The organism is Exiguobacterium acetylicum (genome assembly GCF_019890935.1).
GTDB lineage: Bacteria > Bacillota > Bacilli > Exiguobacteriales > Exiguobacteriaceae > Exiguobacterium_A > Exiguobacterium_A abrahamii.
Genome location: NZ_CP082335.1, coordinates 1 through 49,168 on the forward strand (window position 1 = coordinate 1; position 49,168 = coordinate 49,168).

54 protein-coding genes are annotated in these 49,168 nt (G+C 35.4%); 4 read left to right on the forward strand and 50 right to left on the reverse strand.

The genetic code is table 11. The features are described 5' to 3' along the window. Window positions 1–67: 67 nt before the first annotated feature. From K7G97_RS17160 to K7G97_RS17175, 4 genes are read right to left on the reverse strand one after another with little or no spacing between them, the layout of a single operon-like run. Window positions 68–1,039 carry an AbiJ-NTD4 domain-containing protein gene (locus K7G97_RS17160; RefSeq protein WP_223042171.1) on the reverse strand — a complete coding sequence of 324 codons (972 nt, stop codon included), beginning with the start codon at window positions 1,037–1,039 and terminating at the stop codon, window positions 68–70. Continuing rightward, on the reverse strand, window positions 1,036–1,311 hold the full coding sequence (locus K7G97_RS17165; RefSeq protein ID WP_223042172.1) for a hypothetical protein: 276 nt from the start codon (window positions 1,309–1,311) through the stop codon (window positions 1,036–1,038). Before K7G97_RS17165 ends, K7G97_RS17160 begins: the two co-directional genes overlap by 4 nt. Before the next feature lie 12 nt (window positions 1,312–1,323). Continuing rightward, a complete protein-coding gene (locus tag K7G97_RS17170; protein WP_223042173.1) occupies window positions 1,324–2,124 on the reverse strand; it encodes a ParA family protein in 801 nt (266 codons plus the stop codon). Between the two features lie 9 nt (window positions 2,125–2,133). Next, on the reverse strand, window positions 2,134–2,691 hold the full coding sequence (locus tag K7G97_RS17175) for a recombinase family protein (RefSeq protein WP_223042174.1): 558 nt from the start codon (window positions 2,689–2,691) through the stop codon (window positions 2,134–2,136). 281 nt (window positions 2,692–2,972) lie between these two features. Between K7G97_RS17175 and K7G97_RS17180 the strand changes: the two genes are divergently transcribed. Together K7G97_RS17180 and K7G97_RS17185 are read left to right on the forward strand one after the other, a co-directional pair. Continuing rightward, on the forward strand, window positions 2,973–4,775 hold the full coding sequence (locus tag K7G97_RS17180; protein ID WP_223042175.1) for an ATP-dependent nuclease: 1,803 nt from the start codon (window positions 2,973–2,975) through the stop codon (window positions 4,773–4,775). A gap of 161 nt (window positions 4,776–4,936) precedes the next feature. Continuing rightward, on the forward strand, window positions 4,937–5,173 hold the full coding sequence (locus K7G97_RS17185; protein ID WP_223042176.1) for a hypothetical protein: 237 nt from the start codon (window positions 4,937–4,939) through the stop codon (window positions 5,171–5,173). Window positions 5,174–5,382: 209 nt separating this feature from the next. Here K7G97_RS17185 and K7G97_RS17190 read toward each other — a convergent pair whose 3' ends face one another. The 38 genes from K7G97_RS17190 to K7G97_RS17375 form a co-directional block, all read right to left on the reverse strand. Continuing rightward, window positions 5,383–6,312: an ABC transporter permease gene (locus tag K7G97_RS17190; protein ID WP_223042177.1), complete on the reverse strand. Its 930-nt coding sequence runs from the start codon at window positions 6,310–6,312 to the stop codon at window positions 5,383–5,385. Then, entirely contained in the window at window positions 6,296–7,231 is a 936-nt protein-coding gene (locus K7G97_RS17195; protein ID WP_223042178.1) for an ABC transporter ATP-binding protein, read from the reverse strand. Before K7G97_RS17195 ends, K7G97_RS17190 begins: the two co-directional genes overlap by 17 nt. A 23-nt stretch (window positions 7,232–7,254) precedes the next feature. Then, window positions 7,255–7,758 carry a hypothetical protein gene (locus K7G97_RS17200; protein WP_223042179.1) on the reverse strand — a complete coding sequence of 168 codons (504 nt, stop codon included), beginning with the start codon at window positions 7,756–7,758 and terminating at the stop codon, window positions 7,255–7,257. A gap of 135 nt (window positions 7,759–7,893) precedes the next feature. Beyond that, entirely contained in the window at window positions 7,894–8,271 is a 378-nt protein-coding gene (locus K7G97_RS17205) for a hypothetical protein (RefSeq protein ID WP_223042180.1), read from the reverse strand. A 345-nt stretch (window positions 8,272–8,616) separates the two neighbouring features. After that, a complete protein-coding gene (locus K7G97_RS17210) occupies window positions 8,617–9,285 on the reverse strand; it encodes a Fic/DOC family protein (protein WP_223042181.1) in 669 nt (222 codons plus the stop codon). Window positions 9,286–9,299: 14 nt separating this feature from the next. Further along, window positions 9,300–9,491: a hypothetical protein gene (locus K7G97_RS17215; protein ID WP_223042182.1), complete on the reverse strand. Its 192-nt coding sequence runs from the start codon at window positions 9,489–9,491 to the stop codon at window positions 9,300–9,302. A gap of 66 nt (window positions 9,492–9,557) precedes the next feature. Next, window positions 9,558–10,067, reverse strand: a complete 510-nt coding sequence (locus K7G97_RS17220) for a hypothetical protein (protein WP_223042183.1) — start codon at window positions 10,065–10,067, stop codon at window positions 9,558–9,560. Next, window positions 10,067–11,695 (reverse strand): lysozyme family protein, encoded by a 1,629-nt coding sequence (locus tag K7G97_RS17225; protein ID WP_223042184.1) that lies wholly within the window; start codon window positions 11,693–11,695, stop codon window positions 10,067–10,069. The genes K7G97_RS17220 and K7G97_RS17225 overlap by 1 nt, the downstream gene beginning before the upstream one ends. Before the next feature lie 54 nt (window positions 11,696–11,749). Further along, window positions 11,750–12,142, reverse strand: coding sequence for a hypothetical protein (locus K7G97_RS17230; RefSeq protein WP_223042185.1), 393 nt, complete (start codon window positions 12,140–12,142; stop codon window positions 11,750–11,752). Between the two features lie 133 nt (window positions 12,143–12,275). After that, on the reverse strand, window positions 12,276–12,986 hold the full coding sequence (locus K7G97_RS17235; protein ID WP_223042186.1) for a DUF2207 domain-containing protein: 711 nt from the start codon (window positions 12,984–12,986) through the stop codon (window positions 12,276–12,278). Beyond that, window positions 12,983–13,579, reverse strand: a complete 597-nt coding sequence (locus tag K7G97_RS17240; RefSeq protein ID WP_223042187.1) for a hypothetical protein — start codon at window positions 13,577–13,579, stop codon at window positions 12,983–12,985. Before K7G97_RS17240 ends, K7G97_RS17235 begins: the two co-directional genes overlap by 4 nt. Beyond that, window positions 13,576–13,971, reverse strand: a complete 396-nt coding sequence (locus K7G97_RS17245; protein WP_223042188.1) for a DUF4320 family protein — start codon at window positions 13,969–13,971, stop codon at window positions 13,576–13,578. Before K7G97_RS17245 ends, K7G97_RS17240 begins: the two co-directional genes overlap by 4 nt. 77 nt (window positions 13,972–14,048) lie before the next feature. After that, complete coding sequence (locus tag K7G97_RS17250; protein WP_223042189.1) at window positions 14,049–14,300, reverse strand: hypothetical protein; 252 nt, start codon at window positions 14,298–14,300, stop codon at window positions 14,049–14,051. Between the two features lie 29 nt (window positions 14,301–14,329). Continuing rightward, window positions 14,330–15,163 carry a hypothetical protein gene (locus K7G97_RS17255; protein ID WP_223042190.1) on the reverse strand — a complete coding sequence of 278 codons (834 nt, stop codon included), beginning with the start codon at window positions 15,161–15,163 and terminating at the stop codon, window positions 14,330–14,332. A 14-nt stretch (window positions 15,164–15,177) separates the two neighbouring features. Next, window positions 15,178–16,095: a hypothetical protein gene (locus K7G97_RS17260; RefSeq protein ID WP_223042191.1), complete on the reverse strand. Its 918-nt coding sequence runs from the start codon at window positions 16,093–16,095 to the stop codon at window positions 15,178–15,180. Between the two features lie 21 nt (window positions 16,096–16,116). Continuing rightward, the gene (locus K7G97_RS17265) at window positions 16,117–17,541 is read right to left on the reverse strand and encodes a TadA family conjugal transfer-associated ATPase (RefSeq protein WP_223042192.1); all 1,425 of its coding nucleotides are present in this window, start codon (window positions 17,539–17,541) and stop codon (window positions 16,117–16,119) included. Between the two features lie 34 nt (window positions 17,542–17,575). Continuing rightward, window positions 17,576–18,385 carry an AAA family ATPase gene (locus tag K7G97_RS17270; RefSeq protein WP_223042193.1) on the reverse strand — a complete coding sequence of 270 codons (810 nt, stop codon included), beginning with the start codon at window positions 18,383–18,385 and terminating at the stop codon, window positions 17,576–17,578. Between the two features lie 11 nt (window positions 18,386–18,396). Beyond that, window positions 18,397–19,272 carry a Flp pilus assembly protein CpaB gene (gene cpaB / locus K7G97_RS17275; protein WP_262415852.1) on the reverse strand — a complete coding sequence of 292 codons (876 nt, stop codon included), beginning with the start codon at window positions 19,270–19,272 and terminating at the stop codon, window positions 18,397–18,399. After that, entirely contained in the window at window positions 19,269–19,721 is a 453-nt protein-coding gene (locus K7G97_RS17280; protein ID WP_223042194.1) for a hypothetical protein, read from the reverse strand. Before K7G97_RS17280 ends, cpaB begins: the two co-directional genes overlap by 4 nt. Continuing rightward, window positions 19,718–22,516 (reverse strand): hypothetical protein, encoded by a 2,799-nt coding sequence (locus K7G97_RS17285; RefSeq protein ID WP_223042195.1) that lies wholly within the window; start codon window positions 22,514–22,516, stop codon window positions 19,718–19,720. Before K7G97_RS17285 ends, K7G97_RS17280 begins: the two co-directional genes overlap by 4 nt. A gap of 19 nt (window positions 22,517–22,535) precedes the next feature. After that, window positions 22,536–23,741: an SH3 domain-containing protein gene (locus tag K7G97_RS17290; RefSeq protein WP_223042196.1), complete on the reverse strand. Its 1,206-nt coding sequence runs from the start codon at window positions 23,739–23,741 to the stop codon at window positions 22,536–22,538. A gap of 117 nt (window positions 23,742–23,858) precedes the next feature. Next, window positions 23,859–25,160 carry a hypothetical protein gene (locus K7G97_RS17295; RefSeq protein ID WP_223042197.1) on the reverse strand — a complete coding sequence of 434 codons (1,302 nt, stop codon included), beginning with the start codon at window positions 25,158–25,160 and terminating at the stop codon, window positions 23,859–23,861. Between the two features lie 17 nt (window positions 25,161–25,177). Then, window positions 25,178–25,351, reverse strand: coding sequence for a hypothetical protein (locus tag K7G97_RS17300; protein ID WP_156501877.1), 174 nt, complete (start codon window positions 25,349–25,351; stop codon window positions 25,178–25,180). 17 nt (window positions 25,352–25,368) lie between these two features. Then, window positions 25,369–27,213: a VirB4 family type IV secretion system protein gene (locus tag K7G97_RS17305; protein WP_223042149.1), complete on the reverse strand. Its 1,845-nt coding sequence runs from the start codon at window positions 27,211–27,213 to the stop codon at window positions 25,369–25,371. 2 nt (window positions 27,214–27,215) lie between these two features. Next, window positions 27,216–27,815, reverse strand: coding sequence for a hypothetical protein (locus K7G97_RS17310; RefSeq protein ID WP_223042150.1), 600 nt, complete (start codon window positions 27,813–27,815; stop codon window positions 27,216–27,218). A gap of 56 nt (window positions 27,816–27,871) precedes the next feature. Beyond that, window positions 27,872–28,222, reverse strand: coding sequence for a hypothetical protein (locus tag K7G97_RS17315; protein WP_223042151.1), 351 nt, complete (start codon window positions 28,220–28,222; stop codon window positions 27,872–27,874). Window positions 28,223–28,230: 8 nt separating this feature from the next. Beyond that, a complete protein-coding gene (locus tag K7G97_RS17320; protein WP_223042152.1) occupies window positions 28,231–29,103 on the reverse strand; it encodes a conjugal transfer protein TrbL family protein in 873 nt (290 codons plus the stop codon). A 1-nt stretch (window position 29,104) separates the two neighbouring features. Further along, window positions 29,105–29,497: a pilin gene (locus K7G97_RS17325; protein WP_223042153.1), complete on the reverse strand. Its 393-nt coding sequence runs from the start codon at window positions 29,495–29,497 to the stop codon at window positions 29,105–29,107. After that, window positions 29,469–31,400, reverse strand: coding sequence for a VirD4-like conjugal transfer protein, CD1115 family (locus K7G97_RS17330; protein WP_223042154.1), 1,932 nt, complete (start codon window positions 31,398–31,400; stop codon window positions 29,469–29,471). Before K7G97_RS17330 ends, K7G97_RS17325 begins: the two co-directional genes overlap by 29 nt. Window positions 31,401–31,408: 8 nt before the next feature. Then, window positions 31,409–33,820: a MobP3 family relaxase gene (gene mobP3, locus K7G97_RS17335; RefSeq protein WP_223042155.1), complete on the reverse strand. Its 2,412-nt coding sequence runs from the start codon at window positions 33,818–33,820 to the stop codon at window positions 31,409–31,411. After that, window positions 33,817–34,206, reverse strand: a complete 390-nt coding sequence (locus K7G97_RS17340; protein WP_158537543.1) for a ribbon-helix-helix domain-containing protein — start codon at window positions 34,204–34,206, stop codon at window positions 33,817–33,819. The genes mobP3 and K7G97_RS17340 overlap by 4 nt, the downstream gene beginning before the upstream one ends. Before the next feature lie 261 nt (window positions 34,207–34,467). Continuing rightward, window positions 34,468–34,662, reverse strand: a complete 195-nt coding sequence (locus K7G97_RS17345; protein ID WP_223042156.1) for a hypothetical protein — start codon at window positions 34,660–34,662, stop codon at window positions 34,468–34,470. A gap of 1,048 nt (window positions 34,663–35,710) precedes the next feature. Next, window positions 35,711–36,280, reverse strand: coding sequence for a hypothetical protein (locus tag K7G97_RS17350; protein WP_223042157.1), 570 nt, complete (start codon window positions 36,278–36,280; stop codon window positions 35,711–35,713). An 18-nt stretch (window positions 36,281–36,298) separates the two neighbouring features. Then, complete coding sequence (locus K7G97_RS17355) at window positions 36,299–37,534, reverse strand: ParM/StbA family protein (protein WP_223042158.1); 1,236 nt, start codon at window positions 37,532–37,534, stop codon at window positions 36,299–36,301. Between the two features lie 307 nt (window positions 37,535–37,841). Beyond that, on the reverse strand, window positions 37,842–38,411 hold the full coding sequence (locus tag K7G97_RS17360) for a hypothetical protein (protein ID WP_223042159.1): 570 nt from the start codon (window positions 38,409–38,411) through the stop codon (window positions 37,842–37,844). Between the two features lie 60 nt (window positions 38,412–38,471). Beyond that, complete coding sequence (locus tag K7G97_RS17365) at window positions 38,472–38,786, reverse strand: hypothetical protein (RefSeq protein WP_223042160.1); 315 nt, start codon at window positions 38,784–38,786, stop codon at window positions 38,472–38,474. 66 nt (window positions 38,787–38,852) lie between these two features. Then, window positions 38,853–39,302, reverse strand: a complete 450-nt coding sequence (locus K7G97_RS17370) for a JAB domain-containing protein (RefSeq protein WP_262415850.1) — start codon at window positions 39,300–39,302, stop codon at window positions 38,853–38,855. 152 nt (window positions 39,303–39,454) lie between these two features. Next, complete coding sequence (locus K7G97_RS17375) at window positions 39,455–39,652, reverse strand: hypothetical protein (RefSeq protein ID WP_223042161.1); 198 nt, start codon at window positions 39,650–39,652, stop codon at window positions 39,455–39,457. A gap of 604 nt (window positions 39,653–40,256) precedes the next feature. Between K7G97_RS17375 and K7G97_RS17380 the strand changes: the two genes are divergently transcribed. Beyond that, on the forward strand, window positions 40,257–41,297 hold the full coding sequence (locus tag K7G97_RS17380; RefSeq protein ID WP_262415851.1) for a DUF4062 domain-containing protein: 1,041 nt from the start codon (window positions 40,257–40,259) through the stop codon (window positions 41,295–41,297). A gap of 154 nt (window positions 41,298–41,451) precedes the next feature. Here K7G97_RS17380 and K7G97_RS17385 read toward each other — a convergent pair whose 3' ends face one another. The 5 genes from K7G97_RS17385 to K7G97_RS17405 all read right to left on the reverse strand — a co-directional run bounded on the left by K7G97_RS17385 (window position 41,452) and on the right by K7G97_RS17405 (window position 43,763). Continuing rightward, the gene (locus K7G97_RS17385; protein WP_223042162.1) at window positions 41,452–41,769 is read right to left on the reverse strand and encodes a hypothetical protein; all 318 of its coding nucleotides are present in this window, start codon (window positions 41,767–41,769) and stop codon (window positions 41,452–41,454) included. A gap of 472 nt (window positions 41,770–42,241) precedes the next feature. Then, window positions 42,242–42,622 carry a hypothetical protein gene (locus K7G97_RS17390; RefSeq protein WP_223042163.1) on the reverse strand — a complete coding sequence of 127 codons (381 nt, stop codon included), beginning with the start codon at window positions 42,620–42,622 and terminating at the stop codon, window positions 42,242–42,244. After that, on the reverse strand, window positions 42,615–43,010 hold the full coding sequence (locus K7G97_RS17395) for a hypothetical protein (RefSeq protein WP_223042164.1): 396 nt from the start codon (window positions 43,008–43,010) through the stop codon (window positions 42,615–42,617). The genes K7G97_RS17390 and K7G97_RS17395 overlap by 8 nt, the downstream gene beginning before the upstream one ends. A gap of 70 nt (window positions 43,011–43,080) precedes the next feature. After that, complete coding sequence (locus tag K7G97_RS17400) at window positions 43,081–43,386, reverse strand: hypothetical protein (protein ID WP_223042165.1); 306 nt, start codon at window positions 43,384–43,386, stop codon at window positions 43,081–43,083. A gap of 29 nt (window positions 43,387–43,415) precedes the next feature. Beyond that, window positions 43,416–43,763, reverse strand: a complete 348-nt coding sequence (locus K7G97_RS17405; RefSeq protein ID WP_223042166.1) for a hypothetical protein — start codon at window positions 43,761–43,763, stop codon at window positions 43,416–43,418. 614 nt (window positions 43,764–44,377) lie between these two features. Here K7G97_RS17405 and K7G97_RS17410 point away from each other — a divergent pair. Then, on the forward strand, window positions 44,378–45,481 hold the full coding sequence (locus K7G97_RS17410) for a DUF4062 domain-containing protein (RefSeq protein ID WP_223042167.1): 1,104 nt from the start codon (window positions 44,378–44,380) through the stop codon (window positions 45,479–45,481). 60 nt (window positions 45,482–45,541) lie between these two features. Here K7G97_RS17410 and K7G97_RS17415 read toward each other — a convergent pair whose 3' ends face one another. The 3 genes from K7G97_RS17415 to K7G97_RS17425 form a co-directional block, all read right to left on the reverse strand. Beyond that, window positions 45,542–46,072: a hypothetical protein gene (locus K7G97_RS17415; RefSeq protein ID WP_223042168.1), complete on the reverse strand. Its 531-nt coding sequence runs from the start codon at window positions 46,070–46,072 to the stop codon at window positions 45,542–45,544. Window positions 46,073–46,281: 209 nt separating this feature from the next. Continuing rightward, the gene (locus K7G97_RS17420; protein WP_223042169.1) at window positions 46,282–47,808 is read right to left on the reverse strand and encodes a primase C-terminal domain-containing protein; all 1,527 of its coding nucleotides are present in this window, start codon (window positions 47,806–47,808) and stop codon (window positions 46,282–46,284) included. A gap of 383 nt (window positions 47,809–48,191) precedes the next feature. Beyond that, entirely contained in the window at window positions 48,192–49,091 is a 900-nt protein-coding gene (locus K7G97_RS17425) for a hypothetical protein (protein WP_223042170.1), read from the reverse strand. Between the last annotated feature and the right edge of the window lie 77 nt (window positions 49,092–49,168).

The following is a 49,168-nucleotide window of genomic DNA, read 5'->3' on the forward strand; positions in this document are numbered from 1 at the left end:
ATTAGCAATAGCATTAGTGCTAGCTATATATTAAATAAAAAAAGGAAAGGTCTACGCCTCTCCTTTTTTATCCATACGTTCTAATAAGAAATAGTATATTTGTTGCTGCAGTATGAATTGCAAACTCGCAACGCCTTATATCAACTTCACTAATAACTGATCCCTGCCCATGTCCAACCGTATTTCTTAAACTTGCTAAAGATTGAAGAGAATTTGAAAGACCAATCAAAGCATTTTTTTGGTACGACTCAACGGCAATATTTCGAGTCAATGTTTCGATTAAGTCAGAAGCAACTGCTTTTTGTAAATCGACTTTTCGAGGTTCTACATCAGGCTTTCTTTTGGATATCGGAATGAATTTTATAGGCTGCCATTTATTCTTTCCGATAATAATCTTCAAAGTACTTTCAAATGCTTTATTTGCATTGATAATTGCATTTTTAAATTGACTTTCCTTAAAATCTGAAAAGGCTTGTAATAGTTCTTCATTTGCTCCTTCATATTCAACTTGAGACAGATATTGCAAAGACGGCTTCACGATTTCAGCATGCATTAATTCGTTGTCCTTAGAAATTAACACTCCATTAATAAGTTCATATCCGATACCATTATTTCGAAATACCTTATTGAATGCGTTGTTGATATTATCAGATTCTCTTTTAGAGAAAAATCGAGAAATATATCTAGAGATTAATTCAATAAGATCGAGCGTTACTAAGTATTCTGATTTTGAAGCTTTAATCAACAAGAAAAAAACCTTACTTTCAGGTTCAGATAATCTTGCTTCTTTGAACAATTCTCTAAATGGCATATTGATGATATTCGAATCATCTATAACACCATATTTAAAAATTATCTCGTTTAAAATCCCTTGAAACATGGCTCTCGTATCAAAAAGTCGATATGGTACAAATTTTTGTACTGAATGATAAATTTGAACTTTTGCTTTCTCTGAAATATCGTCATAAATATACACATCGTGAAAAGTAGGGTTTAATCTTTCAGAAAAGAGCTCTGTTTCATACAAATCAATTGTCATAGATACCCCTCTTTCTTAAATAACTCTCTTAAAGCTAAATTTACGGTTGCAGATTTCACACCACGTTGACCTCTTTGTTGAAGACTATTCAAAACTTTTGATAAATCTTCTTCTATATAAAAACCTGTATACACTGTATTACTTCTTTTAGCGTTCAGAATTTCTTTAAGGGCACTATTGTTCACATTTTCACTATTGTTATTGCTAGCGTTATTGAAAGGATCTTTAGCAACTTCATCGAAACCTTTTAGTCTTCTTTCTTTATTACTCATTTCATAGTCTCCTTATCCAAGCTTCAATTCTTTTAATAATTCACTGTATATTTTTGCTCCTTTAGAAGTAGGAGCTGCTAGTGACAATGGTCTTTGATCAAAACCAACACTAGATGCAAATTCAATTGTTGTCGGAATAAACGTTTTAGTTACCTTGATTTTCGAGTTCATAGCATAGTCCTGTAGAAGTTCCATAATCCCTCTATGTAAAAGTGTTCTTTGATTTACTAGTGTAGGGACAATCGCTCGCACACGTAACTCAGGATTCATTTGACTCTTAAAATCATTTACTATCTTCAATGTCTTCTGTAATGATCTCATAGCATACTTTTCAGGTTGAAATGGAATAATCATGTCCTGGCATGCCACTAAAATATTCCCTTGTATTAACCCAAAACTTGTTGGTGTATCGATTAATACATAATCGTAATCCATCTTAACTTTTTCAATCACTTCTTTAAGTAATGAAAATCGCTTTTGTGTAGGAAATTGTCTTGCATCTAATAACACATCAAACTCAAATGAGAGCATATCATCATTCGTAACTAAAAGGTCGATGTTCTTATCAACACTGACTAACGCCTTTTTAGGATCCGCATTTTTGATGAGTGCATCGTATAAAGAGAATTCTACATCTTCTTCTAACAGATCCGGGTTTTGGCCAAACGTTACGGCCACATCTGATTGTATGTCCATATCAACAATCAAGACTTTCTTATCGATTAATGAGAGTTGACCAGCAAGGTTTGTTGTCATAGAGGTTTTCAATACCCCACCCTTATTACTTATGACTGCAATTACTTCTCCAGGCATCATTACACCTCATACTTCCTCAGCTTTTTTTTGGCGGTACTTATAGAACGTAGGTGGTTTCAGTGGCAAGACATTACAAATATCCTTCACAGTCATTCCTGCTTCAAACATCATGTTAGCCTTATCAATGACCGATTGATCAATCGGCTTTCTACCACCGACTCTACCCCTACTTCTTGCTGCAGCTAATCCTGCTTTAGTCCGCTCAATTGTTAATTCCCTCTCCATTTCTGCGAGACCTGCCATAATCGTGAAATACAGTTTACCAGCTGGTGTATTGGTATCAACACCTAAAGTAAGTATTTTAAGTCCTACACCGTTTTCTTCTAACCACTCTGATAGCTCGAGTAACTTTTTAGTTTGACGACCTAACCGATCTAGCTTCCAAACGACTAGTGTATCTCCGGGACGTAAATAATTTAAACAAGCTTCAAACGCTGGGCGCTCTTTTACTGAGCTCCTCTTTTCTTCAAAAATCTTTTCACAACCAACTGCTTCGACTGCATCAAGTTGTAACTCTAAATTTTGTTCGATGGTCGATACTCTGACATATCCAATGTTCGCCATCCAGACACCTCCTGTTTTTTTGTTTGCTCGAGCAAACAATGATCCCGTCTCGAGGGTTTTTTATATTAAACGTTAAATCTTCTTCATAAATAGATATTGATTAATATACGAGAAAATATAAAGAATTCCTGCTAATTATACTAAATTTATCGATGTATTGGTTTTTTATATTAAACGACCGTTTTATATAAAGAGTACATTAAAATTTTCCTCAAAATACTTATTACCAAAATGTAGTATAATTATTTTTGTAATTCAAATTATTTCAAGGAGTGACTTATATGACCAAAAAATCCACTAAGATTGAATCGAGTCTAGTTTCTCAAGATCCAAACGTACCTAAACCGCGATTAAGTAAACTAAGTATTAAAAACTTCAGATGTATTGGCAATGATCCTGTGGAGATTGAATTAGATGATATTGTAGTTTTAGTTGGTTCAAACAATGCAGGGAAAAGTACTATTTTAAAAGCATATGAACTTGCTATGTCTCAAGGATCTAACGCTAGCAAGTTAACAATCAAAGATTTTCCTAATGAAAAGGTAGATTCAGAAAGACTTCCTGAAATCGAAATTCATACAATCGTTTATGATAATAGCCCTGGCGATAGATGGATTCATGTAGACAAAGTGTCTAATGAAAAATTAGTTAAAGAAAAATGGACTTGGCATGAAGTAGGAGCACCCGTTAGACGAGGCTTTGACGTAACACTAAATACTTGGTCTGATAATGTACCATGGGGTGCACCAAACGTAGCAAATTCTTACAGACCTCAGCCTCATTTAGTCGAGGCATTTGAAGACCCTGAAAAACAATCAAAAGAAATAACTCAGTTACTATCTTCAATAATAAATGAACGTGTAAAAAGTGTAGTCTCCAAAGATGATAATTCAGATTACGATAAAATGCTATCTTACATCAAAGAGACGCAGGCAGCTATTCTCGACGATACTAAAAGTGAACTGCAAAATGCTGAAGACGAACTTTCTTCTATAATAGGCAACGTATTTCCTGGATACAGAGTCACTTTTGACGCAAAACCTTTGGAAAACATTGAGGATACAATAAATTTCTTTGATCCTAAATCCGATCTTATGATGGGTCCTCAAGATGGACATCGTAGTACAATTGCACGTCAAGGAAGTGGTGCTAGACGTACATTATTATGGGCCGCATTACGCTTTATAAATGAAACTAAATTAAGTAAAAAGAAAAAAACTGAAAGACCTAATATTCTACTGCTGGATGAGCCTGAGCTATGCTTACATCCTAATGCAGTACGTGAAGCTTGCAAAAGCCTTTATGATCTACCAGAAAACAGAAATTGGCAAGTGATGGTTACTACTCACTCACCAGCCTTTATAGATTTATCTAGAGATAATACTACTATTGTCAGAGTATCTAGAAACGAAAGTGGCGGAATTCAAGGTACGACTCTGTTCAGACCCGAAAAAGCTAAATTATCAGCTATTGATAAAGAACAGTTAAAATTATTAAATATATTTGATCCATATGTTGCTGAATTCTTTTTCGGTGGACATACCGTTATAGTTGAAGGCGATACAGAATATACAGCATTTAAGTATATCGTTGATTCAGACCCTTCTAATTTTAAAGATGTTCATATTGTGCGTGCTAGAGGAAAAGCTACAATCGTTTCTTTAGTTAAAATTCTAAATCACTTCAACTCTAAGTACTCAGTTCTTCACGATAGTGACCATCCTTTCACAAGTTCAACTAAAAAATCTGGAGATCTAACAAAGAATCCGGCTTGGACAATCAATAAGAGTATACTAGATGCAGTAAATCAACATTCTGAATCTAGTCATGTAAGACTATTGGCATCTATCCCTAACTTTGAAGAAGCTTATTTCGAACAAGCAATAAAAAAGGAAAAACCATATAACGCATTTTTAACGTTAAAAGATAATCCAGCAGCTTTTAATAAAGTACGAGATGTCCTCACTGCATTAATTCATCATGACGCCATTATTCCAGATGGATGTATTGAATGGTCTGATTTAGACGATCTTAGTAGTGAGCTTCAAAAAAAAGGTCATGTTACATTCCTTTCGCCTATCTAATAAAGTAAGAACCACCATTTCCATATGATAATGGTGGTTCTTACTTATTTTTATTTACATAAAATGTAGTAATATAAAAAAAATATATATAATTCTATGTATCAGTGTATAAAGAATAGCTTTATAAGGATACACTTGAAATAAAAAATTTGGAGGTAACAATGCCCATTCCTGGAGTTATTTATTTAAAACTAAATAGTGGAGATACATATAAAATTGATGACTTCACTGATGTAGATTTATTCCTTGGTGTTATCGATGAATTCTTAATCCATAATAGATCGTCTAAAAACTATACAAATAATTTATTTAGAACAACAGTTGATGATGGTAATATTTTAGTTTTTAATGCACTTGAAATTTGTTCTGTATATGTTAAACGTAAAAATGATCTTTGATGCTAAGTTTCTGTATTAATTGAAGATTATACCTCTATTTCCCAATTACTGAATAGGCTTATTATGTGACTCCTCTAACCTCGGTAAACCACCACTAGCGCTTAATTTTTTCATATCTCTAAAAAGGGGGATAGATCCCGACAATAATCGGAATCTATCCCCCTTTAATTCTTCGTTGTAAAAAAGTAGTCATTTTAGAAATAACCATATCAAATTTCTTTCATTCGCTTAGTAAAAGTGATCCATGATAGTGTTACAAACATACTGAAGTACAATAATATTATTATAAACGCCCAACTAAGACTTGGAATTGTACTTGATTCTCCAAAATAAATTTTATCCATATATAGGTTAGCAAATAAATTCATTTTAGCCAATGGTAGACCACTTGTAAACTTTTCGATCAAAGTTCCTGTCAAAAGAAGAACTGTTGTCACACTGATAGCAAAGCCACTATTCTTTAAAACGATTGAGAACATAAATGAAATTGTTGTCATAACAATTAAACTAATTAAATTGATACCATAATGTACCATAGTCACAAAAATCATACTTTGTTCTTGAACTTTCATATCTTTAATATACAAAAATCTTGGTACATCACTTGTAAATCCAAATATCATGCCACCTACAATATACGAAATTAAAAACATGAACATATACATAATTAATGCAAATAACAAAACAGTCAGATACTTTGCTAAAAATATATGTTTTTTAGAAATAGGACTTGTTAATAAGTTTTTTATAGTTCCATATTTAAATTCTTTATTAACAATGTTAGCAGCAATAATTATCGAGAATATAGTTACAATTGAGAGCTTACCGCTAATATCTTTTACAAACGACCAGAGATCGCTATTATATCCAGGAGCTATATCATTTTTAATTCTATAATTATTTAATTTAACCTCCTTGTCGTAGGTTTCCTTAGTAATCACATTTTGGTTTAGTTGTTCTTTTAGATTTTGGTTATATTCTGTTAAATCTTGTTTCCAATTTAAATTTTTTTCTTCAAAAGTACTTCCATAGTTTAAAATCATCCCAAGAAATATAACAAATATGACTATTAATCCGAAAAATGCATACGTAATTTTATCTGAGTACAATTTAATATTCTCATTAATGAATATGTTCAACTTGTTTTTCTCCCTTTTTTTCTTGTGTTATATCGAAGTACATTTTTTCTAAACTGTGTTCTAATATTTTCATATCATAAATAGTCATTTTATTACTAAAGATAATTTGCATTATTGTAGATATATCTTTTTCGATAATTTTACTAATAATTATTTCTTTTTCGCTAATCACGTTAACACTAAACATTTCTAGAATTTCTTTAGCTTGGAATGCATCAGTAACATTCATTTTCAACTCGATTTCTGCATTATCCTCATTTTTTGAGATAAATTCTGTTTCTATTAACATTCCTTCGTGTATTGCATAAATCCGATCACAAATTTGCTCCAATTCAGATAAAGAATGGCTCGCTATTAATATAGTACTTTTTTTGTTATTAGCTAGATGTAACAATTCATTTCTTATTTCACTTACTCCTTGAGGATCTAATCCATTAGTAGGTTCATCAAGAATAAACAAAGAAGGTTCTTTAATCATTACTTGCAACAAACCTAGTTTTTGTTTCATTCCTAGTGAATAATTTTTTGCTTTTTTATCTATAGAGTCACTTAACGAAAATTTTTCAATTAAATTCATCAGATAATCAGTATCTTTTTTGTTATAACTCCTTAACTGCTGCTTTAAGTTTTTCCATCCAGTTAATTGAGGATAAAATGCAGGTGATTCAATCATTACACCGATTTTTGACAAATTATCCTTTAGGTACTTCTTATTATTCTTTTCAAATATTTTTATTTCTCCCTTATCTGGTTGTGATAAACCTACTAAAGCCTTCATTAAAGTAGTTTTTCCCGCACCATTCGAACCAATTAATCCTACAATTTCTCCCTCAAAAACCTTAAAGTTAATATTCTTTAAAATTTCTTTTCCTTTTCTATATTTGCTTAAATTTTCAACTTCAAGAATAGTATTTCTCATTGTATATCCCTCCAAAATTAGGGCTAATTCAAAAACTTTTTTATATCCTCGTCTGTTTTTAAAAGCATAAATAAAACTTTTTTCAACTTCTCTTCTTTATCATATCCTTTTCCATATATATTTCCATCAGCTGACTTGTATGCTACAGAAAATCCCTTTTTCATACTCATTCTCTTATATTGGCTTTCAGTGAATTCAGGTATCGAGCCCTTAGAATTTATCAACAGTTTCTTAAAAAATACATATGTAGGGTTACCATATCCTAAAATTATTACTGATATTTTCGATTGTTTCTTAATTTCTCTATTTAAAAAAATCACATTATTCTCTTTGTTCAAAATATCTTTATCAATTATTAATTTATCTACTTTTTTATCGAGCATTTTTACAAGTTCAGTTGAACTATATACATTCTTTACACCTGAAACATTTTTAATATTTGCATTTTCTTTAGTTGTCCAACGTATATAGTTAATAGTTTCATTAGACATATTTGTGCTATTACTTAGATAATCTTTACCATTCAAAAAAAGTATCCCTAGTGAGCCTATAATCAAAAATCCTATAAAAAAAATATGATTTTTTTTTTCACTATCTCTGTTCCTTTCTTATTTAAAAAATAGATAGAAGACACTCAAGGTCCTCTATCTACTTTGTCTTTATTATTTTGTGTAACCTACACCTGCACCAGGCATTGTTACAAATTTATCTCCGTCGAGAGCATATGCAGTACCTGTTAAAGTAGCATAAACAAACTGACCTTTAGATCCTTTAGCATTAATAGTATCGCCTTCAGATCCGAATCCAGTTCCTGAAACAGCAGTAGCATCATGAATCGCACCTGTAAAAGTGACTAAACCAGTGAAATGGTATGGCCAAGAAGTTGCTGGCTTAACATTCCAAGCAAGTAATTTTGCTGAAGAAAGATAATCTAGCTTAGAAACTCCACCAGGTCCGGTTACAGATGTTGCACCTGCTTGAGATGGTACTAAACTCACTAGTGTAGCACCAAGAGCTAATGACATAAGTAATTTTTTCATTTTTTTCACCTCCTTTTGTAATACCATTATTATAATTAAATTTTAAAATACCTTTTGAAGCCTTCAAATGTATATAAAGCAATAAAATATATAAATTTTAAATATTTTGAAAAATAAGAAAGTTTTAGTTTAAATTTGTTCTTCTAAATTGAATTAACCATGCCTACAATTTTTAAATTATAGAACGTTATAACAGCTTAAAAATGTATATTTAGAAAGTTTAAAGTATAGATTATCGACTAATCATTTGTCAGATAAGATAATCTATCAATTTAAAATTTATTCTACTGAATAAAAAAAGAGAAAGATTTCAGAAAAAAGTCTGATAATCTTTCTCTTTTTTGTTCATCTTTCTAAATCAAAATCATTATTTCTTCTTAATTCTTTGACATTTTCTTTTATTGATTCTGATTTGTCAGTTATTCCATCCAAGTTTCGATTAATCGTTACCTCTTCGAAGATCTCTTTCAATGGTTTTCCAGTTCCATTTACTGACTCAATGGTTGCTTCAAGTAACTTTTTCGGATCCGCTTTCTCTAAATCAAGGTAGTATCCAAGTTTAGCTGCAGTTCTCTGAATGAATATTTTTTGCGTACGTCCGTTTCCTTCTCGGAACGGGTGAATCATATTCAACTCACCATAGTAATATGCTAGTTTTTCACTTACGTTATTAGATGTAATCGATTTCGCTGTAATTTCTCTGTTTAGCTTCGTGAATAAATCATCTAAAGCAGCTGGTACATAGAGCGCATTAGCAAACATCGTATTTCCTTTTACGATATTAACTGTTCTGTATTCTCCAGCCCACTCATATACATCTTCAAACAACGCTTTATGAATCTTCTTTAATAGAGCTGCGTCTAGTTTTAGATTAGGAGTAGCCAATAATTCGTTGTGTATTTTAACCCATCCACGAGCGGTGTACCGTTTTTCTAGAATATCCAACTTTTTTGGATTGGTTTCTCCGAATTTATTTTTCAACACGCCATTTTCAGAATAAGGATCTATACTCAATTGTTCCCCTCCTCTTACGAATCCAACTCTTTTAATTTTTTATCATAGTAAGCATCAATTTCTTCAGTTGGATCAATACCTAGAGCCAACATCTCTTTAATTTTTTCTGCTAGATCTTCTTCAATAGGTAGACCTTCAGCAGCAGAAGAAGCTAAAAAGCTTGGGAATAGTCTGAGCATTTCATCAGCATTTTGGAGTTTTTTCATGTACATCTCCCCCTCTTTTATAGTTTAATTATATCATAAATAAAACAAACAAGCGAGTTATCTTGGTCAATCAGATATTATTTTTGTCACGATTAATCCCTTTTTATTGAACCTCACACTCACTTCATACACTTTCTCTTTAGCTGTGGTGAACTCAAATAAAGCTTCGGTCACATCCTCACCCTCATTGACTTTCTTTATTCTATACTCCTTTACAAAACCATAAGGTTTCACCTTTTTTGTAATGAGAAGATCCATCTCTTCTGGACTTTCTCCATTTGGACCTTCAATGGTTTCGGGTGCTCCCTTGATCCCAAAAGCTTCAGGCGAATAGTAGCTAAACAAAGAATAGCCATCTACAACCGACTTACCAAACTCTTTTGCTCTACTCTCTACACTCACTTCCGGTGGTTCTTGTAAAATTGTCGTAAGAGGTTGCTGGTCTTTTTTAACCGAAGTCTCAACCAGTGACTTTTCATGTCGTGATTCACCTATTTTTACTGCAACCGTGATAATCAAAGTTGTCGTAATGATGAACGTACCAATCAGAATGAGAATAAATCGTTTGTAGCCCATTAAAACAGCCCCTTTACCACAAGCTCGGGATTGATTGCATTTTTCTTATCGACAGTCCAAGCTGGAGAATGTACCTCAAAGTGTAGGTGTGGGAATGTGGACCACGGAGCACCTGGAGTGTTCCCCACCATCCCAATTTTTTGGCCCTGTTTGACGTTCATGCCTGTTTTGACCAATGGTGTATAGGCAAGGTGTGCATACACTGATTCAGAGTCTTTCCCTTTTACTTTATGTTTGATATAGACCACGTATCCATAAGAAGAGGAGTATTCCGCTCTAGTAACTTTACCTGCAGCAATCGAGTAGATTCCGATTTTCCCTTCGTCTGCCCAAGAATGCACGTTCAAGTCAACTCCTGCATGCCACGCTGGAGATCTAAACTGGTGCCATGTTCCTTTGGTGTACGTATCCTTTGGCATCGGTGAGATGAAATCGCCTTCTCCCGCAATAAAATCGCCACCCATCGAATCACATGATGCCTTACCTGGGTTGTTGTAATACTTCAACACCATCATGGCATGTTGCGGAGTACCATGTACGCCATCATCACAACCTAACTGAGAGGGATGCGAGGAACACCAGTACTTAGAGAATTCTTGAGCTTTTTCAAGCGTATAGGCATTTCCATGTGACTTGATCCAAGGTAAAAATGCACCACCAAAGTTATAGGTTTGAACAGCAATCATCATGTCGCCACCAGCTTTTTGTATCGACGCTTTCCACTCTTGAACACCTGCTTGAATCGAATATTCAGCATCCTGGATCCCGTTAGGTCCTTTAGGATATCTCGTGTTATATGGCCCTTCTGATGCCTTCATTGGATCCGTACCCATACCTGAGCTCTCTTGCTGCATCATAGCCATCAGCCATCCTACATACTGTTCTACCCCGTACTTCTTGGCATACTTCTCAATGAGCGATTTATAGCCTTTCACGTTATCTGTCACATCTTTAGCATTGCCATTAGGGGCAACATCTCCAATGCAAAGACCAATCCCACCTGATATAGATTGAAGGTCCGGGTACATCTCTATTAACATCCCACTATCCAGAATACGTTCGACGTCTCGTTTCATCACTTTCGTGAATTTCGCAAGTTCCATCGCTTCATCGATTCCATGTGTAGACATTGAAATTCTATAAGTTGATCTTGCACCAATTTCTCTAAGCGATTCTGCTATATTTTTAGTACTACCCCCACTATCCTTTATAAAAGATAGTATTTGATCCTTCCCTTTGTAGCTGTCCTTCGATATTACTTTTTCTACAGTACCTTCACCTTTAGTGCACTCGCCTTTTTTATTTTTCTTTTCACACTTAACATTCTCCACCTCCAGCTTTTCTACACTCAATTCTATGAAATAAAGCGCTGCTTCTTCTGGATTACCTTTCTCTAAATCGTTGTCATACCGCACCATATCGAATGCAATGAGTTCTTGCCAATCGATTCCAAACTCACTCGCCACATTGGCGTATTCTTTTACCTTGTCTTCTTCTCCTCCAGGCATGAAGCCCGTAAAGACAAGAAAAGGCACAGTAAGAATAATCGCTAAGATTATACCTACTGCGCCCGCTAGCTCCTTCCAATGTTTCATTGCAAAAGAAGCCAGTTTGATTTTTAGCATCATGAAAGTCCTCTCCTCAGCTAATTCGTTTTAAGCTGCAGGATCAGAAGTGCATTTTTACTGGTCAGTATCCGAATCACTTTCCACATAGAATGTCCATTCATTCAACTGGAAGAATTCTTTCTCTCGATCAGTAAAGTGAGTGGAAAAGTATATCCATGCAAATAACTCAATTAGCTCTGCTTGCTTCAAGCCAAAATGTTTTGCATACACTTTCATTTCATCAAAGACGCCTTCATTAAAATCATGCCCCATTCGTTCTTTACGTACTCCAGTTGTAGGCGGTGCAATAATTTTATGATTTCTTTCCTTGATTTCTTTAACCACTCCAAGACCTTTATCAAAAATTTCATTCCATCCCATTTCCTGCTCTTTTAACTTACTTAAGCCTCTCAGGTAGTGGATGGGTAGGATCACTTCATTGCGTACCGCAAATGTTTTAAATGGCATATAGCATCCCTGTTCTTTCTAAATATTTTCTTCGTGTACAGGTTATGAAGAAGAAGATTTCCTTACTTCATAATGTCACAAAGTGATATAAAGATGCAATACGAACCAATAATTGGTATTTGGAAATGCGTCTTTATTCGGCTCTAGAAGTCAGAACATACTTATTCCATTCGCTATCATTTGGGATAGAGCCTTTAATCGCCTGTTTCCCATTTGTTCTATAGACTCCATCTTTCCAGGCACGCCACGTGAACCCTACTGGTTTTTGATTATTGCCTTTCATCACTTCTAATTCTAATCCTGCATCTCGGGCTATTCTATTCCAAATTTTATACATCCTCACATGTGTATATGTGTGTATGACTAAGGGCGAATCCTTTAACTCTTCTGTTCTTACAAACGACTTGAGTCGTTTGAAATCGTCACTAAGAGTCAGATGCCAAATTCTTGTTATTTCATCAGATGATAATCCGCTTAAGATCATATTTTTCATTTCTTTCTTTTTATACAGATTGTGGTGCATTTCTAGACTACCGTCGCTCAATCTATAAAAACTTAATTTACTTATTCCTAGTTCTTTAGTGAGCTTCTTTCCTTCCTTATCTGGATCTCTCTTGCTAACAATCCACTTCAATTTTATTGTGTGATACATAAAAGAGAAGAACAGTACTAATCCTATGAGTAGGAAAATAATAAGGAAAGTAATAATGGTTAAGTTAAGATTTAAATTTGCTAAAAAAGTAAGTATTCCAAGTACAAATACAGCTATAAAAAACTTGTAAAGCGATTTAAAATACTTCCGTTCTTGTTCCCTGACGTGTTCTGTTGTATAAACTTTTTTCATTGTAGATATCCTCCTGCTACTAGTGTTAAGATCGCTCCTAAACACATGTTAACAGCACCTGGCCAGTTTTCGAAAATAACCTCTTTTCCTATTGGTGCACCAGGAGTAAGGACTAAAATCAATTGTTCTCTCTGTTGTTTCAGAGCCTTAAGAAATCCCTTTTTCCTGACCCATGAAAGCCATCCGATGGACAGCTGCAGCACATACGTGACGACACAAAACACTAGAGTCTGATGAATCAAGTTATCATTCGTAAACGATGTAATCCATACGCTCATCACTACAAACATTTTTGTATCACCTGGGCTAGAGGTTCTCATTTTCTCGATGATCAATCCAAAGATTAAAGAAATAAGCATGATGGGAAGAACAATTAACGTATTTGGATGAACATGATCAAAGTAGCAGAGTCCTATAACAAGAAATACTACGTGCTGAATATTAGAGGTCTTACGAAATCTAATATCCGTATACAAGTTATAAATCGTATAGTAGCTAAAAATTAAACAAGCACACATGAGATAAGTACGTTCGATGGTTAATCCTTCAAGAAACAAATCTACAGACAAACGATCTATAGGAAATGGAATCATCGGAACAATACCTCACTGACTCCCATTTTCCTCGCATGCAAGGTGAAGTCCATATTCGAGATACCAATCAAGTTGAAAATTTCATATCGGTAAGTTCCTTCGATTTCAAAATAAAGTCCCTGGTTATGTTGAACTCGTCCTTTTGTATATGAAATCTTGTACCCTTCCAATCCGTCTTCCTTCATTCGTGTTTTGATTTGTCCTACGATTGAATGTGTAGTTCCTTCGTATTCATAGTCAAAACCACCTTGTCTTTCTGCCAGTTCAACCGCATCATTTGCTAGATTTTGAACTTTTGTTTTTTCATTACTCATAATGATCCCTTCAGGTATCAACAAACTTAAAAGAATGAACATGGTGATCATAATCGCTGTTGTTGCCGTATTCTGCAAATGCATCCTCCCCTAACTTAAATAAGCAAGAGAAGAAGTGCACTCCTTCTCTTGTCTTAACTGCTATTGATCATCAATTATTTAGTCCAAGTACCTGGATCGAACTTATTCGATGTATCCTTCAGCTTGTTTCCATGGTTAGTGAAGGATGTTTGTAGAGCTGTATAGATCAGTCCCACTGCCATGACTGCTGCAAAGATTCCACCTACGATCCACATGCCTGTTTCTGATGAGTTTTGCGAAACCTCAGAAGCTGTCCACTTTGGTGCAATTGTTTTAGCTAGTGCTAGCGTTAGCGTTAATACTGTCAAGATAATCATTAAGTTCATTTGTCTTTCTCCATTCATTTAAGTTTGTATTACATTGATAGCATTGATTGAGTAAATGTCACATAAAGAATAACTAGTGGATACAAAAGAATAAGCATTACTACAGCAAAGTTCCATTTTGAGAAAGCCATCGGTTTAGTTGAAATTAGATATTTATAGTTCTCTTGAAGAAGCTTATCCATGACTTTTATTTGTTCATCTAAAATCATCTGGGCCCCTTTCTTATTCACTTCAGTAGCTTGTTTAATAGCGATTACAAAAGTATGTGCTTCAGCAATCTCAAGCTTCTGAGCAAACTCTTTCAATACTAAATCGTCACCTGGTCTAGTCTCTAAGTTCATAGCTAATTCTTCTACAAATGGTTTGAGATAAGGTCCTGCATACTCAACTGATTTTTTTATTGCCTTTGTAGATGTATAGTTTTTCAAAAGATTTGCCACAATCTTTAGATAACCTGGGAGTTCAAGTCTTCTGTTTGTAATCGCCATTCTCATGTTTTGACGTAATTGAAGATTCGGATAGAAATATAAGAATGGAGAAATACATGCCAAAACTTTAAACAAGAATGCACCAGTAAAAACGATGCATAGCAATGACATAGAGGTAGGTATTACCGCATAAAGAATTTTGATCTGTCTAAATTTTTTAACTGTGATGTTCATTCCCGCATATTTCAATTTGTCTTCTAGATCGTTCATCCGATGATTTAATGCTTGAGCTTTTTGATTCTTTAGGCTCCTGTATTGACTATCGCCCCCTTCCAATAAGATTTCGGTAGCTGTTATTCCATCACTAGGAGTGACGATGTAATAAATTGCTACGCTAACAAGTACGAACAATAGAATTGAAAGAAATATTAACATTTCCTCACCACCTTTTACTTTTCAGCCATTGGATTAAAGTTAGAAAGCTTCCTAACAATGAAGTATATTCCTAAGACAGCCAGAAAATTGAATGCAATTACTACTTTTCCTTCAATTGTTTCCGTTAAGGCATCAGCCATCTTAGGCATGAAGTTAAACAATAATGGTACTAATAAAACAAATGCAGCATTTTGGTAGTAAGCTCTTTTCTCTCTCACTAAATTAGTTTTTAGTTCCGCTGCTAGCGTCTTTTCTGATTCAATATCTTTTACTACGTCAGCCAAAATTTTATACGTATCTGATCCTCCGTCTCGGTCTGCAATGTCCAGCTGATCCACGTAAAATTTCAACATTTTAAACGGATACTTCCCGATGAAATCTTCAAACGATTTTTGAATTCCGACTCCAGAAGAAATACTTACTATAATCTTCTCGATATCATCTTGAATCGTATAATGTTGAAGACTTTTAATTTCTTTGAGAGCTTTCACAGTTTGATGAGTAACGAGTAACGTAGATGTAAAAGCGTTCAAAAAAACTAATAAACGATCTAACAGAATCACTCGATATTTTCTTCTTTTTTGATTCACCATAATTCTTGGTACTATCACTCCCACTATTCCTAAAGGAAGCATCAATTCGTTCTTACCGAATGATAAATAGAAGAATAAAGAGATTGTAATTACTGACACCATCGAGATCATCAGCCATTTGGTAGGTGTTAAATCCCATTCATAATGTTGAGCTTCTTCACGTAATTTCTTTGGGCTTAGATTAAATTTCGAGTATCTCTTCCTTGAATCAAAAACTTGCGTCTTATGCGATTTTTGATTTTCAATCATCAACTCAGCGATACTACTGCTTGGCTGGAAGACCACTCGAATAAATAAGTAAATGACTACAAATAGCACTATTATAAGAAACCATTCCACTTATCACCTCACTCCTTACTTTTAAACCAAGAATTCATATAGCTCAGGATCTGCTAAAGATCTGGATAATTTTTTCGCTAACCGTTCCGATAACTTATTTTTTACTAAGTGAACCCCATTCAAAGTTTCAACTTTACCTTCACTATCAAAAATGAAGTCATCCTTGTTGTAATCGAAAACGAACACATCGTTTAAAATCACTTGTCCACTCTCATAATCAAATTTTGAGATTTCAGATATCTGAGTAAAATATCGATTGTGATCTTCAAGTTTCTCCAAAACAACAATTAAATCGAAAGCTCCTGCGATTGACTGAAGAATATCTGTACCACTTAAATTGACTCCTGATCGTAGACACATTTTTTTAAGTCGTTGTAGTGCTTCCTCACTACTCTCAGCATGAATCGAGGTGAATCCACTATGTCCTGATTCAAAGAACTCAATCATTTGCATGGCTTCTTCTCCTCGACTTTCACCAACAATGATTCTTCGAGGATGTTGTCGTAACCCTAGTTTTAGTCCTACACTGTACGGAATATCTGTTTCCTTGTTACCAGTCATCCGACACTCAAATGTATAGAAGTGCTTTGAAGGATACAACTCGTGTAAAAACAATTCAGGATCATCTTCAGCTACTAATGTTCGTTCGTTATTTGGAATATGTTGTGCTAAATGTTTAATGAATTCGGTTTTCCCCGTACCAGTACCGCCAACAATGAGAATTTTAAATTTCGCTTGAACTGCTGCCTTAAAGAAGTCTAATTCTTCTTTAGAAGCTTGATTAGTACTTAGCATTCTTTCACTAGTCGCTCTCAGTTCTGATGAGCTTTTTCGTATTGAAATAGACGTTCCAATGCCTGATATGTCAGATTTCATGATGTTTAACCGTAACCTCGGAAGGGCTGCATCTGTATATGGTTTTGCGGTTGTCAAAGTAGATTCAGTGACGTTGACTAATCGATATGCAAGTCTTAAAATTTCATCTTCGCTCGAAAACGTAATTCTATCCTTGGTATCTGGATCTACAAAAATAGTATCTCCATTCGGACCAATATATCGAATTGAACTCGTACCATTCACAAAAATGTCTGTTACGTCTTCTCGATCAATAAGTGGTTGAATAATACCGAATCCAGTTATTTCATCAAGAATTGCTCCGACTAATTCTTGTTGTTCAATATTAGGAATAGCGATTCCATTTCGTTGAATGTACTCGGAGATTCTAGCGTTTAGTTTTTGTCGCTTTCCTTTATCAAGAAATGATGATTCTAGAAGTGATTTATTTGTTTCAATCAGATATTTTCGAACTCTTTCTACCGATTCATCAATCAAGTCTTGTTCTTTCTCCCCTAATAACTTTGCTCTGCTTTGCTTGTCGGCATAAGACATTTTAAACAAATCAATTTTATTAGTTGATTGCTGTATATCTTTTGCTGGGTTTAACAAATCGATTTTCGTACTAATTATTCTCACCCCTATTTTATTTATTCATTCCTAGTAAGCTGAGTAAATTGCCTTTACTCTTCACTTTTTCTTGATACCCCACGCCTTGAATACCTAGTTGACTCTGTAATGCTTGAAGCTTAACGTTAATTAAATCACTCCCGATTTTTAGCAACCATTCTTCTCTAACACGCAGTGGATCATATGGAACAGGAAGATAAGGAGTATCACCAATAATTTCATAGATATCGCCTTGGTAATCCTTTTCGTGTTTATTGATTAATAGTGTGTCTTTGAAATCTAATGAGTTTTCCTGCAACCAAACACTTTCATTTCTATATGCAATGACTGATTTCGGTGTTCCCTCCACTACACTAATGACTGAATCAGACGCACTTAAAATTGGATATGAAGTGAATTCGTCTAACTCCGTCGGAACATCAATCACAATATAATCGTAAGGTAACTCTTTCAGTGTGCTCATAAATTTCTCGATCCACTGATTAGGGTTCTCCAGTTTGATTTGATCAAGCTTACCTTGGTACCGAGGAACCACTAAAATATCCATCCCATTTAAGCTAGAGCTGATTTTTTTGTTGGTGATGTCTTCCGCATTAGCTATGAAATTTGTAATCTTATAGCTTTCATTTCCTTGATTCACTAAGTTAAGAAAGTTCTTCGTTCCATGAGTTATACCAGTATTAGTCGCAAAAGATGGGCTAAGTAGGTTTGCCTCGACAAACAGAACTTTTTGCTTTAGCACAGCAGTCTCTTTAGCAAACGTCGTTGCTAAAGTTGAAGCTCCAGCCCCTCGGGTAACACTTCTAAAAGAGATAATTGTCGGCATAAAAATCCTCCTTATTTTTTAGTTTGACTAAATTCTCTGCCAAGATTTAATTGAGCTTTCACTTGATCGCTAATCTTATTTTTGGACTTTTCTTCAATGTATTTCAAAATCACAGATTGATCAGAAACTTGATTGAATGAAGTGATAAGACTTTTATCATCTTTCTGGTCAATCTTTTGTGTTGCAACTGGCATGATTGTCCCTAATCGTTTCGCACGATTCAGATACTGTAGTTGTGCAGGCGTTACTGCCAAAGTGTAAAGTCTAGCAGCACTTTTCACTTCCTTTGTTTCGCCTTCAGAATCCTGTTCTTCTCGAAAAGCATCATTTGTATCACTATCTTTTACACTAGTCACTCGTACTTGAGGAAATAGTCCACCAAACAATACACTCTTGTTTGTAGCATCAGTCATCAATTCTCCTTGCGACCCCTCTACATTTAAGAAATAGAGATCTACAAATGTACCAGGTACGATGGAGTTTCCTGAACTAGTTTCTAAATCTACAAGGAGTGGAAAAGCAACTTCTCCACCTTGTAGAGAGAGTATCGCAGCATCAGGTAATTTGTTTTTGCTTAATACATTGTTCTTAAGAAAGAAGCTATTTGCAGAAATACCAAAACCTTCTGTCGTATACTTACCAACTACTTCTTCTTTATTTAAATAAGCGTTAGGAGGTATTGCGTTACCTGGGATCTCACGTTCAAAAATCATTTCTTCTGTGATTTTAGTGTGTGGTTGAATATCTTTTCTAACCAGAACCACTTTGGTTGGATCAACGGCTTTTTCAACTGCATAAGCGTTATATGCATACATTGATCCAACCACGGCTAATGAAAGAACTGCTGCTACAACTTTTCTCTTAGTTTGCTTTTTTAACTTCTTCAATCTAAATTCCCCCCTGGAATCTTAAGCTTGCTTTTCGATTCATAGATCACAATATTTTTAGCTAAAATACTTACTTCTTCTTTTTGCTCTTTAGTCACCCGTTTAAATGTCGATTCATTTATAACCTCCCCCTCGACGGCAACCATCGCAGGGGAAGTATTTATCTTGACGATTTTAAAATTACGCTTACTACCTTCGTAGTTAAAATCATTGTTCAAGGCGTAATCCTTTTGATATTCATTTCTGAACTTCACTGGATCGATTTCAATCATTTCATTTACTCGCAAAGTACCTTTATTAATCGATTTTTGAATCGATGACTCTGACGCTTGTTTTACAGCATCACGGTTATCGATCATACTTGCATTTAAAACTGTAGAGTCAATCTGAAAAGCAAAGCACATCGTAAATAGGGTTACAACCAAACCAAACCAAGTCATTTTGCTCATAATTTAGCTCCTTTAACCCAATCTACCAAGCCACTTATAATGCTACTTTTCCCTGTCCAATCCCAACCGTTTCCTGTAGGAAACGGCTTGCTCGGGGAAACTGATCTCCGTACGAAGTCATCCATAGCTGTTCCCTTAATTTCAACGCCACTTGTTAAACATAGTCCGAGTTCGTTCACTCCACCTCTTCCCACGTTTACTTCAAATGGATACTTTCCATCTTTTTGTTCGAAGTTGGAATACCATTTCCGTCCCCCATCAATTAATTCTTCAGGAGATTGAGCTGGGTTATTTGAACTGAATACAACTCCTGAGTTACGAGATACATATACGGATCGTGGTACGAACCGAGCAAATTGTCCTGTATCAGTAATTCGATCAAGCCCTTGCATGGTATCAAGGTTGTTTGCTGAATATTCGTATTGAACTGCAGCATTTTTTGCTGTTCCGTTGTATAGTGGTTGGTATTCATTGAAGTACTGAGTATCGACATTGTAAGTGAATCCATAACCGGCTCTTAGTCTTGAAGGGAATACACTATTGATGGATCCCTTTAAAGTCTCGATATACGTTCTATCACCTAAAATTGAATCACTTACTGTGATTACTGGACCACTTGCTTCAGAGGTTGGTCCACACATCCCGACTTCCCTTGAAGGTATATAAATCGTTGTCTCTCGGACGTTGTTTGCATAAACATCCTCTACTCCTTCAACAAATTCTTCGTATGTCCCATCCTCGTTAATTTCTGCTATCACATTTGAATCGTCTTCAACTTCCCATGATAGGCTGACTACTTTTCGTTCTCCCTCTTTTAAGGACACATGGGTTTCAGCTTTTGTTTCGTTGTTTACCTTCACTGTCAAATTAGGGTTGACACTACTATACTTAGCTTCATCAGAGTTTACTTCGCCTAATTCTTTTTCATAATGATCAATCCATTGATCGGTTTGACCGATATCACATTCCATTTCGTTAATCTGTGTTTGTTTACTATTCACAGCTGCTTGAGCTGCATTAACTGCAGCAGGATTTACAACCGTCTTAGTCGTGCATTGTTCTTTTCCGTTACCGTCTATAACACAACTTTCAACTTCATCACCTTTTTTAGCATCTGCTAACTTTTTATTCAAAGTTACTAATTCTGTTTCATACTGTGCTTTTTTTAATTCCTGACTCTTTTTAGTAGCTTTTTTTGAGGATAAATCTGCATTAATCGCATTCTTGGCATTCGATCGATTAGATGCATAATTTGATCTGTAAACTGAAATCGGAGTCGTTGTCGTAGTGTTTTTATCAGTCGTTTTTGCTTCTAGCCTTTCTACTGATAAATCAAGTTCATATTCATAGCGATATTCTGGTGGATCAATATCTTCAATCTGACATGTACCAGGTTTAGGTGGTGGAATGTTTTTCGGACTCCAACTTAAGCTAGTGCTAGCACTATTGTTAGCATAACTCTCCTCTGCCATGTCTTTACTTCCGTTAGGGTTAAACTCTGCTGTGAACTTAAAGACACCTGCCCAAGACGTTGCTATGCTCGGATTAAATCCATACGTCTTACTGTAGACCTTTCCATAAGGGAAAGATTTTCCGTACTTAGGTAACTTCGTTGTCGATAACGTTCCGCTTTTTGATACCGATTTACCTTTTGCATCTATACCATCAAAGTTCCATCTGACACTCCACGGTACTGCTACTTTTGAAGTTACGATTTGCTTATCTGGAGATGCGTTTTGTACTTTAAATGTCAAATTCACGTTATTTGATGAACGAGAAGCCGATAAAGAATCTGCTTTCATATCTGGTTCAGGACACTCTGGAAAATCTAGTGCTTTAACGATGTATGCTTGATACCAATACACTCCTGTATTTGGATCTCTATACTGTGTGACAGCTAAACCAGCTTCATATCCTTTTCTGAGACTTTGAATGCGTATTCTAGCGTCATCTTCATTTTTTAACCACCAAGACCCTGATTTGTAATCTAGTAACTTCTTTCCTAGCCAAGAGAAATAGCCCATCGTTTTAATTGCTTCATCGTACATTGCTCCTTTTGGAGAATAAAATACGTTTTTCATTGCGTAGGCGTATTTAACTCGCGTAGCGTAATCTTGAGATTTTAAGAATAAATCAGCATCAAATTTGCTGATACCGATATACTCTGGATAGTCTTCATTGATCATGAGTCCACCATAACGAGAATATCCTAAGTATCGCCATTGACCACTAGAATAATCATTTCCATAGCTACTATCATTTACATCTTGAGGTGTACCATAAATCAATAATCTGTACTTTCGTGAAAGACTAGCATTCAAGTTGTATGTCTTACCACTTATTTTGTATGAAACTGTAGGTACACCAACACTTTTTACGTATGATAACCAATCCGTATCTCCACAAGCTTTAATGGCTGAGGATGTCACATTCGTATTTTGTACTGCTGCACCAACCGTTCGATATGTTGCAAATACTGTAGGCTGTTTACTCTCAGTAACAATTACTTCTCCGTTATGGTTCGCATCGATAAGTTTGACTACTTTCCCCGCATCAGATGTGATCATCTTTCCTTCTAAGTCTTTCCATGAATGAATAGGAACTTTTCCCTTTGTCCTACTAACTGCTGAATCAAGAAAAGATTTAATCCCATTGCTCTCAATGAATTCTACGTCTTGAATATTGACCGCATTTTGTTTACTATCACCTACGCTAACGGTATTAGCTTCGGCAACGGAAGTACTTGTAAGTAAAAATGCAGTCAATAGAACAAGCGATACTTTCTTTAACTTCATTCAATATCCCCCGTTGATTTTATTTTTCAAATCGTATGCTACCAGCATTGAATGTGACAGTATATCCATCCACTTCGTAAGGACCGTATCCATTTACGCCATAGTATTGACCATCAAAATATTTGTTTACTACCGATTCATATCCTTTAGGTAAATACGGCTTGAGCATCATCTTCATGATGTATTTACTTTCTTTGATTCGTAAGTCACGACCACTGGAATAATACATCTTAAATTTCTTGGATCCATAAGCAAATTCGTAGGCGATGTTTACATCATCTAGTGATTCAAATCCTTCTATCGTATTGACCAAGTTAATTACAGTACCTCTTGATTTAGCACCGATTGAATCAGCAATCGCTTTTGTTTCTTTCACCTTTGTAGCGTACGAAAAAGAATTTGAGACTTTTACTTTATCAATTGCATCAAACTTAAGACCAAGAGCATAACTACCTGTCTGTAGTTCATAACCAGATACATTACTCGGTTTCTTTAGTGAGTCGTTCGGGGTAACTATTTTTTTAAGATCTGTTGCCTTGATATAACGATACGATTTTTGGAACATGATTTTTGAGAATCCATTACTGTTACCATAGACACTTACTTTTGTTCCTTTTTTTAATGTTCCTACTGACTTGTGCGTATTCGATGCACCCGTACGTACATATGCTTTAGTCGAAATAACTGAAGCGTAATATTGAATCTTAGGAGTTGTAGAGACCTTCTTCGTATATTTTGAAGAGATGTAGCCCGTTTTACCCTTCAACTTAATCGTATACCAACCTGACTTTGATCCGATTACCGTCACCTTAGTCCCTTTTGCAAGCTGACCTAATTTTTTAGAAGATCCCGATCTTGATTGACGTACATTTAGTAATTCAGTCGTAATGACCGAGAACTGCTTAAACGTACTCCCTGAAGCATTCTTTTTAATGTACTTGGCTGATACGTATGCAGGTTTACCTTTATAAGAAACTTTATACCAACCATTACTACTTCCAATCACAGCGACAATCGTATTCTTTTTCAAAAGACCTACTGTTTTATATTTCGTACTTGGACCACTACGTACATTTAAATCGACGGTTGAAGTTCCCTTAAACTGTTTAAACGATGCTGCTTCAACCTTGTTAACTTGCCCTGGAGCATTCTCAAGAATACTAAGACTAGGTACTCCAGATAAAATTACTGTAGTTGCGATCACTGCTGATAAACTCTTCTTCATAAAAATCCCCTCCCTATGATGTAGGCATTTAAATGCATCTTATCCGCTTTTCTTCCTATATATAGGATAACAATTAAACTAAATTAAGTAAATTCCTTTACTTAACAATGAGGTCAATCAGTTTTTGAAGAAAGGTAATCTTATTTTTCTTCTTTTTCTTGGTTCTCTCTCATTGTGATAAACAGGAATGTTCATTAGTTTTGAAAGCTTACTTAACCCTTGGATAAATGCTTCGTCTATATCATCGGTTTTATTCAGAAGAAGTTGGTTCTTAATCGATCTTTTATAAATAATCTCTGAATTCAAGGTTGGTAAAAATAGATAATTCTCGAATCCATTGTTAATTGCAAATTCATCAGAAATTAAGTCGTGCGATTTATTTATCACATAGATGATTTCTACACCTTTTTTATTTAATAGATCGATTTGTTTTTTTCGTTCTCTACATTCCCAAAGTCCATTAATTTCTGGTTCTAAAACTACGATTAGCTTTCTGATATTCTGCATAATCTGTGGTCTTTCGAAATAGCTATCACCGATGTCTATCAAATTAAGTCCTTCTTTGACAGTGATAAGTAGTTTTAAAAAGTCTATATCTTCATAAGAAATTTCCTTATACGTTGTTTTAAGGTCCCATTTGATATTTTTATATTTGAAAGGTTGATAGTAAACATTCTCTTCACCATCAATTATGGAACTCGGAATAGCTTGGTGCTCGCCTGTAGAATACAAAAAAGTTGGCTTATTGAAAGGAGATTCAGTAACTCGTATATCGAAATTTACATCTGCTAAGTACTTAGCTAACGCTTGAGTAACTAAGCTAGATCCAGCTCTTCTAGTAAGATTAACTACAAACCAGCTATTAGCTTCTACGCTAATCACTTTAGTTTTCACAATCTCTTTTATAACAACTTTTTCCTTAACTCTGATCTCACCATCTGATACTTTATCCTCTTCATGATTTACAAGTATTTCAGATCGTTCCATACTACTTTTCCATCTAATTGAATCAGCTAATGTCTTTTTTTCTTCTATGGCTGCAGTTAACTTCTGCTGATTCATTTCGTATATTTCTTGATAGTCTTCACCTGTAGGATCTTGAAGGGAGACAATATCATAAACACCAGAATTTATAAGTGAAACTAGCGTTCTATCTCCTACCTGTAGATCAAATCCTGCTAGAATGATTCGAGTGGTTGGCTTATTTAGTACAATATTGATTATTCCTTTTACAAGAGCATCTTCAGAAGCACAAGTAAGATCAACTAAAACGTAATTTAGTGTCACTCTCGAGACTTTTATACACGCATTCAAAAACTCGGTATCGCCAAATTGATCTATAGCCTCAAAAACCAATTCTTCATTAGCTACAGATTTAAATAAATGATGATTTCCTGGACTAGAAATTATTCCGTACATATTGCTCCCCCTTTCGATCAGATAAATTGATTAGGTGCTTCTTTATACTCTTTTAATTTTTTTAAAGTGATCACTTTAATGATTTGAGTGATTGATAACCCGTAATCTTTAGCGATACTTTCAAGTTCAACTTTTTGATCTAACGTAAACTTGATACAGCAGTTATAGTCTTGCTCCTTTGACTTCATCATCTTGGTCATCCCCTTATTTAACGTCCACCTCCAGCCCCAAATAACTCAAGTTCTTCTTGAGTGACGTCTATTTTCAAATGCAATCTTTTACTTCCTGCAACAAATAGTGCTTCTCCACGTCTACCATCTGCTAATGTCTGTACCTCTCTTTCAGAGAGCGACATGAGCTTTTGTAACGCTTCGATATCCTTATCCCCTTGACCCATAATGAATTTATAGACCGGGTTATCAATTAACGCTTGGCCATATCTTTGAACTGAAGGATCTAACATATCTACTAGGTTATGAAAAATTGACATTAATCCACCTTCACGTTTACGAATACGTTTTGAAGTGTTACGTAAAAATTGAAGTGGCTGCGGATGATCTGGATCAGCTAACAGGTATGTTTCATCAACAGCAATAAATACTCGTTCATCTTTATCTCTGCTCACTTCGTCCCAAACCCATCCTAAGATGTTATAAAACTGAGCTCTCATAGTTCGTTCATCTGCTTCAAGTAGTTTATTTATATTGAGAACAATGAAGTCACTTTCAGCTTTAATTGTCGTTGCTCCATTCCACAAAAATGAATCTGCACCGATTGCACTTGATCGCAATCGCATCGCTAAAGTTTTCCATTCTTTTTCTGATTCATCGCTGGACGATCCATTTTCAGAACTCGTTTTAGAAGCTTCTAAAATTAGTTCGTATAACTCTTCTAGAGTCGGCCATTCTTCATTTGATAACGATGTAGGTTCGGTCGTCCAAGAGATACCCTTGCTCTTATAAAGAACTTCCAGAGCTCTTTCTAGTAGAACTTCTTCTAAAACCGTCATGTCTTTTAAGTACATTCTGAAGAATGATCGGAGAACCTGAAAATGTTGCGCTAGAGGTCCACGTTTAGCTTTCCCATCATCTACTTCAGTTTCAAACAGTGGATCACTTTCTTCGTCATCATCAGCTGGTACTGCTCTGACTTGCAATGGATTAATGCGACCTTTTGGATCTCCTGCAGCATCAATATACTGCCCTCCAAGATTCTTACATAGATCTCCGTATTCATTTTCAGGATCGATTACGATCACTTTAGATCCCTGAGCCCATTCATTAGCTAATATTTTCTTTACTAAGGTTGACTTACCTACACCAGGCTTTCCGATAACTGTAATGTTGCTATTCGTTCTATCTGACTGTCGAACCCAAAAATCTGTTAGTACAATCCCTCCAGCTGTATCTGTACCTAATAAAATCCCTTTACCGTCGTTCAATCCAGAAAATACAAAGGGATAACTTGCAGCAGCCGTTTTGGCGGTCATATTTCGTTGTCCAATTGCAGTAATATTTTTTGGTACCATCTCCCAAGGAGTAAGTCCTTTTAAGCAATCTTCTTGTCTTAAAATCGGCGTTCGTGCTCTAAGCCCGCCTGCAGCTAACTCTGCTTCCACTCGTCTACACCGAGCTTCTAGAGATTCATCATTCTCTGCGCCTACTAGCAGAAGAGTCGTTAGATTCAAGACGCTTTGTTGATCTCTATCGATATCTTTTAATAATTGTTGAACATCTTTCAATTGGTCTTCTGTTCGTTGTTGTTCAAATGGATTTTTGATTTCCATTAGTCGAGATGACAACTCACCACTAGACCGTCTAATTTCTTTTACAAGTTCAAAAGGATCTGTAGGATCAATTTGAATCGATACTGCCACACCATCCATATTCGCTACTCGAGATAACCATGCAGCAGACACCTGGTTAGGATACTGAGTGATTACATAAGTACGTGCTACGCGATCTCCCCAAATTACTTTTTTTGGTTTAAATTCAATTATCATTGGAGAAATTTGTTCAATCAACGGAGATGTTTGTTCTACTTTTTTTGCCATCTTCACTTACCCTCCACATAATTAGTAAAATATGGCCCATTATCTTGCGGTGCTCTTTCATATGCTGCCTGTTGGGGATTCGAAAAAATGAATAAAAGATCCCGTATTTCTTGATTAGTACATAAGTGTCCACCTAATCCAGCTGAGGTTAAATTAGCAGCAATTTCTGTGGTTCTTCTAATTAGTGTATTTTTCTCATACTCTGGATTTGATGAAACATCGCCTTCAAGTAATAGATAAAATTGTTGTTCAACTGCCTCACCACCAGAAGCCATGATTGCTGCATGTGACATTGCATTACCTAACAGTCTTTTCTTCATACCAACTGGTTCTTGGGATTGTTTTACTTTGAGTTGTTCGATAAAACCGTCCAAATCTACAGGTCTTGCGATTGAAAAGATTTTATACCTTGTATCAATCCCATTCATAACTTCAAAAAGTTGACGAATCCTCATATCTTTCTCGTTCTTAGATAAAAGCGACATATTTACTGTTCCGACCCTAATAAGAGAGATTACCTTTTGATCTTTCCTAAAAATCAATCTGTCATTCACATCCGAAATATTGAACCAATTTTGAGCATTTTGTTTATTACTGTTCATTTCAATCTTATTTTTTTCTTCAGTCGTTACTTTTTTTCTTTTGAATGTAATGATGTCTATTCACCTCTATCAATTTTCGAATATAGATACCTTCTAGGTCTTTTTAGAAAGTCTTTATAGTACTGAACAAATTTTATGACCGATACACCTTCTCTTGGATCTTCGACAACAAGTAAGAACGAAACGCCACCAAAGACTATAACGACTAAAGCTTTCACCAATCCTTTTACATCAATGATTAGATCTACCATTGAAACAATAATTAGGCCCACTATTCCGGCAATCAGGATTGCGATAATTTCTCGCAATCCTATACCGAAAATTTCAAACCTAGCTTTAATATTTTTGGGGATGATATATTTCGTTTCAGCTTGTTGGCTCATCATTTTCTCTAAATCGAAATTCATGATTCACCTCATTTTTTCATTGCCATTCTTGAAACTGCCATCATACTAATTTGTTGACCACTATTTGATCCCATCTTCCCTGTACCTGTAGAGTGAATATGTTCTTTGAGAATCGTTGGTACTTTAACAGCTACAATCAGTACACCAAAGAACAAACAGAATCCTAACAGTGCTTCTTCCGGGCCTTTAAACATAGTCTGCAAGGACTCGAAACCTATTTTTATTAGCAATAGTTGTGAAGCTTGCGCTAGCGATATTGCTAGCAATTGTCTCCACCATGAGGAATACATCTCACTATTAGGGTTCATTAAAGATACTGCCATGAAGCAGCCAACTACAGCTAAAAATGCTAATTCTGCTGCTCGTATAGACGCTTGAATAACGATGATGAACATTAAAATTACAATGGATATTACCATTACTAAAATAAATAAAGGTAAGAATTCCAGAGCTGCGAATGCTTTGAGCATATCCTTAAGTGATCCTTTACCTGCTGGGCTACCGAAACCGCCACCTTCTAGTTTGGCTACATCTATTGCTAAAGTAGTTCCAAACTTATAGATAGTGGTCACTATCCAAGGAACACTAATGATTACAGCTACAGATTTCACAACTCGAATGAGTATTTTTGCCGGATCAGCAACTTCATCACCGGACTCTTGAAGGATGTAACGAAATAACATCTCTTTTGCTACAACTACTGATAGAAGAGTAATTCCGATTCCTTGAGCGTATATAATCGCATCCACGACGATATCCATCTCTAAAATTTTTATTCCAGATCCACCTATCTGAGCGAGTAAAACTAAAATAAAGTTAATAGCTCCATCAATCCAGTCTTCAAAGAGCGTGTTGATTGCTTTCGAAAGGAAACCGCCCATCTTAAGTGTAGTACGTTACGATAATCGCAATTAGTGATACAGCTGATAGACAAATTGCAAGCCCGATGAATACATTCTTCATTTGTTTTTTAATTTCATTTCGTGAACCTGGATCATCAGTCATTGCATACTTTAGTCCTAGTCCAATCATGATAAAGCCTGCTACCGCTCCAGCAATTGCTGTAATCCATCCACCTGCATCACCTAAAAGTGTCTTAGTGTCTGAGAATAAGGAAGGTGTGCCTGAAGTTGCGCCTTTTTTTTCAGCTGCTTCTGCTAAAGGACTTGTAAGGACTAAAACCATCATGGCAATTGATAAAGTAACTAGTGCATTCAGGTTCTTTTTGATTTTGTTCCCCATCACATTACTTTGCTTGTTCTTCTTGAAATTCATCTAATTCATTTCCTCCTTCTAGTTCTCGAATTTGTTCTAATGCTGATTTTTCTTTCTTTACACTTTCTGTTTTGCTTTCCAGTTTCTTTTCTACTACCTCAATAACTTGAGGCAGTTTTTCGGCATTCCTCCTTTCAATGAGCACTGGTTTGTGCTTATTAAATTCATTCATTGCTGACCATTCTGATATATCAGGAGCAGTCAATTTAGAAGGGAATTGCCCTGATCTCAATATAAGTGTCATCCCACTTGGCCACCGTTCAATTTCATCTGGTAAAAGTAGAGAGCGACTTGTTAAACTAGTGCTCGTCGTTCCACTCGCCTCTAAATTTTTATAGTTGTTAGAAACGCTATTTGTTGAAATGGTATATTTACCAGTTTTTTCTGAGATGGCTTTAGCTGTATCAATATCAGTGGTTCTTAGGAAAATCCAAACTAAGCAGTTTCCCGTAATCGTTTTCGCAGCATCACCATAAGTTGTTTTCAATTGGTTCAAGTCTTGTAAAGCTAAAGTGAACCTCATACCACGACCAGCTGCTACAGTAATTTTTGTATCAAACTTTGAAATCTGAGGCATATTCCCGAACTCGTCTAAGAAAAAATTCACTTGAACGGGTAATCTTCCATCAAAGTAGTTCGCTTCTTTTACTAATTTTGAGTAGAGTTGATCAATGTAGAGACTTGCTAATAGATGTCTTGAAGTTGTTTCATCAGGAATGACTAAGAAAACAACGGATTTTACTGTTCCTATATCTTCAAGACGATGATCATTTTCTTCCGTCATCAAGGCAATGTTAGGATCCGAGAATAATAGTAAATTGGATGCTGCACCACTGAAGAAGCTCCCTCGTTGTCTAGAAGGTGCTAAGGCTGCAACTGTAAAGGCATCCCTCGCAGGATGTTCATGATTGAGTTCCATCATGAGATTGTTAAGAGGAATGTATTCTTCAGAAGTATCTGGATCGACAATTGGTTGCCCGAAATCACGAAGTAATCTAAATACTGAGATTAAGTTCTGCTTTGCTGGGTTTGTCTCTTCAATTGCGATATACATGATTAATGCTGTAGTTACTGATAGCTCACCGTTTGCCCAAATCGGATCACCTTTCCGTTCTTTTTGAAATACGATCATGTAGGCTAAATCTCGTGCGCGCTCCGTAGCTAAAGCTAATTGATCTTGCTTAGATAATTCAGGGTCATTCAAGGCTTCTACGACCGTCTGCATAGGATTCCATGTATTACTTTTTTTGCCCGGATCTCTTAAATCGATTTTTATTACCTTGTAACCTTCGCTTTTCAAGTAACCACTTGTGAGGTTAAACAACTCACCTTTTGGATCTGTTATGACCATACTTTCTCCAGCTTTACCTGTTAAATAAATCGAAGGCATTAACGACTTTCGAGATTTACCTGAACGGGTAGACCCTAAAAGCAAAGTATGTGATGCATCATGAACGTAATAGGCTCTTTGAGTTTTGGAATCCATCCCTAGAACTACTCCACCTGAATTCGGACGAGTACCATTCGTCATGATCCACGTTCCATTAGATGACTGCATTTCTTTATTAGTAGAAAATCGTGCAGTTCCAAACTGTCCTTTACCAGTCGCTTCAGGTCCGCCTAAACCTCTCAGTTTCTCGTTCTTGATTTTTATTGGTCCCATTAAAAATAGAGAAAGTGTAAATAATAAAATTGGAGCCTGAACATACATAAACAATCTCAGCGTTGTCTCAGAATCAAGCATCAAGAACCATGATTCTACAAGATCAACTGAGGAAGCCCATTTTTTCATAGTCTCAACAGGATTAGTCTCAATGTACTCTGGAATACGTAAAAGAGATGGAACAAACATCAAGTCTGCTATTGCTATTGCTAGCACTACTAATATTTTTACTTTTAACATGGATCACCTTACCTTTCTCGTGAGTTCTTTCTCTCGTTATTCTTTTCTTTCATCAATCTTTTACGAAGTCTTCTCTGCGCTTCGTATTCAGATTGATTGATTTCATTTCGAAGCCCTTTAAATGCGCCTTTCCATAAGTCAGTAATTACACTTATTTGTACATTTTCTTTTGGATAGTTATAAACATCCTTTAGACCACTTAGCTTTAAATCTGAGATCATGTATCTGTATTCTTGTTTAGAGAGCGATACATTCCCTCCGTATCTCTCCATCTCTATATTTCTACTATTTACAGCCTTTACTACATCCTCAATATTCTTTTCAGGAATCTGGCTTTGTGTATTTTCATTCCATGTACTCAATACTTCAGTAACTTGTTTTTCATCCATCCCGCTTGATATGAGTATTGTAGCTGCTCTGTTTAAAGTGATACGCTCAGTGTTTTTTAGCTCCCATTTAGCGTTAAGAGCATTTAAATTGATGATTGTTTGGTTTTTCTGTCCTTTTCGTTCCAGGAGTTGCTTCAAGTCTGGATTTTCTAACGGCACTTTTGACAGATCAATGAGCTTTTGAAGTGACTTGATGTGGCTTGGAGATAATGATTCAATGTTACTCTTATCAATCTTCATCTCTACTTCCCGAAGGACTTTAATTGCGCTCTCCCTGTTTGGGCTAAACTCATATGTGTTTGAGAATGGATATTTCATGTTTAATCCAGATTCATTTGTGAGCTTAGTCCAGACATTTTGTCCGGCCATGAACTTTTGAGTCGCTACTTTACTAAATTGTTTTTCAATCCAGTTAGATTGTGATTCAAACGGTATATTATTTTTCTCTAAGCAATTTTTTAATACGGATAGTTGCTTAATCGGATCTATATTAGCCTCTTTCATAATAATCAATTGTTTGAACACCGTATTTCTCATGTCATGTTCAGACAAAGTCATATTTGAAAGTGCTTGAGTAAGCTCCTTCTTTTCAACTAGTAATTCTAATTTCCGTACAACTTCAAATGGTGGTTCACTTTTTAAATCCAAGGATCGTTTTAGCATTTCCCACTCCATTTTGTTCATGCTTAATTTCTTACTTAAGTTTGTTGAAGGTGTATCGAGATTAAATTTAGCTTTCAGAAAAGGTGAATACATTGCTAAGTCACTTACTTTAGACTCAACATTGGTTACCTCTACTTTATTACTGTCTAGAAACTCCTTAAGCGTTATTTCCATCCCGGCGTTTTCTCTCAATTCTTCAAACACCTTAACCATTTCGTTCTTATTCAAGCCCTTATCTAGTAAAAGACTTTTCGTAACTTCAGTTACTTGTTTCTCCAAAGACTTAATAGGAGCTTTAGAATTCAAAAGTGCCTGTTTAAAATCTAGAACGTTTTTTTGCTTTACCTCTACTCGATTTGATTTCCGATATAAATCAACCGATTTTAAAATTTGATTTGATAGTCTCTTTTCTAAATCCTTGAGCGCATTATTTGTAGAGTCCTCAATTTTTTGTTCGTCTTTCAAATGAAACTTTGCTAATTTTTGAACGGCTTCAAGATAATTAGCCATTTCAGATTTAAACTGTGGTTGGTTTAGTATCCACTTCGAGAAATTATTCAATTCTGTTTTAACCTCTTCAGGCATATATCCGTATGCAAGTCGTCCTTTAGTAGGGATCATCTCTGCAAGTTGATTAAACTCTGCATACACTGCCTTTAGTTGTTTAGGATCCAGCTTAATTTCATTTGGAATGTCACTCTCTTTTCCGACAAGACTTAGAACACTCTTATCTAAAAGCTGTTTTGCAACTTCACCAATGTTGTCTCTGCTTATTGTTTTTAAAATATTTAGCTGTTGTCGCTCCTCTTTAGCAATATGCTTCAGAAAAATATTTCGTACATTTCTCATTTCTTTACAATCTAGTTTTCCTTCTTCTTTTTGAGGTTTTTTCTCCCACATCATTAGATGGACATGAGGATGTCCTAATTCTTCATGGTAAGCTGCTACCCATTTTCCGTTGCTACTATTGATGCCCATCTCTTTAAAGACTTGATCGGTTGTAGCACGCATGAATCTTTCCCAATCTCCTTTTTTTTCGAATCCAAGGTTGGCTGCATCATCCCCCCTCAATGAAATTATGTACTGCCAAACAATCCCCTTATGCTTTGATAATTCATTTTGAATGGTAGTAAGTGAAATAATTTCATCCTGACTTTTTCCAAAAAGTCCATGTGATCCAGGTCTTTCAGATGCATATTTGACATGTCCTGCAGCCGTTTCAGGTGAAAACTCATCTAATACGCTTTTTGAATTATTCATGACTGTTCCTGGTCGAGTTGCAATGTACGTCGCATAATTACGATTCAACTTCTGATTCGTTGCTGTAGGAGTTTTAAAGCGCATCTTCACTATCAAAGGAGAATTCATTTAAGACCGCCTCCCATCACTGTCTCAAATGGTTTTTTTAGATCATCTACAGCTTTTACTCGAGCTTTGGTGTATGAGCTTAGAACATCAAATGTAGTAGCCTCGTCTAAATACTCGATTAGAAGATTTTGGGCTACCCCTGAGAAGATTGCTCCTTTAGACAATAATTTGGCTAGTCGTTCAATTTTAGGATCCAGTGCATTATCGAGGGCCTTCGTTAAGTCTGCTACGATGGAGTCTTTTACTGACTCTTTCGTTTCGTTTTCAATGTATTGTAGACACGCTTTTTCAATCAGGTTTGATCGATTAATACCAAACTCTTCAGATAAGTTATCAATCTCTTCCACCACGTTTTCAGGAAGATAAATATGTACTCTTTTATTCACTGTATCACCTCCTTTCTTCATCTGTCACACTCCAAAACCGTCCTATCAAAACGTTCAAATGAATGACAGCACACGATTTTATAAATTGGTTCATTTTTAGCACACAATCTAGCACACGCTAGATTGGCTCAGTGACAGGCTTTGCCTGGCATCTGTAACAAGACGTGGCACACGTCTCTTATCCTGCCTATTTTTTTGGACTGATCTTTGTCCAAAAAAGGATCGTCACTTGATTTCTAGGGACGATTTGTTTTTACGCTTTTAGTTTTTTCTGATGCTCTGTTCAAAGCGATCTAAAGCTAGTTTCGCAACGTTTTTCTGTATATAGATTTGTTCAAGATCTACTCTTTCTACAGCGGTTCTTCCAGAAGATAACTCACCGATTTCTCTTTCGTTTGGTAAGGAGACTCCAAATTTCTGAGCCCATCCTTCAATTGTCCAACGTTGATTCCCCATATTCCCACTACCTAACTTTTAATTGATTTATTCGAGACTACTTAAGACAAAGTTTGTAAACACAATGATTGAGATTACAAAAAAGATTCCTACGACAGTAGAGCAGAGAGTTGCTAAGAATCTTCCGAAAACGAGTTGGATCATCCAATACGTTGCTCTCACAAAGAAATAGGCAATAACTAGTGCACACAGTACATAGAAGATTAAACCTAAGACGTACACCCTTAAATCACCATCCAAAAGTAAATTTTTTTATTATTTGATGTTCGACAATGACTTTAGATGGATTTACATGGAAAACCCATGACTTCTTTATCAGATTAAGTAATTAATTTCATTTTGTAAAGCCCTATTTAAACAATTTCTTGAATAAATTTCCGATTTACCTATCTTTTAAACGGTCATTTTAAACTATAATTAATTTAATAATAAACTATAATAATCGGTTGTTTTGACGATAAAATTTAGCTTTTACCTAATATAAAGTAAATTACAATAATTCTGTTTATTCCATATAGGTAATTTTAACTTAATTTTAAATTATTTTTTAATTTAAAATAGACTATAAATAGTTTATAGATAAACTATTTATAGTCTATTAGAACTGTAGTATTTTGATTTTACAGTCGCATTTTCAGTTCTTTGCCTGGTGTCATTAATAGTTCAATGCTTCTCGTAACAAAAGAACTCATAAAAAAAACGCCTTAAGCGCTTTTTTTATGAGTTCTTTTGTTCTTTTTTCTTTATCTCTTCGATTTTTTTAAACATTGCTTCGAGAGCAGCAGAATCCATTTTGTTTGCTATAGTATTCTTTTTACTTATGAATTTTGATTCTGCGTATATCACAACACCCATATAGTTCATCCTTTCTATTAACGCTCCGTGTTGCCTGTAAAATGAAAGACAGGAACATACGAATCCTGCGACTCCAGTCGCAAGGATCGTTGTTATCGGCTTGAATAAGGCAACAGCGGTAGATTAGTGTCTGTCAGCATGAAATGCGCTACAGACACTTCTATGAGCCCTAAAAATGATCTTTATATACGCTCTACTCCATACCTTTCAACATAGAAGCAAGACTATGGATATTCGTCTTGCTAGAATCGTCTGGTTTCTTTTCCGTTTTAGATGATTCATTTTCTTGCTCGGACTTCGAACGTTCATCGTATTGATTCAAAGGGTGCTCTTTCCCATTCGGATCAGAGGGTGTATTTATAAAATCCAATACCTTTTGACGTTTGTTCTCAATATTACTATCAAGTGGATGATCATCGATTGAAGATTCATCTTCTTTTAAAACCGAGGAGTGCTGCATGTCCACGTTATTCTCAGTAACAGGCTTAACTTGTATATTAGCTAAATCACTAAGATTCGGAGATGGATAGATTGGAACACGATTATCCATGTATTGAATAACAGTAGGATCCGGTAAATCATACGAATCTTTAAGCGCTTGGAGAGCTATTGTTATAAGCTCTCCAATTGCTTGATTTCGGTTAATATTGCGTTTTTTCAAGTAATCATTAAACGATTCGGTATACATCGCATCGTTACTAGGTGTAAACGTCAAACCTACTCCTGGCGAAAGACCAGGCTTATGATTTTTTGATCTTGCCATATCGACTCACTCCCCTAGTTAATTTAAAGCGCCTGCAAGATTTTGTTCAAAGTAGTTAGCAATTAAATATGCTCGGCTTGTAATGAATGGTGACTCCCAAATGATTGACGCATCAGGTAACTTAATGTCTTCCTGGTTTTTAAAGAATTCATAACCGAAGAGAACGCCACCACCGACTAAATAAAAGTGTTCTGCATTAACACCCTTAACACTCCAGTAAGAATCTACTTCTTTCATCACTTCTGAAGCGTATGTTTCCATTACTTCTAGAGTTTGCTGCGTAAAGTCGATATTACGCTTACGTCCCCATGAGACAGTAAATTTAGGCGTCTTTCCTTCAACAGCTAATTTTACACCTGGATAGATTACTTGCTTCATAAACTCTTCTCGAGTGCGATAAGGCTTACCAATTTGATTGTTTTGTTTTAATGATTCAATAATTGGTTGAAACTCAGGTAATTCCAATACTTTATCAAGTAACTGATCGACGTATGTGTTAGTACCAAGGTTAACGTTTCTTGATGCAACCTTATTAAGCTGGCTATTCTCGTATAAAGCTTCATCCAATGTACCAGCCCCGAGATCGGCAACGATGTAGTTCGCTTCTGGAGAAGTTAATAAATTTTGATCCTTAGTAGCAATAAGTTCATTTGATTGAATATCAAATGATAAGGAAACACCACTTGTCGCTCCTTCAACACGAAGCTTTCCACCTGTAATGTTCAGTACGACTGTCTTCCCTTTAGCTGGACCATCTAAAAATTGAACTTTGTGTTTTCCTTTTAGTTCTTCCAACGGCTTCTGACCAACCTTTTTGTGTTCTTCAATTGGTAAGCCACCGGAATAATTAATATCAACCGAAATTTCATCTTCAGCATTTGCAATACTATCTTTTAAGGCTGCAACAGCAAGAGATGTGAGTGAAACAATCTTATGAAGAGAACTATTGTGTTTATCCGTATCGATTTGAGGTTGCTGCATGTCTTCCTTATCGATTGCATATTGCCCCACATAGAAATAACTTTTTCTTAAATGTTGTTCTAAAGAATCTGTTTCGATATATACATGAAGCATTTCTTCTGGATTAATTTTATGGTTACTTGCTTCAGTATGTAACTCGATCACACTTGAAGGAGCTGGAGCAATTACCGATGGAATTGGGAAAGAAACGATATTACCTGTTTTAGAATCAATGTAGCTAGTCTTAGTACTAGTATTACCAGTATCCAATCCTGTAATTAGTGAGTATGTCATATTAATGACCCCTTCCGAATTTGGTTTTTAATTAAACTATTTTTTAGTTTAATTAAAAATTAAAAAATAGTTTAATTGCTTTACAAGTAAATTATAACACTTATTAGATTTAATTTAAACTAAAAATAATGGTATTTTTAGTTTAAATTAAGTTTATAATTAAATTTTAATTAAATGAAAAAGAGTGTTCTTGTTTCCGCAAGAACACTCCACCAAATTCGAAAAAATTAAAGCGAAAAGAGCTTTAATTCCTCATTTCTTATTTTATCAAAAGTAAGCCAAAAACAATACCAATTCCTTATTCTATCTATTTAGTTAGCGTTTCACGTGAAACACCAGAAGTACTTCTAATCTTCATTGTTCTTCTAGAAAGTTTGATTGTAGTCTGTTCCATTTGATCGAGAGTCCTTTCTTGAATAGCTGCAGGACAATATCCAAACTTTCTGATACAAACATTTTCAACCATCCACATTTTTCTGGTCCAAAATTCATATGTTTCTCCCTGCGAATTAATCGATTGCTGGAAATCATCTTTTTGTTGTTCTGATAGCTTTTCATTATTTACTTCTAAAAAGTCTTTCGCACTTTTTAGAAGTAAATATGATTCAGAACGAAGAAGCCTCATTTCTTTTAAAACAGAATAGATCATACTGAGCGTCATTGTATTTAAAAGATCATTGATAGATAAGCCTGCCAAGTATTCTTCATCTCTCAGAATGATTCCTGATGTAAAACCACTAATTTGAGGTCGAGCACCATCTTCTCCCACCTCACCATATGGACTATTTGGACCAAGATTGACGTTACAAAATGAACATTTGTATATTTTAACTGATAACAGTTCAACCTTCCCACCACAATAGATACAAGTCTTCATCTACGAACCTCCTGCCTTTGAATATAAAAGCTTTCCGAGGCTTTACCTCGGAAAGTCTCCTTATATCATTTTTTCAAAAACCAATAACCGTTGATCTTTTGCGATTCGATACACTAACCATGTTTCATCATAGGTCCACTCCTCTAAATCAGACCTCATAGTAGCTACAACCTTTTCAATAATATCTTTCGCAGTTTTACATGTTAGGTAAAAAAGACGTTCCGTTTTTGTTTTCGATTCTCCGTGAGAATCATAGAAGTCACCATATGTTTTCAATTCAATCAATGGGCTTCCTAACTTAGATAAATCGTTTAGCACATGTTGATTTTTTACATTATGCATCTTCATGTATTCATCGACAGTCAACTTACTCATCGCTCCATCATCTCCTTGTCTTGACAATAATAGGACGGTGAGGATTTTATTCCTCACCGTATGTTTTTAGAACAATCTTTCAGTTTTCAGTGAAAGGAATCCCGACTCATTGTTTACAATCAGATGGTCTAGCAATTTAATGCCCATCAATTCCCCAACTTCAGCAAATCGTTGAGTTAACTTGATGTCTTCAGGACTCGGTCTCAAATCTGCGCTCGGATGGTTATGACAGATTACAAATGAAGCACAGTTATTTAGAATGAGAGGTTTGAAAACCTCTCTCGGAGTGACGATCGAAGAACTGAGTGATCCCATATGCGCTCGATTAACCATATTGATTTTGTTTTTGGTACTTAAACCAATTACTAATAGAACTTCCCGATCTTCATCACCAATATAAAATGAAGCTAAATTAGCGACGTCGTTAGGACTGCTAATAGGAGTAGCAATTCGTCCTTTTCGAACTTTGGTTTCTTGAACAATTCTAACTACTTCTACGACTGACTCTAGCATCATAAATGGCATTCCTCTTTTCGTTTTTTATGTCTTCGAATTTGGTAAAACTCTTGGTGTTACAAGCTTCCCCTCCCTCACCTCCTATATCTATTATAACACAAAAAGTATAATTTTACACTATTTTTAAACTAAATAAAGACATTTAATTTACTTTAATCAATAAAGAAAAATGTACCATCCATCTTTGCTTCAGCAATCAAATTAAGCATATTTTCAATTTTGTCTAAAAAATCCTCTTCGTTTTCAGATATTTCTTGAGTACACGATAAGTACTGTTTTAGTGAGTCATAATCTGCTTTCAAACAATAATTGATGAATCCTAAAACTGTAATCTCTTGAACTGGTTTCATTGATTTTCCTCTTTTCGTTTTTGATGTTTTCGAACTTGGTCTTTTCCGTCTTTGTCTCCTCGGGGCGCTAAAAGCCTCAATAAGGCTTATTTTTGCCGATTTGACACCGAATGCGGACACTCGCTGCCTACGACGTGTCAAGGGAGCTCTTGAGGAAACTTTTATTCTCCGATTTTCAGAGAATAATACAAAGTTTTCGTCCCTTGATGAGGAGTCCAGGTCTAGGGGCTGGAGGATCCCGAGAAGCGAAGCGGAGGCTCGGGTCCTCCATCTCCAGCCCTGGTCAGTGAAGTGTACGCTCCGAGGGGCAAATCGGAAAAATGCTCTCGTCCGGCGTTGGCCGGACTTCCTCTTTTTAATACTAGCGTTAACGCTAGTGCTAGCATCACGCTCTTGATTTTGACCTACGCTCCGTGGCAGCCGTCAAACGATGGACAGGAACGTACGGTTCCTAGCGCCCAGGGCGCTTAGGAACCGTCGTTATCGGCCTGAGTAGGCTGTCAGCGGTAGTTAGGTCCTGTCAGCATGTATATGCGCTACAGGACCTTCTATGAGCCCAAAGAATGTTATTATGTGGATAGAAAAGAATAAGGGAGTAATATACTTGGATAAAAAAATGCAAGTTTTCATTTCATCTACTTACAAAGATTTGATTGAAGAACGACAAGCTGCTGTTGAAGCAATTCTAAAAGCAGATCATATACCTGCTGGAATGGAACTTTTTAAAGCGGGTGATGAAACTCAACTTACGGTAATAAAAAGGTGGATAGATGAATCTGACATTTATGTACTTATTATAGGTGGAAGATACGGTTCTATAGATCCTAAATCAGGCCTTAGCTATACTCACCTTGAATTTCAAATGGCTATTGAAAGTGGTATTCCTATGTTTGCACTAATACTTACTGAAGAAATGACCATTCAAAAAATACTTTCTTCTACCTCCCCATCTCTAAAGAACGAAGATCTGACTGAAACTAAGCCAAAATTAAAAAAGCTCCATAAGGCATTTGTTGATGAAGTAGCTGGTGACAATAGAATTGTGAGTTTTATTGAAAATATTCATCATTTGCAAAGTGAAATTTTTGTTTCAATTAATAATATAATAAAAACTAGACAATTAACTGGTTGGGTGCGAGCTAATGATAGTAAGTTAATTTCTGAAAATATAGCACTGAAAGAAAAGAACAATTCTTTAATCAAAGAAATTAATTCTTTAAAAAATAAATCAACTAACGATAAATCTTTAGCAGTCGAAACAGTTAAGTACCCATTGCCAACTTTAGAGAATGTTGGTGGCTTTTCGTTAAAGTTTATTGCTGATTATTTACGACATGAACATCTTTCTGGAGATTTGTCCGAAGATTTTTTAATAAGCAATCATATTAAGAATCGTTTTCCAACTGCCCTTGAGCTACTAACCATTCATCCAGTCAATAGAAAACTGATAGGTGGAATACCCAAAGATGTATGGAATACTGATTATTTAGGTCAGTATATTCACGATTATTTAATCCCTGTATTAAAAATCTTTAACTTAGTAGAAGTTAAGGCTTCACATAAGGGGTATCAATTTGAATCATATCACTTGAATACTAATGGTATTTTTGTTTTAACGAATCTGCTTAAGTCTCTGAATGAATAAAAATAATATCTTCACAAATTTCAAATAGTGGTATCCTCTTAAAGGTTTCCCCACAAAGTTCAGATACCAACTGAACTACTTCTTCTTTTCCAACGTCATATCTTATTTCTAGTAGGTTCATTATAGATTATCCTAAGAACTGATCTACTAGCAATTAAGCTAGTAAATCAGTTCTTATTTTCTTCTCTTTTGTCCAAACATTAATAAGGAGTTCTTGAACATTATCAATTGCTACTGATTCATATTGATGTGTTGTTACTCGCTCAAGCTCCCAATTAAAAATGTCATCAATGACATTCACTTTACTATCTGATTCTAGAATAAAATCTGTCACATGAAACAGATAATCATTACCTAAAAAATTCACTGAAATTTTTTTGCCTTTTCTATCGACATGATAACCCGTTCCTCCATATTCATAGATGAGCTTTTGCGAAATTTCACTTCTTAGATGTTCAAACGACGAATACATACGATTCACTCCTTTTGTAAATTCGAGGACCATCTCCCCTGTTCGAAGTCTGTTGAGTGAACGTGATGATTTTTTGGCAAGGAAAAGTGCAAAAAAAATACGCTTTAGCGTAACTGATTGGAATATTTATTAGGTTCAGTGAAACTCCGGGGATCAGAGGAGTCAAAAATCTAGCGTAGCTATCAGAATTTTTGACAACGCATGAGGTCGAGGAGTTTCTTGGTTCTTATAAATCATGGAATGAAGGGTTTATTTTTCACCCTTGCCAAAAAATCATAGTGAACTAACGTGACAAGAACAGGGGTCCTATGCTTTTGTTTTTTTAAACATCATCCAGGAAAACGAATAGCCTAAAATAAAATGCACGCTCGATGCGTGCGGAAAATCAATTCAATAGTAATACGTAGTATTACTTCCTTTCGAAGAAAAAGAGAAATGTAGCAATAGCTACTTTCTCCTTTCTTCTTTTAGCTTATTTGACTGTTGCCCCAGTACGGAGGATTGTGTCCAATTCCCTTGTAATATTAAGTGCTAAATCTTTATCGAAGATCTTAATTGCATCGATTGCTGCTAAAAGACTTACAAACGTTTCTCTTAACTTTTCGTGTTGATTGTTTTTCTGCTGCAGCTGAAAAATTTCACTATACCAAAGTGCCTCATTTTTAATTTCCTCTTGAGTCAAAACTAGTTGAAGACGATGATCACTTTTAGTTTTTAAGTGATCATCGTTCTTTAAACCAAATGCATTTCTAAGGACACCTAATTGTACGGAAACACTTATCCGACGTTCTCTACTATTATTCGTTTCTGTGCTTAATTTGTTTATGATATTCATTAAAGTTGTATTATTCATGTTCAGTCTCCTGTTCACTTAATGTCACCATATATGGATCATCTGGATCTTCAATCTCAATCATGGCGTCACACTCTGATAAGTGCTTTAGAACTGGATATAAGTCAGGATTCACCTTATTTAAATTGCCTATTGTTGAGCTAGGCGATTCTAAAATATCAGTGAAATGCTCTAATTCATTATGGGTATCATAGAAACGCATTATAGTTGGACCTGGAGTGTTTACGTTACAGCTTACTTCAGCTGCTAACTCTTCCTTAATAATCTCTTGGAGCCCTTGCAAAATCTGAAATTTATTTGATTTTATATGAATATGACTTTGAAGCTTGCTCATTTTAATATCTATGTCTAATCCTACAAAAACCTTGAAATTAATTGAATCACTCATCTAATGCCCTCCTTAATTTCGAGTTAATGCTAGCATTAATAATATTGCTAGCATTAACTTACTTGAAAATTTAAATGCTTTCTAAAAACATCTCGAGATGTTCAGTGATCTCATTAAGCGAAGAAGAACAGTACACATCTTTACTTAGCTTTTCTAAGTCTCGATAGTCTACAGTCACATTGGACCACTTCTCAATTAACACGCCTTCTTTTTTTATTTCTAAATTTATTGGATCCATCTGATCGTTAATATCATAGCTTTCCAAGGCATTGAAAAACATTTCTTTTTGATGTGGTAGTGTGAAATATTGCTTTCTTTGAATCGATTTACTATTTTTTTTAGTATTCATTCCTACGATAACAGTAGCATGCATCATTTTGTTTTCCTCCAATTACACAAGTGATTTTAGTACGGTGTAAGTGTCATTAAATCAAATACAGATTTAAGATCATTTAAAAGGTCTTCAGGATCTATCCCTTTTAACTTTTGATCTAATAAAGTGGACCAGTCTCCTTCTAAATAACTTACTATTAGTCTTCGTTCGAACGTCTCTTCTTCTTCTTCGTACTGATAATCTAGTGTAGAAGCCGTCTCATTTTCAGAATTAGAGTACATTAGTTTTATACTTCCACACTCCTTACTTCTGTCTACTTCTCGAACATGAATCTGAGATAGATTTTCGTAAGTAAACGTCATGTTGTAGATTTCTTCGATTTCATTTTGTAAATCTTTTGATAGCTTTTTAGGGTTCATGCTTTTCCTCTTTTCGTTTTTGATGTTTTCGAACTTGGTTTTTTCCGCCTTTGTCTCCTCGGGGCGCTAAAAGCCTCAATAAGGCTTACTTTTGCCGATTTGACACCGAATGCGGACACTCGCTGCCTACGACGTGTCAAGGGAGCTCTTGAGGAAACTTTTATTCTCCGATTTTCAGAGAATAATACAAAGTTTTCGTCCCTTGATGAGGAGTCCAGGTCTAGGGGCTGGAGGATCCCGAGAAGCGAAGCGGAGGCTCGGGTCCTCCATCTCCAGCCCTGGTCAGTGAAGTGTACGCTCCGAGGGGCAAATCGGAAAAATGCTCTCGTCCGGCGTTGGCCGGACTTCCTCTTTTTAATACTAGCGTTAACGCTAGTGCTAGCATCACGCTCTTGATTTTGACCTACGCTCCGTGGCAGCCGTCAAACGATGGACAGGAACGTACGGTTCCTAGCGCCCAGGGCGCTTAGGAACCGTCGTTATCGGCCGGAGTAGGCTGTCAGCGGTAGTTAGGTCCTGTTAGCATGTACACATGCGCTACAGGACCTTCTATGAGCCCAATTAAACTAATGTTATTATGTATATAAATGAATTTAGATAAGGAGGGTTATTTTTTGGAAAAGAGAATGCAAGTATTTATTTCGTCAACTTTTAGTGATTTAATCAATGAACGTCAATACGCTGTACAAGCAATTTTAAACAGTAATCATATACCGGCTGGAATGGAATTATTCAAAGCTGGTAATGATGATCAATTAACAGTGATTAAGCGATGGATTGATGAATCGGATATTTACATGCTCATTTTAGGGGGCAGATATGGAACGATCGAACCTAAATCAGGAAAAAGCTACACTCATATCGAGTATGAGTATGCTATCGAAAAAAATATCCCAGTTTTCACATTGATTCTAGATGATCAAATGCTAGAAAATAAACTTTCGGACTTAGGTGGAAAGCATTACGATAAAGTTTACGAAACAGAAAATGCTCAAAAATATCGTGAATTTAAAGATCAGGTATCTGGTCACAACAAGATAGTCTCTTTTCCAGTAAACGTTAATGATCTACAGTATCAAACTGTAAATTCTATTAACTATATTTTAAAATTACATAGTTTAGATGGATGGATAAAAGCCTCTAGCAGTAAACTTTTAAAAGAAAACCAAGACTTAAAAGAAGAAATAATAAAACTTAAGCAAAATTTAGAAACTAAAGAAATTTGTGTTCTTCCTAAATTAACAGACGTTTCTAAAGCTAATAATAAACAAGAAATTCCCCAAACCCATTTTTTAAAAAATAAAGATTCAGACGACTATTCTACAATATATGAAGTATTTCTAACCCCTGACCCTACTATTAACAATATTAGTGGGTTTACGATGCGGGAAATTGTTGATTATTTAAAACATGATTATATTGTCATTAATCTTCCTTATGAACTCCGATTAAAAAGTAGATTGATGAATAGTCATTTGTCAAAACTTAATTTTTTTGCGAATCCCTTAGTCGGCCAAAAATTGATAAGTGGAATCTTAGCGGTATCTCCTGAAAATGATGAATTGGACCAAACTATTGTTCAAGGACTTATTCCTTCTTTGAGTCGTTTCAACTTAATAACAACTAATTTTTTACCCAATGAAGCTTTTCCATATAGTTATGTTTTAAATATTAATGGTGTCTTTGTTCTAGAAAAATTCGAAATAATTAAAACGTAACTTTGGTTCATTATTTCTTATAATTTTATTTTTTAATTCAGAGAAGACAAATTTCTCATTTCAATTAAATAACTTTCCTGATGTGAGAAATCTTTTAAATACTTCATTTACTAGTTGCCATTCAATTTCAGTGAGTAGAGTTAAATAATGCGAAATAGACTGTTCAACAACTTCTCCTAACGTTTCTCGTTTCAATTCTTTCACTTGAAGAATGGTGTCATTCGAAATTCTAAACTGACATGGAGTTAGCTTAGTAGGTGTTGAAGGCATATTATTATAAATTTTACTCAACTTACTAGTTCTTTCATTCATGCCAATCTTTAAAAGTAAATCATCATAATCATTTTTTTGAAGAGCATTTTCAAGCTGATTTATCATATCAATAAATAGTTCATTAAAGCTGAATCGGCTTAAATGTATACGGCCATCTCTTCCGATCTCCCTATCAAGATAGTAGTCAACTAGATAAGGTTTATTTTTATTTAAAACTTCATAGATACTATGAAACTGTACCAAATATAAGGGTCTGATTTTATATGATTTAGGGGGGTAAGACATAACTGTACACTCCAATCTATTGTATAAATTCATACTAGAAGAGATTTTAAATTCTTCTAAGTTTATTACACTTCATTCTGAATTTTAATTATCTCTCTCTGATTTTTAGAATAGTGTTTCTCTCGCGTACTTAGTACAATAAGTAATCTTTTCATCCAGTAGAATGTTCTTATATAAGTTTAAAAGAACAACCTACTACTTATATTTCAATCACCATAACTTCTATAAAGCAACACAAAATCCTATCTACCTAACCACCATAGACCTGGACCAGGTAAACATCCGGTAGTATAAATTAACGTCAAAACAGAAGAGCCTGATACGGTACCAAAGTGTTTTGGCAATTGACACATTAATTTCGAAGTGTATTCTTTTGTTTCTTTCAATGCAGTTAATGCATTGTATAGCTCTCCAGGTAGCTGAATCTTCTGTTTCGAGATCTCCAGCATAAAGTCCTGGGTCCGATAAATAACGAATCCAGCGTATCTACCTTTCACTACGTTGCCTTTATAATCTCTTCTTTTACGAATAATAAATTTAGATTTTGAGACTTTCTTAAAAGCACGAGTCAAACTTTTGACTTGTGCTTTTTCATGATTCATTTCTTCAGCCAGTTGCGAGGCGCTAATAGACAGACTACTCCCCTCCCCAACGGGCAACCTTTTTTCAAGGTGATCAATAGTACGTTCTACAAGCTCTTCGATTTTTTCATAGGAACGTTCTTCTTTAGACTTTTTATGTTTATAGTAACCACGTAACTGAGGACGCACACCACAAATCATTTCAACTACATCTGGTCTTACAAAGTAATCCTTCTTATATGCACTTTTTACGGCTTTTTCGAGTCTTCTATTCCCCATAGGGTAGTTAGACTCAGCATTTCTCTCTTTCATCATTACAAGGGTATCCTCGAGCTCGTATCCATCCCGTTTAGCCATAACACTTAATTCAAACGCTGCCATATTGCGTGTACCTTTTTCGTCCGTATTCCAGAGTGCACGACCTGCTTTGCTAGTTAGCCAAGATCCGTTTATCGACGCATTACCACGCTTAATACCTAGTTCTAGAAACCACTCAGTAGCTTCATTTTTAGACCAAACATTTTCTTTTTCAAAGTACATAATTGTTTCTTCTCTAGGAAAACGTGACCAGCCAAAGAGTGAATTGTTCAAGTCAATTGGCAAACCTTGTTCATATAAAGAAGAACGAATCGCTTCTCCAATTGCCTTGGCATATTGAATAGCCGCAGCTGAACCGTACCATGCTTCATTATCTGCGAACACAACAAAAAATTGAACTCCTTTTGGTGTTTTCAAAATTAGTGTAGGCTTACACGGAATCCCTGCTACTTCAAAAGCGAACAAGATTTGTTGTACCGATGTTTTTTGATCGATATCAAAGCCAAAAGTTTTAACTCGTCTTAAGTTCTCATCTGCTATGTCAGACGGTTTTACTGCCTTATAATATGTATTTGGAGTAAAGTGAGTTACTCCAGTATGACTGTTATTATGGTAATGCAAGATCCCTTGGATGCTTCGTGCAATATCTTGACCACCTAAAGAAAGGTCAAAAATACTTTCCTTGCTATAAGCAACTCGCACACTTCCCTGAGTCTTCAATTCAAAATCACACTTCTGTTTGATTGATCTTGGTACATTGTTAGCATAGTTATCGTATAACCCGATTCCACGACCGAAAATAGTCTCTATGACTTCTTGTTCTAGATATGAATGTTGCCTTACTGGACTTTTAGAAAGACTCGAGTACATCAGACTTCTCCTCCAAATGATGAGAAGAGCACACAAAAAGGGTATGCTGCTCCCGTTGTTTTTAGTAAAAAAGCAACAGAGAACATGCACACCCGTGTATTAGATGTCACACTTTTTATACCTATAACCTTGTCAGACATGTTTAACCATGCTAATATGAGGTCATAAGTATGTTAATTAGAACTTGCATCTCTTGTCCGGCCAAAGACTTTTTGATGTGCATGTTCTCTGAGGACTTGAATCTTTGATTCAGGTCCTTTTCCTTTATTTAATTTAAGATTTTATATATCAGTAAATGCTTCTTGATAACCTTCTTTGTAAAAAATATTCCATAATTATTCGCATTACATTAACAATACTCGCAAAAGCTATATAGGACAAGATTATTTTTCATCAGTTTTATCTGTTGTATATTCCACTTCTGATTCGTGTCCCGGATAAATCAATTCTTCTTTCACAGTCGGATACATAGTTTGATCTCCTTCTAATTCGTATATTTCTATAACTTTCGTAATAATTTCTTTTGATATATTCCATCCTACGAGATCTACAGAACGTTCTATTGCTTTATGCATAAGTAACTTCGCCTCTCTAACCTTACTCATTGCATCTTCTTCTGTATAGTTAATGTATTGGCGGAATACGTCACATAAAACCTTGATACGATTTTTGGATTCATCATTCCCAAACAGACGAATGGACTCTTCCCCAATAAAATCGTCTGTTTCTACGTCTAAAACTAGTTGTAATTGATGCTTCTCATCTGACCAACGATTATGTCGATCATACTCTCTTAAGCTCTCAATCGGTTTATATAGCCCTTCTTCTATGAACCGTATAATCTCGTCTTTTCTTCGAACAAAGGCACCATTAGAGTTTAACGTTGTAGTCTGCTTCTTAATTGCCCTGTCCAACAACTCTAAGATATCTTTTGGTACGTAATACATACGTTTTTTTGATTCTTTCTGTCCCTTTGGCTCTAAGATAGTAAGAAGATATTCAATGATTGTAGATCGATTAGCGTTAAACCCTAGCTGCTTCAAGCTATCACAGAGGTCATCAATTTCTTTGCTTTGAAATTCAGTTAAAGTCAAAAGCTTAACTTCTTTTTCAATATCGCTTTTATCACTCATTTTAGTATCTCGAATGTATCTAATCAGTTGAGACTTATCTAATCCCTTATCAAGAACTTCACGAAGTTGCTTACTCCCTTGTCGCCCAAACTTTTTTGCTTGGAAAGCTCTATTAACAGATTTTGATACATAAAAGTTATAGCGTTTCATACAATCACCTCTCTTACTATGATTAATTATATCACATAAATCAACGAATTAAACAACAAAAAGTAATTTCCTTTACT

Excerpts from the sequence above, each read along its gene's own strand:
- K7G97_RS17160 (WP_223042171.1), bottom strand. The coding sequence starts at position 1,039 with ATGACAATTGATTTGTATGAAACAGAGCTCTTTTCTGAAAGATTAAAC.
- K7G97_RS17165 (WP_223042172.1), bottom strand. The coding sequence starts at position 1,311 with ATGAGTAATAAAGAAAGAAGACTAAAAGGTTTCGATGAAGTTGCTAAA.
- K7G97_RS17170 (WP_223042173.1), bottom strand. The coding sequence starts at position 2,124 with ATGCCTGGAGAAGTAATTGCAGTCATAAGTAATAAGGGTGGGGTATTG.
- K7G97_RS17175 (WP_223042174.1), bottom strand. The coding sequence starts at position 2,691 with ATGGCGAACATTGGATATGTCAGAGTATCGACCATCGAACAAAATTTA.
- K7G97_RS17180 (WP_223042175.1), top strand. The coding sequence starts at position 2,973 with ATGACCAAAAAATCCACTAAGATTGAATCGAGTCTAGTTTCTCAAGAT.
- K7G97_RS17185 (WP_223042176.1), top strand. The coding sequence starts at position 4,937 with ATGCCCATTCCTGGAGTTATTTATTTAAAACTAAATAGTGGAGATACA.
- K7G97_RS17195 (WP_223042178.1), bottom strand. The coding sequence starts at position 7,231 with ATGAGAAATACTATTCTTGAAGTTGAAAATTTAAGCAAATATAGAAAA.
- K7G97_RS17205 (WP_223042180.1), bottom strand. The coding sequence starts at position 8,271 with ATGAAAAAATTACTTATGTCATTAGCTCTTGGTGCTACACTAGTGAGT.
- K7G97_RS17215 (WP_223042182.1), bottom strand. The coding sequence starts at position 9,491 with ATGAAAAAACTCCAAAATGCTGATGAAATGCTCAGACTATTCCCAAGC.
- K7G97_RS17220 (WP_223042183.1), bottom strand. The coding sequence starts at position 10,067 with ATGGGCTACAAACGATTTATTCTCATTCTGATTGGTACGTTCATCATT.
- K7G97_RS17225 (WP_223042184.1), bottom strand. The coding sequence starts at position 11,695 with ATGATGCTAAAAATCAAACTGGCTTCTTTTGCAATGAAACATTGGAAG.
- K7G97_RS17230 (WP_223042185.1), bottom strand. The coding sequence starts at position 12,142 with ATGCCATTTAAAACATTTGCGGTACGCAATGAAGTGATCCTACCCATC.
- K7G97_RS17235 (WP_223042186.1), bottom strand. The coding sequence starts at position 12,986 with ATGAAAAAAGTTTATACAACAGAACACGTCAGGGAACAAGAACGGAAG.
- K7G97_RS17240 (WP_223042187.1), bottom strand. The coding sequence starts at position 13,579 with ATGATTCCATTTCCTATAGATCGTTTGTCTGTAGATTTGTTTCTTGAA.
- K7G97_RS17250 (WP_223042189.1), bottom strand. The coding sequence starts at position 14,300 with ATGAACTTAATGATTATCTTGACAGTATTAACGCTAACGCTAGCACTA.
- K7G97_RS17255 (WP_223042190.1), bottom strand. The coding sequence starts at position 15,163 with ATGTTAATATTTCTTTCAATTCTATTGTTCGTACTTGTTAGCGTAGCA.
- K7G97_RS17270 (WP_223042193.1), bottom strand. The coding sequence starts at position 18,385 with ATGCCGACAATTATCTCTTTTAGAAGTGTTACCCGAGGGGCTGGAGCT.
- K7G97_RS17280 (WP_223042194.1), bottom strand. The coding sequence starts at position 19,721 with ATGAGCAAAATGACTTGGTTTGGTTTGGTTGTAACCCTATTTACGATG.
- K7G97_RS17285 (WP_223042195.1), bottom strand. The coding sequence starts at position 22,516 with ATGAAGTTAAAGAAAGTATCGCTTGTTCTATTGACTGCATTTTTACTT.
- K7G97_RS17290 (WP_223042196.1), bottom strand. The coding sequence starts at position 23,741 with ATGAAGAAGAGTTTATCAGCAGTGATCGCAACTACAGTAATTTTATCT.
- K7G97_RS17295 (WP_223042197.1), bottom strand. The coding sequence starts at position 25,160 with ATGTACGGAATAATTTCTAGTCCAGGAAATCATCATTTATTTAAATCT.
- K7G97_RS17300 (WP_156501877.1), bottom strand. The coding sequence starts at position 25,351 with ATGATGAAGTCAAAGGAGCAAGACTATAACTGCTGTATCAAGTTTACG.
- K7G97_RS17305 (WP_223042149.1), bottom strand. The coding sequence starts at position 27,213 with ATGGCAAAAAAAGTAGAACAAACATCTCCGTTGATTGAACAAATTTCT.
- K7G97_RS17310 (WP_223042150.1), bottom strand. The coding sequence starts at position 27,815 with ATGAACAGTAATAAACAAAATGCTCAAAATTGGTTCAATATTTCGGAT.
- K7G97_RS17315 (WP_223042151.1), bottom strand. The coding sequence starts at position 28,222 with ATGAATTTCGATTTAGAGAAAATGATGAGCCAACAAGCTGAAACGAAA.
- K7G97_RS17320 (WP_223042152.1), bottom strand. The coding sequence starts at position 29,103 with ATGGGCGGTTTCCTTTCGAAAGCAATCAACACGCTCTTTGAAGACTGG.
- K7G97_RS17325 (WP_223042153.1), bottom strand. The coding sequence starts at position 29,497 with ATGAATTTCAAGAAGAACAAGCAAAGTAATGTGATGGGGAACAAAATC.
- K7G97_RS17330 (WP_223042154.1), bottom strand. The coding sequence starts at position 31,400 with ATGTTAAAAGTAAAAATATTAGTAGTGCTAGCAATAGCAATAGCAGAC.
- mobP3 (WP_223042155.1), bottom strand. The coding sequence starts at position 33,820 with ATGAATTCTCCTTTGATAGTGAAGATGCGCTTTAAAACTCCTACAGCA.
- K7G97_RS17345 (WP_223042156.1), bottom strand. The coding sequence starts at position 34,662 with ATGGGGAATCAACGTTGGACAATTGAAGGATGGGCTCAGAAATTTGGA.
- K7G97_RS17350 (WP_223042157.1), bottom strand. The coding sequence starts at position 36,280 with ATGGCAAGATCAAAAAATCATAAGCCTGGTCTTTCGCCAGGAGTAGGT.
- K7G97_RS17355 (WP_223042158.1), bottom strand. The coding sequence starts at position 37,534 with ATGACATACTCACTAATTACAGGATTGGATACTGGTAATACTAGTACT.
- K7G97_RS17360 (WP_223042159.1), bottom strand. The coding sequence starts at position 38,411 with ATGAAGACTTGTATCTATTGTGGTGGGAAGGTTGAACTGTTATCAGTT.
- K7G97_RS17365 (WP_223042160.1), bottom strand. The coding sequence starts at position 38,786 with ATGAGTAAGTTGACTGTCGATGAATACATGAAGATGCATAATGTAAAA.
- K7G97_RS17370 (WP_262415850.1), bottom strand. The coding sequence starts at position 39,302 with ATGATGCTAGAGTCAGTCGTAGAAGTAGTTAGAATTGTTCAAGAAACC.
- K7G97_RS17375 (WP_223042161.1), bottom strand. The coding sequence starts at position 39,652 with ATGAAACCAGTTCAAGAGATTACAGTTTTAGGATTCATCAATTATTGT.
- K7G97_RS17385 (WP_223042162.1), bottom strand. The coding sequence starts at position 41,769 with ATGTATTCGTCGTTTGAACATCTAAGAAGTGAAATTTCGCAAAAGCTC.
- K7G97_RS17390 (WP_223042163.1), bottom strand. The coding sequence starts at position 42,622 with ATGAATAATACAACTTTAATGAATATCATAAACAAATTAAGCACAGAA.
- K7G97_RS17395 (WP_223042164.1), bottom strand. The coding sequence starts at position 43,010 with ATGAGTGATTCAATTAATTTCAAGGTTTTTGTAGGATTAGACATAGAT.
- K7G97_RS17400 (WP_223042165.1), bottom strand. The coding sequence starts at position 43,386 with ATGATGCATGCTACTGTTATCGTAGGAATGAATACTAAAAAAAATAGT.
- K7G97_RS17405 (WP_223042166.1), bottom strand. The coding sequence starts at position 43,763 with ATGAACCCTAAAAAGCTATCAAAAGATTTACAAAATGAAATCGAAGAA.
- K7G97_RS17415 (WP_223042168.1), bottom strand. The coding sequence starts at position 46,072 with ATGAATTTATACAATAGATTGGAGTGTACAGTTATGTCTTACCCCCCT.
- K7G97_RS17420 (WP_223042169.1), bottom strand. The coding sequence starts at position 47,808 with ATGTACTCGAGTCTTTCTAAAAGTCCAGTAAGGCAACATTCATATCTA.
- K7G97_RS17425 (WP_223042170.1), bottom strand. The coding sequence starts at position 49,091 with ATGAAACGCTATAACTTTTATGTATCAAAATCTGTTAATAGAGCTTTC.